This is a genomic window from Siccirubricoccus soli (genome assembly GCF_024178315.1).
Lineage (GTDB): Bacteria > Pseudomonadota > Alphaproteobacteria > Acetobacterales > Acetobacteraceae > Siccirubricoccus > Siccirubricoccus soli.
This window is the reverse complement of record NZ_JAMZIK010000059.1, coordinates 1-48,912: the sequence shown is the minus strand read 5'-3', so window position 1 is coordinate 48,912 and position 48,912 is coordinate 1. Positions and strand designations below refer to the sequence as shown.

Genomic DNA, 48,912 nt, shown 5'->3' with positions numbered 1-48,912 from the left:
TACATGCTGGCGAAATCCACCGGCAGTGCCCTGGTGAAGGCCGGCGGCGACAGCTGGTTCTTCATCACCGCCAACTACGGCTTCGGCCAGCAGCTCCAGCGCGGCACGACCCGCTTCGTCACCGCCGCCGGCGGGCGCGTGGTCGGTTCCGCCACCTACCCCTTCCCGGAGACCACCGACTTCTCCGCGCTGCTGCTGCAGGCGCAGGCCTCGCGCGCCAAGGTGCTGGCGCTCTGCAACGCGGGCGGCGACACGATCAACTGCAGCAAGCAGGCGCGGGAATTCGGCCTGACGCGGAACATGCGCATCGCCGCCATGCTGATGTACAATAGCAATGTGCAGGCGCTGGGGCAGGATGTGGCGCAGGGCCTGCTGCTGACCGAGACCTTCTACCGGGACCTGAACGACCGCACCCGCGCCTTCATGGATCGGATCCGGCCGAAGACGCCGAACCAGTGGCCCAACATGGTGCAGGCGGGCTGCTACGCATCGGTGCTGCACTACCTCAAGGCGGTCGCGGATATGGGGCCGGCGGCGGCGAAGGCGGATGGCCGCGCCGTGGTGGCGCGCATGAAGGCGATGCCGACCGACGATGATTGCTTCGGCCCGGGCCGCATCCGCGAGGACGGGCGCAAGCTGCACCCGGCCTATCTGTTCGAGGCGAAGAAGCCCTCGGAGAGCAAGGGGCAGTGGGACGGGCTGAAGCTGGTGGCGACCACGCCCGCCGAGGAGGCGTTCCGCCCCATGAGCGAAGGCGGTTGCACCCTGCCGAAGCCCTGATGGCAAAGGCCGGCCGGCTCCGTCCGGGGCCGGCCGGCGCTGCCTCACCCGGCCAGGTGGGCGCCCTCGATGATGCCGCCGAAGCGTTCCCAGGTGGTGCCCGTCCAGCGCTGCAACTGCATCTGCCGGATCGGGTGGAAATTGGTCGGGGAGGTGTTGACGGTGATGCCGGGGATGAGCGTGGCCGGCACGAAGCCCTGCAGGTTCGCCGCCTGGCGCATGACGTTGTCCCGGGCGAAATTGCCCTCGCACTGCCGCAGCACCTGCATCAGCGTCTGGGCAATGCCGTAGGCGAAGGGAAAGCTGCCATCCTTCATGTCGCCGTCCGGGATGTATTTCGACATGAAGCTGCGCCACTCGTTCATCCCCGCATCCTGTTCCCAGGCCGGGTCGGTGGGGTCCTTCAGATAGGCGGAGGTGATGATGCCGACGCCGCGCTCCGCCCCCGCCGGCTCCATCACCGTGCCGACGCTGATGGAGACATTCGTCAGGTAGTGCAGCGGCCGCCAGCCCACCTCGAACACCTTGCGGATGGCCTGGGCGGCGAATTTCGGCGTGGTGGCCGTCAGCATCACCTCGGCGCCGCTGCCGGCGAGCGTGACGATCTGGCTGTCCACCGTCGGGTCCGTCGCCTCATGACTCACGGCGCGGACCATGGCGTCGTAGCGGGCGCCCAGCACGTCGCGGATGCCGGTGACGTAGTCCTTGCCGAAATCGTCGTTCTGGTAGAGCAGGGCGAGCTTGGCGTTCGGCTTCTGCTCCAGCATGTGCTTGGCGTAGATCTGCGCTTCCGTGCGGTAGCTGGGCTGCCAGCCGATGGTCCAGGGCGTGTCCTGGTAATTCCCCCATTTGTCGGCGCCGGTGGAGAGGAAGAGGTGCGGCACCTTCCGCTGGTTCACGTAGCGCAGGATGGCGCTGTTGCTGGCGGTGCCGAGGGGGTTGAACAGGAAGGCCACGCGGTCCTGCTCCACCAGCCTTCGCACCTGCTCCACCGTCTTGGGCGGGCTGTAGCCGTCATCATAGGTGATGAAGTTGATCTTCCGCCCGGCGATGCCGCCATTGTCGTTCACCATGCGGAAGAAGGCCTGGTGGGAGCGGCCGATGGAGCCATAGGCGCTGGCCGGGCCGCTATAGGGCATGGTGTTGCCGATGCGGAGCTCGGTCGCGGTGACGCCGGGCGTCTCCTGTGCCCGGACCAGGCGCGGCGTGAAAAGGCCTCCGGCAGCGGCGGCCAGCAGCAGGCGACGAGTCGGCATCGGCTTCCTTCCCCTTCTGTCGTTGAGCGTCTTCCCGGCTGTTGTCGTTCTCCGTGGCGGGCGATGCCTCAGACATTCGCCCCTTCGATGACCCCGCCGAAGCGTTCCCAGGCGCGGCCGTTCCAGCGCTGCAGCTGCATCTGGCGAATGACGTTGTAGTTGCGCGGCTGGCTCTGCACCTTCACCCCGGGCAGCAGGGTGGCGATGTCCATCGGCGCGATATTCGTCGCCTGGCGCATCACATTCTCCCGGCTGAAGTCGTTGCCACACTGCTTCAGCACCTGCAGCATGGTGCTGCCCACCCCGTAGGCGTAGGTGTAGTTGTTGTCGCCCAGCTCGCCATCCGGCACGTAGCGGCGCATGAAGTCGCGCCACTCCTTCATGCCCGGGTCATCCGCCCAGGCGGGGTCGGACTGGTCCTTGCGGTAGTCCGAGGTAAGCAGGCCGACACCCTTCTCCAGCCCCGCCGGCTGCATGACGGTGCCGACCGAGACCGAGACATTGGTCATGAACATCATCGGCTTCCAGCCGATGTCGAAGACCCGGCGGATGGCCTGCGCCGCGAAGCGCGGGATGATGCCGCAGATCAGGGCGTCGCAGCCGGCGGCCTGCAGGGAGACGATCTGGCTGTCGATGGTCGGGTCCGTCGCCTCATGGCTGGCGAGCTTGACCATGGCGTCGAAGCGCGGGCCGAGCACGTCGCGGACGCCGTTCACATAGTCCTTGCCGAAATCGTCGTTCTGATAGAGCAGGCCGAGCTTCGTGTTCGGCTTCTGCTCCAGCAGGTACTTGGCGTAGATCTGTGCCTCGGTCCGGTAGCTGGGCTGCCAGCCGATGGTCCAGGGGTATTCCCGCGGATTGGCCCATTTGTCGGCGCCGGTGGCCAGGAACAGATGCGGGATCTTCCGCTGGTTCACATAGCGGTGGATCGCGCTGTTGGTCGGCGTGCCGAGCTGGTTGAACAGGAAGGCGACGCGGTCCTGCTCCACCAGCCGCCGGGTCTGCTCCAGCGTGCGGGGCGGCTGGTAGCCATCGTCATAGGCGATGAAGTTGATCTGCCGCCCGGCGATGCCGCCCTGGTCGTTCACCCGCCTGAACATGGCGGCGAGGCCCTTGGTGATGACGGAATAGGCCGAGGCCGGGCCGGACAGCGCATTGGTGCTGCCGATGCGGATCTCCGTCGCCGTCACCCCCGGCGCCTCCTGGGCCGGGGCAAGCTGCGGCAGGGCAAGGCTGCCGGCTGTGCCGAGGAGCAGGGCACGGCGGTTCAGGCGCATCAGGGGAATCTCCTATCAGGGTCAGGGCGAGGCACGGCGCAGCCTGGCGGCCAGGCGGCGCAGCAGCCCGGCAAAGCCATCCGGCAGCAGGAAGAGGAAGGCAATGAGGATGACGCCGTAGATCACGCCCGGCGCCGCCTTGCTGATCGCCTCCGCGATGTTCGGCACGAAGAGCACGAAGAGCCCGCCGAAGAGCGAGCCGAGGATGGAGGCGACGCCGCCTACCACCATGCCGACGAAGAGGTTGATGGAGAGCGCGAAGCTGAAGCTGTCCGGCGCCACATATTCCACCGCGACGGCGGAGAGGGAGCCGGCGAGGCCGGTGATCATCGCGCTGACGGCGAAGGCCTGGGTTTTCAGCGCGGCGATGTCCATGCCCATCGCCTCGGCGGCGATCGGATGGTCCCGCGTTGCCATCAGGGCGCGGCCGATGCGGCCACGGATGAGGTTCCAGGCGAGGAGGAAACACACGCTCGAGACGATCAGCGCCATGCAGTACATCCACTGGTCCGGCGTCAGCGGCAGGAAGGCGGGCGGGTCCGGCTTCACCAGGAACAGGCCCTGCACGCCGCCGGTCCAGCCCTCGATGGATTTGTGCTTGAGGATCTGCGGCACCGCGACGGCAAGCGAGAAGGTGGTCAGCGCCAGATAGAGCCCGCCGAGCCTGAGCGCCGGGAAGCCGACGCCATAGCCGATGAGGCCGCAGACCACGGCCGAGACCGGCAGCGTCGCCCAGAAGGACCAGTCCAGATGCGACATCAATATGGCGGTGGCATAGGCGCCGACCGCGAAGAAGGCGCCATGGCCCAGGCTGATCTGGCCATTGTAGCCGGTGACGATGTTCAGCCCGAGCACCGCCAGCGCCATGATGACCGCCATGGTGAGCTGGAAGAGGTGGAAGCTCTCCAGCAGCCAGAGCGGCGCCAGCGCTGCGGCCAGCCCGGCCAGCACCAACGCGCTGCGCTGCCAGGCGGCGAGGGCGGTGGCGGGCCGGCGGAGCGGCAGGGCGATGCGGTCCGTGGCGCTCATCCCGCTCTCCTCATACCCGGCTCATCACCACCCGGCCGAACAGGCCGGAGGGCTTCACAACGAGGACGCCGATGATGATGGCCAGCGCCACCGTCAGCTTGAGCTCGGTGCCGACCACATAGGCGCCGGCCAGATTCTCCAGCACCCCCACCGCGAAGCCGCCGATGACGGCGCCCGAGGGGTTGTCGATGCCGCCGAGCAGCGCGCCGGCGAAGGCGTAGAGCAGGATGCCGAGCATCATGGTGGGGTCGAGGAACACCACCGGCGCCACCATCATGCCGGCGACCGCGCCGATCGCCGCCGCCAGCCCCCAGCCCAGCGCCAGCATCCAGCCGACACGGATGCCGACCAGCCGCGCCGAGCGCGGGTTGTAAGCCGCCGCGCGCATGGCGAGGCCGAGCCGGGTGTGGCGGAAGAAGAGATAGACGAGGCTGAGCACGGCCAGCGTCACCGCCGTGCTGCCCAGCTCATGCGCCGAGACCAGCCCGCCGAGCAGCGGCTTGTCGCTCTCGAAGGGTGTCGGGAAGAGCTTCGTCGTATAGCCGAAGATCCAGCCCGTGGCGTTGCCGACGATGAGCAGCAGGCCGATGAAGACGCCGACATGGGTCAGCACCGGCGCATTCTGCACCGGCCGCATGAGCAGGCGCTCCACCGCTGCGCCGATGACGAAGGAGATGGCGATGGTGGCGAAGAAGGCGACCCAGTAGGGAATGCCCGCCTCGATCATGCTCCAGGCGATGAAGGTGGAGAGGGTCGCCATCTCCCCCTGCGCGAAGTTCACATGGTGCGTCGCCTGGTAGATCATCACCAGGGCGAGGGAGACGGCGGCGTAGATGCCGCCCGTGGCGATGCCGGCGACGATCTGGTGCGCCAATCCATCCATGCCTATGCTCCGCCAGCGCCGGCTGATTGGGATTTCCGCATCTGCGATGCTCCGGTCATCGGACAGCCTCAGTACCCAAGATAGGAACGGCGGATCGCCTCGTCCTCACGCAGCTCCGCGGCGGGGCCGGCGACGACGATGCGGCCGGTCTCCAGCAGGTAGGCGCGGTCGGCGAGCTCCAGGGCAAGGTTGGCGTTCTGCTCCACCAGCAGGATGCCGACGCCGCTCTCCTCGCGGATGCGGCGCATGATGGCGAAGATCTCCTGCACGATCAGCGGCGCCAGGCCGAAGCTCGGCTCGTCCAGCAGCAGCAGGCGCGGGCGCAGCAGCAGGGCGCGGGCGATGGCGAGCATCTGCTGCTCGCCGCCCGAGAGCGTGCCCGCCTGCTGCCGCCAGCGCTGCCTGAGCCGGGGGAACCACTCCCACATGCGCTCGAAATCCGCCTGCACCTCCCGGTCGCGGCGGACATAGGCGCCGAGGCGGAAATTCTCCTCGACCGTCAGCTCCATGAAGGTGCCGCGGCCGTCGGGCACATGGGCGAGGCCGAGTCGTGCGATATCCTCCGTCGCCCGCCCGGCGATGCTCTGGCCGCCGAGGCGGATCTCGCCCGTGGTGCGGACCATGCCGCAGACGGCACGCAGGGTGGTGGTCTTGCCCGCGCCATTGGCGCCGAGCAGGGCGGTGACGCCGCCCTCCTCCACCTCGAAGTCCAGCCCGTGCAGCACCGGCGCGGCGCCGTAGCCGGCGGTCAGGCCCTTCGCCTCAAGCAGCGCGGGCATGCTCGCCCCCATCGCCGAGATAGGCGCGGATCACTTCCGGGTCGCTGCGCACCTCTTCCGGCGTGCCATCGGCGATCTTCCGGCCGAAATCCAGCGCCACCACCTTGTCGGAGACACGCATGACGAGGTTCATGTGGTGCTCGACCAGCAGGATGGCGCAGTGGAAGCGGGCGCGCACATCCCGCAGCAGCGCCGCCAGCGCATCCACCTCGCCATGGTTCAGTCCGCCGGCCGGCTCGTCCAGCAGCAGCAGCTTGGGGCGGGAGATCAGGGCGCGGGCCATTTCCACGCGCTTCTGGGTGCCGAAGGGCAGGGCGGCCACCGGCACATCCGCCACCGCATCCAGCTCCAGCAGGGCGAGCAGCAGCGCCGCCTGGGTCGCCGCTTCCCGCTCCTCCCGACGCGCCGCGGGCAGGCGCAGCGCATTGGCGAGGAAGCCGCTCCGTCCCCCGGAATGGGCGCCGGCCAGCACATTCTCCCGCACGCTCATGCTGCGGAACAGCGCCAGGTTCTGGAAGGTGCGGCCGAGGCCGAGCGGCGCCATGCGGTGGCGGGGCTGGCCGGTTGCCACCTCCCCGGCGAAGCGCACCCGGCCTTCGCTGGGGCGGTAGATGCCGCTGATGACGTTGAAGAGGGTGGTCTTGCCGGCGCCGTTCGGGCCGATCAGCCCGCAGATCTGCCGGTCCTCGACCGTGAAGGAGACGCCGGCCACGGCGGTGACGCCGCCGAAGCGCACCACCACATCCTCGACCTCAAGCAGCGCCACGATTCAAACCGCCCGGCGCGATATGTGCGCCCAGGTGGGCCGGCCCGAAAGGACCATACTGCCGCCTCCCCATCCCTGCCGCCCCTGGCCTGGCCGGCCGGGGCTTATCCTTGGACGGGGATATTGGAGCGGAGATCGCGCCCGTGGCGCAAGCCACAAAACGCGACAACGAGTTACCTGCCCTGCTGCCGCCGCAGCCGCAGCATCATGCTGTCGAAGGCGTAGTCGGAGACCTGGTGATAGGCGAAATGCCGGTCCCGGAAGGCTGTCTGGCTTTCGAGGATCGCCTTGAATTGCGGGTTGGCGGCGGATTGCTCGGCGAACACCTCCTGGGTCGCGCGGTAGAGCGTATCGATCACCTCATTGGGAAACTGGCGGAGCTGCACGCCCTCGGCCACCAGCCGGTACATGGCCTCCACATTCTTCCAGTCGTATTGCGCCAGCATCCAATTGGTCGCGGCGGTGCAGGCGGTCTCGATGGCGGCGCGGTAGGCGGGTGGTAGCTCCTGGAATTTCTGCAGGTTCACATAGGCGTGGAAGATGGCGCCGCCCTCGCCCCAGCCCGGATAGTAGTAGTACCGCGCCACCTTGTTGAAGCCGAGCTTGGCGTCGTCATAGGGGCCGATATACTCGACGCCGTCGATGGTGCCGCGCTCCAGCGCCGGGTAGATGTCACCGGGCGCGATCTGCTGCGGTACCACGCCGACCTTCTGCATGACATTGCCGGCGAGGCCGGCGACGCGGAATTTCAGCCCGCGCAGATCCTCGGCGGTCCTGATCTCCTTCCTGAACCAGCCGCCCATCTGGTTGCCGGTATTGCCGCAGGGCAGGGCGTGGATGTTGAAATCCCTGTAGACGGCATTCAGCATCTCGTTGCCGCCGCCATGGAAGAACCAGGCATGCTGCTGCCGCACGTTCAGCATGAAGGGCACGGTGGTGGAGAAGGCGAGCGCCGCGTTCTTGCCGGTGAAGAACAGCCCGCCGGTATGCGCCATCTCCACGCTGCCGGACTGCACCGCATCCATGGCCTGCAGCCCCGGCACCAGTTCCCCGGACGGGAAGGGCTGGATGCGGAAGCGGCCATCGGTGATGTCGCTGACCGCGCGGCACATGTACTCGCTGGTCGAGTAGGTGATGTCGAGGGTGCGGGGGAAGCTGCTGGTCAGCCGCCAGCGGATCTCCGGCAGGCTCTGCGCCAGAGCGGGGGCGGCAAGCCCTCCGGCGACGGAGAGCGGAGCCGCGGCGGCGGCGGCGAAAAGGCGGCGGTGCATGGCGTGGGTCTCCTGCGGCCGGCCCGGCCCGGCGCGCTCCGCTGATCCACAGCAAGGCGGGTGCCAACCCGCGGCAAGGCGGGTGCCAACCCGCAGCCAGGCGGACGCCAGCCCGCGGCACGCCGGATGCCAGCGGCAAGCCCTTGCATCCCCGGCCACGGCGTGGCATCCGGCTGTCCGTCGGGCAACATGTTGCCCAAATCGGGAGCAAATCATGCCCGTCACCCCCAGCTGGCTCGGCGTCGTCGCCCATCTCCACATCACCGCCCGCGCCTTCCTGCCCATGCGGGCGCAGGAGGCCATCACCCTGGTCGCCGGGCGCGGGATCGAGGGCGACCGCTACATGCTGGGGATCGAGGAAGGCTTCTATTCCGCGAAGCCGGAAGAAGGCCGCCAGATCACCCTCTTCGAGGAGGAGGCGCTGGAGTGCATCCGCCGCGACCACGGCATCGAGCTGCTGCCGGAGGAGCACCGCCGCAACGTTACCACGCGCGGCGTGCCGCTGACGCACCTCGTCGGCCGCCGCTTCCGCCTCGGCCCCTGCCTGCTGGAGGCGACGCGGCTTTCCGTTCCCTGCCGGCATATCGAGGAGATTTTGGAGAAGCCGGTCTTCGACCCGATGATCAACCGCTCCGGCCTCAATTGCCGCATCCTGGAAGGCGGCGTGGTGCGGGTGGGCGACGCCATCCGGCCCGAATGACGCAGCCTGGGAACCGGAGCGCCGAAGGGCCGAAGCGGCCCGCCGCCGCCAAGCTGATCAGGACGGTGGTGCGGGGGGCAGCGCCGGCCGGGCCGGGGATCCGCCGCCTCGTGCTGATGGACCCGGAGGGCTGGCCCCTGCCGCGGCAGAAGCCCGGCGCGCATATCGACCTGCACCTGCCGAACGGGATGGTCCGCGCCTATTCGCTCTGCGGCGACCCGGCGCAGCAGGACCGCTATGTGGTGGCGGTGAAGCGGGAGGCGGCGGGGCGCGGCGGCTCGCTCTGGCTGCATGATGCGTTGGCCGAGGGGGCGGAGATTGGCGTCTCCCTGCCGCGCTGCACCTTCCCGCTGGCGCCGGCGGCCACGCGGCACGTCTTCATCGCCGGCGGCATCGGCGTCACCCCCTTCCTCGGCATGGCGGCGGCGCTGGAGCGGGCAGGGGGCAGCTACACGCTGCACCTGCTGCATCGCGGCGCCCTGCCCCTGCCGGCGCAGCTGCCGGCGGGAACGGCGCTGCACGACACCTCCCGCACACCACGCCCGGCCCTGGCCGATCTGCTGGGCGAGCCCGCCCCCGGGCTGCACGCCTATTGCTGCGGTCCCAACGGGCTGATCGAGGCCTTCGAGGCCGCCACGCGCGACTGGCCGCCGGGCCGGGCGCATATCGAGCATTTCGTCCCGCCCCCCCTGGCGCCCGACCCGGAGGCCCGCCCCTTCACCCTGGTGCTGGCGAAGAGCGGCGCCAGCGCGGAGTTGCCGGCCGGCGCGCCGCTGCTGCCGGCGATCCGGGCGCTGGGCGAGGCGGTGGAGGTCTCCTGCGAGGGCGGCATCTGCGGCGCCTGCAAGGTGCGGTGGCTGGAAGGCCCGCCGCTGCACCGCGACCGGGTGCTGAAGCCGGAGGAACGGGCCGAGTACCTGATGGCCTGCGTCGCCGGCTGCGCCGGCCCGCGCTTGGTCCTGGACCTGTGAGCGCACCGCCACGCCGCCGCGCGGCGGAGGAGGAGGCACCGCCGTCCGGCGCCGGCGTGCTCGGCCCGCAGCTTCGCCGCCTGCGCCTGGCGCGGGGCATGACGCTCGACGCGCTGGCCACTTCGGTCGGGCTGGACAAGGGCTTCCTCTCCCGCCTCGAGCGCGGCCGGAAGGCACCTTCGGTCGGCACGCTGCTGCGGCTCTCCGCCGCGCTCGGCGTGCCGGTGGCGGAGTTGCTGGGCGAGGCGTTGCCGGAGGATGCGGTGCGCATCACCCGCGCCGCGCGGCGGCGGCGCAGCGCGCCGGGCCATGGCATGCACGGCATGGAATCGCTGACCGCCGGCGACGCCCCGCTCGCCGCCTTCATCATCCATCTCGGCGCGGAATTCGCCGAGGACGGGCCGCATGAACATGAGGGGGAGGAGCTGCTCTATGTCCTCCATGGCCATGTGGAACTGGCCTTCGCCGATCGCAGCCTGATGCTGCGGGCGGGGGATGCGGCCGAGTTCGCCGGGCACCTGCCGCACCGGCTCCGGCGGATCGGGGAGGAGCCGGCCGCGGTGCTGGTCGCGGTGGCCAGGCACTGGTCCTGATTTCGAAGTCTTGCGGATTTCGTTCTTAGGACACTAGAGCAGATCGCCGTAGGGCGGCATCGCCCGAAGGCGTGAATCTTCTGTGTAAATAAAAGCTTAGAGCGTTTTCGGTGCACGCCTGTAAACCGAAAACGCTCTAGGCCAAAGGGAGACGCCGCCCCGCCTACCAGAGGCCGCAGGACCAGCGAGACCCGGCATGCGGGGCCAGCAGGTTCGGCCGGCCCGGTCCCTCGGCGGCACGGAGCCCGGGCGAGGCGCATCGCCTTTCCGCGCCCCGCATGGTGTTCAGCCGGCCCTGGCGGCGATATCACGGCGCCATGATACGGCATGGAAAAGGGCATATGGCACGAACTGGATGGATAGCGCTGCTGGCGGCGCTCCTCCTCGGGAGCACTGCGGAAGCGCAGACCCTGGAGGCGGTGAAGCAGCGCGGCACGCTGAATTGCGGCGTCTCCCAGGGTTTCGCCGGCTTCTCGGCGCCGGACAGCCGCGGCGAGTTCCGCGGCCTGGATGTGGATTACTGCCGCGCTGTCGCCGCCGCCGTGCTGGGCGACGCCAGCAAGGTCCGCTTTGTCCCTCTCACCGCCCAAGCCCGCTTCACCGCGCTGCAGACCGGCGAGATCGACGTGCTGTTCCGCAACAGCACCCAGACCTTCCTGCGCGACGTCTCGCTGGGGCTGAACCAGGGGCCGGTGAATTTCTACGACGGCCAGGGCTTCGCCGTGCGCCGCGACGCCAATGTAAGCAAGTTGGCGGAGCTGGACGGCGCCACCATCTGCGTCGCCCAGGGCACGACGCATGAGCTCACCCTCGGCGACGTCTTCCGCGCCCGCAACCTGCACTTCCAGCCGGTGGTGTTCGAGCGGGTGGACACCATGTACGAGGCCTTCTTCAGCGGCCGCTGCGATGCGATGACGCAGGATGCCAGCGCGCTCGCCGGCGCCCTGACCGTGGCCCGCGACCCGGCCGCCTACCAAGTGCTGGAGGAGACGATCAGCAAGGAACCGCTCGGCCCCTTCACCCGCAATGGCGACGACCAGTGGTCGAACATCATCATGTGGGTGCACTACGCTCTGGTGGAGGCGGAGGAGTTGGGCGTGACCCAGGCCAATACGGCGGAGCAGGCGAAGAGCGGCAGCCCGACCGCACAGCGCCTGCTCGGCACCAGCGGCGAGTTCGGCTCCCGCCTTGGCCTTGACAATGGCTGGGCGGCGAATGCCATCCGCGCCGTGGGGAATTACGGCGAGGTATTCGAGCGCAATGTCGGTCAGGGCAGCTCGCTCAAGCTCTCGCGTGGAATCAATGGGTTGTGGGCCAGGGGTGGGCTGATGTACGCCATCCCGTTCCGCTGAACCCCGGCCGGCGGGGCCGGGAGGGCAACCTTCCGCCGGCGCGCCGCGTTTCCCTTGCCGAAGCCGCCGCATCGCGCGGCGGCAACGGAAGGGACAAGCCATGGACAAGGATCGCATCGCCGGCGCTGCCAAGCAGGCCAAGGGCGCCGTGAAGGACGCGGCCGGCAAGGTGACCGGCGACACCAAGCTGCAGGCCGAGGGCAAGGCCGACAAGGCCGAGGGCAAGGTGCAGAGCAGCGTTGGCGGCGCCAAGGACGCCGTCCGCGACGCGATGGACAAATAGCCCATGCAGGGCGCACCAGGGCCTTGCCCTGGTGCGCATCAGGGCATGTCGACCGGGTGAGTTGTCCTGCCCCCTGGGGTTCGGACCACGTCCTAGTTGCGGCGTTGCAACTGGGCTGGTGGCTTGCCTTGGCCCTGACTCCAGATTTGCCCGGTGGACATGCTTCGGGGTGACCGGCCGACGAACGGATTGGTACCCGGATGAAGCTGTGGCTGCCTTCGCGTGCCATCGCCTAAGGCGGTAGCCGACACGATGACCGTCGCGCGATCGCAGAAGCCGCGGAGGTCGATGGCGCACGACCGCGAGGCTCTCCGGTGTCCGATCGTGCTTTTGCCTAAGTCGAAGGTTGAAGCTTCCGCTAGGCGGGTCTCATGCAGCCCTGCTGCGCACTTCCTTATCGAGCGGCATGTGATGGCAACTGCCATCCGGCCGGACCGCTTTGCGGAGCGTCGTGAGCCAGTTCCTACCTCCGACCCTCAGGCGACACGTTACCCGACAACGCCGGACTGTATTGCCGATCTTGACCCGCGGGCCGGGTGCCGCGCCAATTCGGAACGCCCTTTGACCTAATTTAACGTTGTGGAGCTTAAACATCTGTGGCCGCGGAAAAGCCCGGCTCACGCTCAGTGCGTCGATGGCATTCGCGCCATCCGCTGCCCTGGCGTGGACAATGAGGATGGCTCCCTTGTCGAGATCGGCGCTCAAGGAGATCGTCTGGCCGGGTTTGCAGGATGAGATCATGTCCCTTCGGGACAGTGTCGCATTCCTGGAGGGCAGGCTTGCCGCGTCGAGGCGCTTGGCCGCCGAACAGGCGGGACTGCTGGAGCGGCAGGCCTTGGAGCTGGGTGCCTGCAAAGTCGAATTGGCCGAACTCAAGGCCCGGGCGGGGCGCGGACTCGCACCGGATGCGCGACTTGCGCAGCAGGTGGAGACGCTTTCGGGGAAGGTTCCGCTGTCCTGGGTCCGCAGCACGAAGGCGGTCCCCTTCGCCAATCTGGGCGATGCGCTCAGCCCGCTCATTGTCTCTGTCATGTCCGGCCTGCCGGTTGCCCATTACGCATTCAATTCACCGAACCGGCGTCTGGCCGCCGTGGGAACGATCGGGCAAGGGCAAAGCGCTGGCACGGTGCATTTCTGGGGGACTGGTTTCGACCCGAAGCGCAACGCCACCGGGGACCGCAGCAGGGGATTCACCGCAGCGCCGGGCGTGGACTATGTCGTACATGCCGTGCGAGGCCCCTTCACCCGCCGCGCTCTGCTGGCAGCTGGGATCGAGGCGCCCGCCATCTATGGGGACCCGGCTTGGTTCCTGCCACGGATCCTTAAACCAAGGGTCGAGAAGAAATACGAATTGGGCGTTGTGCTGCACATCTCGGAACTCGATACACCGGGGCCGGAGACAGGGTCCGTCACCGGGCAGCCCCGCTTCGCCGGCGCCCAGGACTACGGTGTGCATGTCATCTCGACCTATCATGAGCCGAGCTGGTCGGGACTCGTCGGCAAGTTGCAGGAAATCCTGGCGTGTCGCCGCATCGTCTCGAACAGTTTCCACGGCCTGCTTCTGGCGGACGCTTATCAGATCCCCTGCCTGTACTTCCCGAATGCGCCCACCGGGCTGAAGCGCTTCGACCTGGAAGGAAACTACGACGAGCCTCTTAATCATCGCTTCGCCGACTTCTACCGCGGGGTCGGCCGGAGCAGCATGTTCGCGTATGGCAACCCAAGTTCCGCACCGACGCCCTGGGAAGAGGTGATCGCGGCTGTCGACCGGTTCTGGGAACCGCTGAGCTTCACCGGTGAGGCATTGTTCGATGCCTTTCCGCTGGCCCCGCGCGTCGCGTTCTCCGAGAAGCGCTGGCCGGTCGATGACGAGGCGGCCGCAGCATTGCCTTGGTGACCACGCTGTACTCATCGCGGCCTTTGCATAGTTCGTCCCGGATCCCGCGATTCGGCTGGGATCGCCCGATCAGGCGTTGTTCCGGGCGCGGCATTTCGCCGCGCCCTACGCTCCAGGCCTTCGGCGGCCGTGCTTGCCGAGGCAGTCTGTCGCCAGCGCAACGGAAGACTTAATGGAAGTCACGGATGGCACGGCCCGCCAAACCTGCGCCTTTGTGAGCCACCGCAGATTAGGGCCGCAGTGGAAGAGCAGACCGCCCCTATTCAGCGGCCTGCTAGAGCAGATCGCCGTAGGGCGGCATCGCCCGAAGGCGTGAATCTGCTCTGCAAACAAAGGCGTAGAGCATATTCGGTGACCGCATGTGAACCGAAAATGCTCTAGAGCAGGAAATCCTGCGGCGTCAAAGCGATCAGCCCAAGGACCTTGATGATCATATCCGTCACCCCGTCTCCAGTATCGACCTCCACAAAGGTATCGCCACCCGAGTGGTAGTATCGAACCGAGCCAATTCCGCCGCCGCGGAAGGCGCCCGTGCCCTCCCAGACGAAGGCCTGATCACCTGCAACATCCGGTCGGGCATCGATGACCGATAGGTGAAGCAGGTCATGCTGGGCTTGAGAGAAATCAACGATGACGTCCATCGACAGGGCGGTGCTCTCGGCCACGGCTTTGAAGATGAAGCTGTCGGCGCCGGTGCCGCCGATCAGCCGGTCCGCGCCGAGGCCGCCGATCAGCCGGTCGTCGCCCCCGCCGCCACCATCCAGCGTGTCGTCCCCGGCCAGCCCATCGAGGGTGTTCGGCCCGACGCCGCCCACCAGCAAATCGCCGTAGGCTGAGCCACGCAGGTTTTCGACGGCGCTGTAGGTGTCGCCCGCCGCTTCCCCGGCATTCTTGGCCGGTGACAGGAGATAGGCCGTCACACCAGCCGTCGCTGCCTCATAGGAGGCGTAGTCGCTGTGATTGCCGCCGCTCAGCATATCGGCACCAGCGCCGCCAATCAGCGTATCGGGACCGTCCAGGCCTATGAGGGTGTCGTTGCCCGCCAGGCCGACCAGTTTGTTGGCAACGGCATTGCCAGTGAGGTTGTCGGCGTAGGTTGAGCCCCTCAGGAACTCGATACCAATGTAGACATCGCCCGCGGCATCGCCGGTATTCGCTGACGGGGTGGTGAGCGAGGCAATGACGGCGGCCGGGGCGTTTTCGTATGAGGCGAGATCGTTTCCGTTGCCGCCATCGAGCGTGTCAGACCCGGCTCCGCCGACTAGTTCGTCATTGCCGTCCAGCCCCTCAAGGCGATTGGCACCGCCGGCGGTTACCAGGCGGTCGAAGAAGGCGGAGCCGCGCAGATTCTCGATGCTGCTGTAGCGGTCGCCCGCGGCATCGCCAGTATTGGTGTTCGATGCGGTGAAGGAGGCTCTGACCGCACCGGTCGCGGTCTCATAGCTGACCAGGTCGATGCCGTTGCCGCCCACCAGCGCATCCCCGCCCGGGCCTCCCACCAGCGTGTCGTCGCCGTCGCCGCCCAGCAGCGAATCCGGGCCCAGGCCGCCCAGTAGCAGGTCGCCGCCGGCGCCGCCGCTGAGGGTATTGGCACCCTCATTGCCGATGATGGTGTTCGCCAGCGCGTTGCCGGTGCCGTTGATGGAGCCGGCACCGGTTTCGAGCAGCAGCATCTCGACATTCGCCGGCAGGGTATAGCTGACCCAGCTGCGGATCGTGTCCTGGCCCTGGTTCGGCAGTTCCGTCACCGTATCGGCGGCGCTCCGGACGATGTAGGTGTCGTCGCCCGTGCCGCCGGCCAGGGCGTTGTTGCCGCTGTCGCCGTCCAGGCTGTCGTTGCCGTCCTCGCCATACAGCGCGTCGTCGCCGGCGCCGCCGAGTAGGGTGTCGTTGCCTGCCTGGCCGAACAGATGGTCGTCGCCGGCGCCGCCCAGCATGCTGTCATGGTCGGTGGTGCCGATGAGGAATTGCCGGCTCGCCTGGCTGCCGTCCGGGGCGAAGCCGAGATTCGCCGCGGTCAGCGCCGCGGCGGTGATGCCCTGCAGCCGGATCAGGGGGACGAAGCTGTTGGCGCCGCCATTGCTGTCCCAGTCGATGACCGTGTCCCCCCCCTCCTGGCGCAGGCGGAGGAAGCCGCTGCTGCCGAAGGGGTTGCTGCCATCGAAGTCGGTGGTGCCGGGGCCGTGCAGCCAGGAGGCCAGGTCGAGCCGGTCGCCCGCGGCACCGGCGGCGAAGTCGGTGATGACGAACGGGGCGGTCGGGCTGTCGCCGGGATAAGCGAAGGTGTTGAGGAAGGAGAAGGTGTCGAGGCCGGTGCCGCCGCTGACGGTGGCAGCGGCGCCGAGGAAAACCCAATCATCCCCGGCGCCGCCCTGCACCGTGCTGCCGGCGCCGGAGGCGAAGATGCTGTCATTCCCGTCGCCGCCATCGATGAAGGCCACCGCCATCGCGATGATGGTGTCATCCCCGGTGCCGCCCAGCAGCCTGTTGTTGCCGGCATCGTCGATCAGGACGTCGTTGCCCGCGCCGCCATCCAGCGAGTCGTTGCCTGAACCACCGACCAGGACGTCATGGCCGCCGAGGCCCAGCAGGGTGTCGTTGCTCTCGAGGCCAAAGAGGGAATCGTCGTCGGGGCTGCCGACGAGGCTGTCCGCGGCGCTGGTGCCAGACGTCGGCAATTTTCTGCCCCCATGCTTCAGGTCGGGGCGAGTCTCGCACGGGGCCGTTGTGAAGCCGTAAATGCCGCCGCCTCGCAGGCCGGAAGGGGAGGGGTGTCTCCGGGCCGCGGCGGTCAGACCACCCGCCTTGCCTTCAGCGCCGCCGCCAGCGTGCCCTCGTCCAGCACATCCAGCGCGCCGCCGATCGGCACGCCCTGCGCCAGCCGCGTCACCCGCACGCCGGTGGAGCGCAGGCGGTCGGAGAGGAAATGCGCCGTGGTGGCGCCATCCACCGTGGCGGGCAGGGCCAGGATCACCTCCTCCACCCCCTGTTCCGCGATGCGGGCCAGCAGCGGCTGCACCGAGAGATCCTCCGGCCCGACGCCGCCGATGGCGGAGAGGGTGCCGCCCAGCACGTGGTAGAGGCCGCGATGCGCATGGGCGCGCTCCAGCGCCCAGAGCTCGGCGACGCCCTCCACCACGCAGATCACGGACTGATCGCGCTGCGGGTCGCGGCAGATGTGGCAGGGGTCCTGGTCGTCGAGGTTGCCGCAGAGCCGGCAGGGCCGCACCGCCGCCGCCGCATCGCGCAGCGCCGCCGCCAGGGGCAGCATGCTCTGCTCCGGCTGCATCAGCATCTTCAGCACCGCCCGCCGCGCGCTCCGCCGCCCGAAGCCGGGCAGCCGGGCGAGCAGGCCGATCAGATGCTCGATGGGGTCAGGGGCGGGCATGCGTCCGGGCGGTGTGGCCGGGAGGTATAAGGATCCCGGCGGGTTACGTGCCGCGGCCGGCATCCAGGGATTGGTGTGGCTGGATGCCGGCCGCACGCATCAGAATGGCAGCTTCATGCCGGCGGGCAAGTTGAGGCCGGCCGTGGCCTTCTGCATCTCCTCGGCCATGGAAGCCTCCACCTTCTGCTTGGCATCCGCATGGGCGGCGACCAGCAGATCTTCCAGCACCTCCCGGTCATCCGCCGTCATCAGGCTGGGGTCGATCGCCACGCGCTTCAGGTCGCCCTTGCCGGAGAGCGTCACCTTCACCATGCCGGCACCGGCCACGCCTTCCACCACCGCGGCCTCCAGCTTCGCCTGCATCTCCTGCATGCGGGTCTGCATCTGCTGCGCCTGCTTCAGCATGTTGCCGAGATTCTTCATGGCCGTGCCTTACCTGTCCTCGTCCGGAGGGGGAACATCGTCGAAATCGGGCGGTTCTTCCAGTTCCGCCGGCGGGATGTCGCCCGGCTCCACCTCCGGCGCCTCGGCGGAAGCGGGCAACGTCAGCGGCAGCCCGTAATCATCGGCGCCGGCATCGCGCACCCGCTCGATCTGGGCGCCGGGGAAGGCGGCCATCACCGCCTGCACCAGCGGGTGGGCACGGGCCAGGGACAGCCGCTCCGCCTCCGCATGGCGGCCCTGCTCGGCCAGGGTCGGCTCGCCTTCCGCATTGCTCAGCGCCACGGTCCAGCGCGTGCCGGTCAGCTCCGAGAGCAGGGCGCCGAGCTGGGCGGCCAGGTCCCGCATCGCCTCCGGCCGCACCCGGATCTCCACCCGCCCGGGCGCGAGGTGGACGGGGTGGACATAATGCAGCAGCTGCGCGTGCAGCATCGGCTTGCGGCCGGAGGCGAGCGCCACGACGTCCCGCCAGCTCTGCGGCTGCGGCAGCGTGGCCGGCACCGGGATGGAAGCGACGGCGCCGCCGCCCGCCACGGCCCTGAGGCTGCCGGGCGCGCCGCCGCCATTCGGGGCGGGGCGAGGGGGGGCGGCGGGCAGGCCCCCGCCTTCCATCAGCCGCTTCACCAGATCGCCCGGCGGCGGCAGCTCCGCCACATGCGCCAGGCGGATCAGCACCATCTCGGCCGCCGCTCGGCGGTCCGGCGCGCCGGCGAGTTCCCCGAGCCCCTTCAGCAGCATCTGCCAGGCCCGGCCCAGCACCGGGACGGAGAGCTTCGCCGCCAGCACCGCGCCGCGGGTGCGTTCGCTCTCGGTCAGGCCGGGGTCGTCCTTCAGCGCCGGCACGCTGCGCAGCCGGGTCAGGGTATGGGTCAGCTCCAGCAGGTCCTGCAGCACCATCCCCGGATCGGCGCCGCGCTCATGCGCGCGCTCCATGGTGGCCAGCAGGGCAGGGACATCCCCCGCCATGGCCTGCTCCATCAGGTCCAGCACCAGGGCGCGGTCGGCGAGGCCCAGCATGTCCCGCACCGCCTCGGCCGTGACGGCGCCGTCGGGGCCGCCCAGCGCGATGGCCTGGTCGAGCAGGGAGAGCCCATCCCGCACGCTGCCATCGGCGGCGCGGGCGACCATGGCCAGGGCTTCCGGGTCGATCTCCACCTGCTCCTTCGCCGCGATGCGGGCGAAATGGGCACGCAGCTCCGCCTGCGGAACTCGCTTGAGATGAAAGGTCTGGCAGCGGCTGAGGATGGTGGCCGGCACCTTCCGCAACTCGGTGGTCGCCAGCATGAACTTCACCTGGGCCGGCGGCTCCTCCAGCGTCTTCAGCAGCGCGTTGAACGCCGCGTTGGACAGCATGTGGACCTCGTCCAGGATGATGACCTTGAAGCGGCCCTGGGCCGGGCGGTAGCGCAGCCGCTCCCGCAGCTCCCGCACCTCGTCCACGCCGTTGTTGGAGGCGGCGTCGAGCTCCTGCACATCCGGGTGGCGGTCGGCGAGGATCGCCTGGCATTCCGGGCAGATGCCGCAGGGCTCGGGCGTCGGGCCGCCCTTGCCGTCCGGGCCGATGCAGTTCAGGGCGCGGGCGATGATGCGGGCGGTGGTGGTCTTCCCCACGCCGCGCACGCCGGTGAGCATGAAGGCATGCGCCACGCGGTCCTGGGCGAAGGCGTTGCGCAGGGTGCGGACCAGCGCCTCCTGGCCGATCAGCTCGGCGAAGCTGGTCGGGCGGTATTTGCGGGCGAGGACCCGGTAGGGGGCCTGGGCGGGCGTCGGCGCTGCCTGGGCAGGCGGGGCCGCGGCCGGCGGCGGGGCGGGCACGGCCGGGGGAGGGGTGGCGGGCGCCGGGCCGGTCACATCTCCGGCGGGCACATCCCCGAACAGCCCCGGCCCCTCCGGCGGCGGCGGCTCGGGCAGGCCTTCGGCCTCTGGCGCGTCGGAAGGGCCGAAGAGGGAGGAGGACATGCGCGGCCGGCGGCTTCCTGCAGGACAAGGCCCGCCGAGGGGCACCGAAAAGGGTGGAAGGCCGACAAGCGACCCGGGCGAGAACCCGTTACGGCTGCTTCCTTCCGGACCTGACCGGGTTGGCGGGGAGTCCGTCCACCGCCGACCTTCCAAGGGCACCATATCATGCCGCGCGCGCCCCGGCGCAATGCCCCCCGCGCGCCTGGGCGCGCAACGAGCGGCCGCGTGACATCCGGCGGCGGCATGGCAGCCGGGAAGGCCCGGTGGGCGCCGCCCCCGGTTGCCGCCGCCCCGGCCCCGTGGCACGGTCGCTCCCGCATGCTCTCGATCCCCGCCAGCCGCCCCAACGCCTATACCGGCAGCCCCCTGGACCGCGCCGCCCTGAAGCGGGAGGACGCCGACTGGATCGCCGCCGCCCTCGCCGATCCGGACACGCTCTTCGCCCCGGTCTGGCGCAGCCGCAGCCTGATGAAGGGGGTGGCGGAAGGCACGCCGGAAGCCCTTCTCGTCACTGGCGCCGCCGCCACCGCCCTACGCATGGCGGGCGGGCCCTGGGCCTTCCTTGGCCTGTGGGAGGGCCGGCCGGTCTTCGCCGTGGATTGCTCCGAGGCGGCGGACCCGCTGCCGCTGCTGCCGGAGGGAAGCGGCAGCTTCACCGACCTGCGCGCCGTCGCCGGGCTGCTGCCGGCGGGGGAGGCCAGCATCCTCGCCCATGCCCGCGGGCTGATGCATTGGCGCACCAAGCACCGCTTCTGCGGCATCTGCGGTTCGGGCTGCGAGCCGCGCTCGGCCGGGCATGTCATGGTCTGCACCGGCTGCAAGGCGCAGCATTTCCCGCGCACCGACCCCGCCGTCATCATGCTGGTGGTCCGCGGCGATTACTGCCTGCTCGGCCATTCCACCCGCTTCCCCAACACCACCATGTACTCGACCCTCGCCGGCTTCGTGGAGCCGGGCGAGAGCCTGGAGGAGGCGGTGCGGCGCGAGGTGCTGGAGGAGGCCGGGATCGAGGTGGGGGAGGTCTGGTACCATTCCTCCCAGCCCTGGCCCTTTCCCTCCTCCATCATGCTCGGCTTCCATGCCGAGGGGCTGAGCGAGGAGATCGTCATCGACGCGACGGAGCTGCGCGACGCCCGCTGGTTCAGCCGGACGCAGTGCCGGGATCCGGAGGCGCATGGCTTCGCCCTGCCGCGCGCCGATTCCATCGCCCGGAGGCTGATCGAGGACTGGATCGCCCATCCATGAGGCGGCTTGCCCTTGTCCTGACCCTGGCGCTGGCGGCCTGCCGCGGCGCACCCACCCCGCCGCCGGAGCCGGAGACGCCGGAGCAGCGCGCCTGCCGCGCCGAGGCGGAGCGCAGCCCGGAGCTCGGCCGGGTCTATGCCCAGGCCAACCCCGCCATGGCGGACAACCGGGAGCGGCTGGAAGCGGAGGCCCGCCGCGTCCGCGCCCGCGCCTTCCGGGACTGCCTGCGGGCCCGCGGCCTGCCGGCGCCGGGCGGGGTGGAGCCGGTCACGCCACGCTGACGCCGCGCGCCTTCGCCAGCTCCGCGATGCGCCGGACCAGCACGGCTTGGTCATAGGGCTTCGGCATCACCTCGAAATTGTGGTCGGTGCCGCCTTCCACCGTGCCGGCGAAGCCGGTGGCCAGCAGCACGGGCAGGGTCGGCCGTAGCCGCGTCGCCTGCTGCGCCAGCTCGATGCCCGTCATCCCGCCGGGCATGACGATGTCGCTGAACAGCACGTCGAATTGCTCGCCGCGGCGGAGCAGCGCCATGGCCTCCAGCGCATCCTGCGCCGCCACCACGCGAAAGCCGGCATCGCGCAGCGTCTCCGCCGCCACCTCCCGCACCCGCTCGTCATCCTCCACAACCAGGATGGAGGCGCGGGCCAGGCTCGGCATGCCCTCCGGCGGCGGCGGCACCGGCGCTGCCGGCCGGGCCGGCGGCTCCTCCGCCACCGGCAGATAAAGCGTCACCACCACCCCTTCGCCCGGCGTGCTGTCGATCGCCACATGGCCGCCGAGCTGGCGCACGAAGCCGAAGACCTGGGAGAGGCCGAGGCCGGTGCCCTTGCCCTGGGGCTTCGTCGTGAAGAAGGGCTCGAAGGCGCGCTCCCGCACCTCCGGCGTCATGCCGGTGCCGGTATCGCGCAGGGAGATGGCGACGTAGTCGCCCGGCTGCGCATCCGGATTGCCGATCAGCAGCGCCTGGTCCAGCCGCGCCAGCCGGGTGGTGAGGGTGACGGTGCCGCCGCGCGGCATCGCGTCCCGCGCATTGATGGCGAGGTTGAGCAGGGCCGCCTCGAGCTGCGCGGCATCGGCGCGGCAGGCCGGCAGATCGGCCTCCAGCACCTGGGAGAGGGTCACGGTCTCGCCCAGGGCGCGCTGGATCAGCGGGACGAAGCCCTGCACCAGCTCGTTCGCGTCCAGGCTTTCGGTGTGCAGGCGCTGGCGCCGGGCGAAGGCCAGCAGGCTGGCATTCAGCTTGGCGCCCCGCTGCACCGCGTCCCGCGCCGCGCCCAGCAGCTTCTTCACCCGCTCATCCGCCGCGGCGCCGATATGGCGTTCCAGCAGGTGCACCGTGCCGAGGATGGCGGTAAGCAGGTTGTTGAAGTCATGCGCGATGCCGCCGGTCAGCCGCCCCAGCGCCTCCAGCCGCTGGGCCTGCATCAGCCCGGCCTCCGCCACCTCCCGCCGGGCGATCTCGGCGCGCAGCTCGGCCGCGGTCTGGAACAGGCGCTGCTGGATCCGCTGCTCGGAGGTCCAGCGGCGGATGGCGAGCAGGGTGGTCAGGCTCAGCGCCAGGGCGACGAAGCTGCAGATGGCGGCGGTGAAGGCGGTGTTGCGCCACCATTCCGCCGCCACTTGGTCCATGGAGCGGGTGGCGGAGACGACCAGCCCGTGCTCCCCCACCTTGCGGAAGGCGGTCAGCCATTCCCCGCGGCTGCCGAAGCGGGCGATGGCCGCGCCGCTGGCCGGCGGGTTGCGCACCATCTCCGGCACCTCGCCGGGCACCGGCGCCTCGAACAGCTCGTCGGCACCGGCAGGGTAGGCGGCGAGGATCTGGCCATCGGTGCGCAGCAGGGCGAAATCGGTCCGGCCCTCCGGATCCAGGGCCTGCCATTGCGCCCGGAAATAGGCGGGCAGGATGGAGCCCATCACGGCGCCGTCGAACCGGCCATCCGGGGTGGTGCGGCGCCGCCCCGCGACGAAGCCGACGATGCCGGTGAGGCGGGAGAGCTGCGGCCGGCCGAAGACCAACCCCTCCGCCCCCTCTCGCAGCGGGGCGAAGAAGTCCCGGCCGGAGAGGTCGAAATCCGGCGTCGGCCAGGCGATGCTGAGCAGCGCCAGCCTGCCATCCGGACGGACCAGGTGCAGCGAGATCATCTGCGCCACGCTCTCGTCGAGCGAGAGCATCCAGCGCTGGATGGATTCGCCTTCCGCGTCGATCTGTGCCCAGCTCATGCCGCGCACCCGGTCCTCGATGCGGTCCAGCACCAGGGCGCTGGTCTCCACCACCTTCAGCGCATGCTCCTTGGCGATGGCGGACTGGCGGTCCACATCGGCGACGGCCTGTTCCTGTAATTTCCGATGGTCGTAGAAGGCGGCGCCGAACAGGACGAGAAGTGGAACGAGCAGCGAGGCGACAAGCAGGATGCGCAGCGTGAACGGCACGTGCTGTAGCACGCCGGACGAGTGGCTGCGTCCCCCGACCATGGGCTGGCTCGCTTCCTGTTCCCTCGGCATCAGGACATTTCCGTAACGGGTCCGGACGACGGCGGGTTGGTCGCTTGGTCGTCGATCATTTTAGCGTGATAATGTAATGGTTTGGGAGCTTCGCGCTTTTCATGCGGGAAGGCAATGTCTCCCCCGCTGCCAGGCGGCCCGATGCAGCGGAAATTCGTAACGCCGGTGTCGCACCGGGCGCCCGTGGCGGGCCCGGTACTGCCCGAACCCCGCCGGGGAGGGCCTGCCCTGGAACCGGCCCTGGGCCGGCTGGTCCACCCTAATGCGCCTCCGCCCAGCTATGGCCGGTGCCGATCTCGACGGCGAGCGGCACGCGAAGCTGCGCAACGCCTTCCATCACTTGGCGCACCAGGGCGCCGGTCGGCTCGACCTCCGTCTCCGGTACCTCGAAGACCAGCTCGTCATGCACCTGCAGCAGCATGCGGGCCTTGAGACCGGCATCGGCGAGCGCGCGGGGCAGCCGGACCATGGCGCGCTTGATGACCTCCGCCGCGCCGCCCTGGAAGGGGGCGTTGATGGCGGCGCGCTCCGCTCCCGCCCGGCGCGCCATGTCCTTGGCGTTGATGTCGGGGATCCAAAGCTTGCGGCCGAAGGAGGTGGAGACATAGCCGCGCAGCCGTGCCTCCTCCTTCAGCCGTTCCATCGCATCCCGGATGCCGGGGTATTGCGCGAAATAGGCATCGATGATGCCGCGCGCCTCGCCGGGGCCGATGCCGAGCCGCGCTGCCAGCCCGAAGGCCGACATGCCGTAGATGATGCCGAAATTGATGGTCTTGGCGCGGCGCCGCGCCTCCTTGTCCACCGCATCCGGCGCCAGTCGGAAGATGTCCGCGGCGGTGCGGCTGTGGATGTCCTGGCCGGTCGCGAAGGCCTCCCGCAGCGCCGGCACGTCAGCGAGATGCGCCAGCAGGCGCAGCTCGATCTGCGAGTAGTCGGCGGCCAGCAGCACATGGCCGGGCTCCGCCACGAAGGCGCGGCGGATCTTCACCCCTTCCTCGGTGCGGATCGGGATGTTCTGCAGGTTCGGCTCGGTGGAGGCGAGCCGCCCCGTGCTGGTGTTGGCCATGGAGAAATCGGTGTGGACGCGGCCGGTGCGCGGGTCGAGGGCCGCGGCCAGCCCCTCCACATAGGTGCTCTTCAGCTTCGCCAGCTGGCGCCAGTCCAGCACCTTGCGCGGCAGGGGGATGCCCTGGGCGGCGAGATCCTCCAGCACGCTGGCATCGGTGCCCCAGGCGCCGGTCGCCTTGCTGCGGCGGCCGCCCGGCAGCTTCATCTCGTCGAACAGGATTTCTCCCAGTTGCTTCGGCGAGCCCACATTGAAGGGGCGGCCGGCCAGGGCGTGGATCTCCTGCTCCAGCGCCGCCATGCGCTGGGAGAAATCCTCGCCGATGCGGGCCAGCTCCGTGCCGTCCACCTTGATGCCCGCCACCTCCATGTCGCGCAGCACGCCGACCATGCGGCGCTCCACCTGCTCATAGAGGGCGAGGGCCTGCTCCTCCCGCAGCTTCGGCCGCAGGATGTGCCAGAGGCGCAGCGTCACATCCGCATCCTCCGCCGCATAGGCGGTGGCCTTGTCCAGCGGCACCTGGGAGAAGGGGATGCGGGCGCGGCCGGTACCGGTCACCGAATCGAAGCTGACCGGCTTGTGGTCCAGATGGAGGACGGAGAGCTCATCCATGCCATGGCCATGCTTCCCCGCCGCCATGGCGTAGGAGATCAGCATGGTGTCATCCACCGGGCTGACGGCGATGCCGCCATTCTCCGGTCGGGCGAGCACTTCCAGATCGTATTTCGCGTGCTGCAGCACCTTCAGCACGCCGGGATCGGTCAGCAGCGGCCGCAGCGCGTCCATCGCCTGCACGAAGGGAATCTGCTGCGGCGCCTCGGCGGGCGCGGCGAGCATGTCGCCCTGGCCGCCGCCGGCGGTGACATGCCGCAGCGGGATGTAGCAGGCGCGGCCCGGCGCAGTGGCGAGGCAGACGCCAACCAGGTTGGCCTTCAGCGCATCCAGGCTGTCGGTCTCGGTGTCCAGGCCGATGATTCCGGCGGCGAAGCCTTCGGCGATCCAGGCCGCAAGCGCCTCCATCGTGGTGACGGTGGCGTAGTCGCCGAAGGGCGCCTGACCGGGGGAGGGGGCGACGGGCTGCACCACCTGGGCGGCCTGGGCCGCGGCGACCGCCGCTTGGCGCGCCGCCCGCGTCCCGGCATCGCCCGCCGCCTCGCCGAGGCCCATGCGGGCGAGGACGCTGCGGAATCCCTGCTCCGCCAGGAAGCTCGAAAGCCGTGCCGGCTCCGGCGGCTTCACCGCCAGCGCCTCGACCTCGAGCGTCAGCGGCGCATCGGCGACGAGCTGCACCAGCCGCTTCGAGAGCCGCGCCTGCTCGGCATATTGCTCGAGGTTCTGGCGCCGCATCGGCTGCTTGATCTTCGCCGTGTTGGCCAGCACGCTTTCCAGGTCGCCATAGGTCTGGATCAGCTCGGCGGCGGTCTTCGGGCCGATCTTCGGCACGCCGGGGACGTTGTCCACCGGATCGCCGATCAGCGCCTGCACCTCCACCACCTTCTCCGGCGGCACGCCGAATTTCTCGACGACCTCGGCCTCGCCGATCGGCTTCTGCTTGATCGGGTCCAGCATCCGCACGCCGGGGCGGACCAGCTGCATCAGGTCCTTGTCGGAGGAGACGATCGTCACCTCGCCGCCCGCGGCGGCGAATTCCCGCGCATAGGTGGCGATCATGTCGTCCGCCTCGAAGCCCGGCTGCTCGATGCAGGCGACGCCGAAGGCGGCGGTCGCTTCCCGGATCAGGGCGAATTGCGGGATCAGCTCCTCCGGCGGGTCGGGCCGGTGGGCCTTGTAGTCAGGGTAGATCTCGTTGCGGAAGGTGACGCGGCTGGGGTCGAAGACCACGGCCAGGTGGCTGCCGCGATGCTCGGTCAGGAAGCGGGAGAGCATCTGGGTGAAGCCGAAGACGGCGTTCACCGGCGTGCCGTCCGGCCGCGTCATCGGCGGCAGGGCATGGAAGGCGCGGAAGATGTAGCCGGAGCCGTCGATCAGGACGAGGTGCTTCGCCCCGGGCGGCGTCACCGGCACCGCCTCGGGCGAGGCCACGGCATCGGCCAGGGCGGTCCCCCGATTGCGCCCGGCCTCGGGCGGCCCGGGCAGTTCCGCGGCGGCGGGCGCGGGCTGCTCCGCGGGGGGCGCGGCGCCCTCAGTGATGGTCGCCTCCGCCGCTGCCCGGCTGCAGGACATAGGTGATGGAGCAATAGGGGCAACAGACCTCGCTCTCCCCTTCGGCGATCTTCAGCCAGATGCGGGGGTGCCCCAGGCCGCCGACGCCGATTTCCCCGTCGCAGGGGATCCTGCGGCTGGTCACCTCGATCCGCTGGGACGGGGTGACGCCGGGGGTGGGCTTCGGCGCGTAGCCGGTCTGCTTGGCGTCGCGCATCGCGCTCCTCGTGGAATGTCCTGGTATGCGCCCCAGTTTACCGGGGGCGGCCCGCCCCGGCCAGAGTGCAGGCGCGTGCTTCCAGACTCAGACCGGGGTCCGGGGTCCGGTGTCGGGTCCTGGCCCCGGCGGAGGTGCAGGGTTGCGGGCACTGCCCGCGACGCGCCTTCTGCCCGGGTCCAGGGGCGGAGCCCCTGGTCAATCCGCCCGCGGATGCGCCTTCCGCCAGGTGTCCAGCAGCGCCGCCGCATCCACCACCGTGTAGCGCTGGGTGGTGGAGAGGCTGGCATGGCCCAGCAGCTCCTGGATGCTGCGGAGGTCGGCGCCGCCGCCCAGCAGGTGGGTGGCGAAGGAGTGCCGCAGCGCATGCGGCGTCGCGTGTTCCGGCAGCCCGGCCAGGCGGCGATAGGTGCGCAGCGATTTCTGCGCCACCGCCGGGTCCAGCCGGGCGCCGCGGGCGCCGCGGAACAGCGGCTCCTCCGGCCGGGCGCCGGGGCGGAGCGCGAGATAGGCGGCGATCGCCTCGCGCACCGCCGGCAGCACCGGCACCAGCCGTGGCTTGGAACCCTTGCCGAGGACCCGCAGGCTGGCCTCGCTGCCCGGCAGGGGCGCGTCGCCCACATTGAGCGCCAGCGCCTCGCCGATGCGGAGGCCGCAGCCATAGAGCAGGGTGAAGAGGGCGGTGTCGCGCGCCGCCTGCTCGGCCGGCGCCTCGGCATGGCGAGGATCGTGCACCTGGCCGGTCCGGGCTGCCACCTCCTTCGCCTGGCCGGGGGTGAGGGCGCGCGGGATGGGCGGCTTCAGCCGCGGCCCGCGCAACCCGCCCAGCGCCGGCACCGGCAGGTCCTGGCTGCGGCCGAGATGGCGGAGGAAGCTACGGATGGCGGCGAGCTGCCGTGCCCTGGTGGCCGGGCCTGCGCCTTCCGCGCTGCGGGCGGCGAGGAAGCCGCGGAGGTCGGCGGCGCGCAGGCTCGCCAGCGCCGCAGCATCCGGCTCCTCTCCCAGATGGCCGGCAAGGAAGGCGAGGAAATCGCCGATGTCGCGGCCATAGGCCTCGACGGTATTGGCGGCGGCCCGGCGCTCCCGCGCCAGCCAGTCCAGGTAGCGGGCCCGGGCTTCGGCGCCGGTCATGGGCGGATGCTTCGGATCATGCGGCCGCCAGACTTCCCGACCCGCCCCGGCCTGTCCAGCACCAAGGCCGGGCGCAGGCATGGGCCTTCAGACCGCGCCGCCCGGGGCCTGTCGCGGCTTTGCCGCCCCAGGCTGTGCCGGATTGAAGGAAGACAGCGGAACCGGGGCCCCCCATGGCGTTGCGCAGCAACGTCGTGGGGAATATCAGCGGGCCAGCGCCGCCGCGACGGCACGGCCGAGGAAGGCCAGGGTGGCGATGGCCTGCCGCGCCGGCAGCGCCGCGGCATCCCGGGCGCCGAGGGTCAGCAGGGTCGGGTAGCCCGTCCAGATCGGCACCCGCACCAGCGCGTCCCGGCAGACCAGCGCGGCGGCCTCCTGGTGCAGCAGCTCCGCCTCTCCGGCCGGGGTGGCGCGCACCACCGCATCCCGCCCCGGTGGCAGCAGGCGGGAGACGGTGCCGCGGGTCAGCGGCAGGATGCCGCGGCGGTCCGGCTTCTCGCTCATCAGCGTGCAGGTCTCGATGCCGAGCAGCGCCGGCAGTTCCTGCGTCACCGTATCCACCACATCCGTGCTGCGCATCAGCGCCAGCACGGCGAGGCGGACGCGGATGGTGAGGCCATGGCCCGCCCGTCCGGCGGTGACGGCGGCATCCACCTCCGCCTCCAGGCTGCGCACCCGGCGGCGCTCGGCGAAGAGCATGGCGGCCATGTGGTCCGCCAGGCGCTCGCCATGCACCCGCTTCGGCGGCTCCAGCACCCGGTAGAGCTCCGGCCGCTCGGCCAGGAATTCGGGGTGGCTGAGGAGGAAGTCGGCAACCGCCTGGGCGGTCGGCTGACCCGTTTCAGGTTGAACGGGCAGCAGCGAGGCTTCGGAGAGGGGCATGGTTACAGGATGCTCTGGCCGGTCTTGCGCCAATCGGCCAGGAAGGCCTCAAGCCCCCGATCCGTCAGCGGGTGCTTGAGGAGCTGGCGGATGACCGCGGGCGGCAGGGTGGCAACCCCGGCGCCGAGCTTGGCGGCTTCGACCAGATGCATCGGGTGGCGAATGGACGCCACCAGGACTTCTGTCTTAAAGTGGGGGTAGTTGCGGTATATTTTCACGATGTCGGCGATGAGCTGCATGCCATCGGTGGCGATATCGTCCAGCCGGCCGACGAAGGGGGAGATGAAGGCCGCCCCCGCCTTCGCCGCCAGCAGCGCCTGGGCCGGGGAGAAGCAGAGGGTGACATTGACCAGCGTGCCTTCCTCCGAGAGCGCCCGGCAGGTGCGCAGCCCGGCCTCGGTCAGCGGCACCTTCACCGCGACGTTGGAGGCGATGCCGCGCAGGTACCGGCCCTCGGCCAGCATCTGCTCGTATTCGGTGGCCGTCACCTCGGCCGAGACCGGGCCCGGAGTGAGGGCGCAGATCTCGGCGATCACCTCGGCCATCTTGCGGCCGGACTTGGCGATCAGGCTCGGATTGGTGGTCACGCCGTCCACCAGCCCGGTTTCCGCCAGCGCCCGGATGTCCGCGACATCTGCGGTGTCCACGAAGAATTTCATCGCCTACGCAGTCCTTTGGCCGGGTGCCCGCAGGGCTCTTCGGGCAGGAGGGTCACTGATCGATCGTTTCAGTTTTGTTCTAGGCAGGATAGCTCATGTCTGAGGGGACAGGAAAGCACTGCGGTAAAAGGGACACGCCAGGCGTTGCCATTTCGCCACGCGTCAAGGTGCTCCTGCCACTGCCACTTGCGGGTGCATACGACTATCGCAGTTCGGTTCCCCTGTCACTCAAAAGTGGCGATTTTGTCGCCGTTCCACTCAACCAAAGAGACATGATCGGAGTCGTGTGGGATTCGTCTCCGGAACAAGATATCGTGCCGGTTCCGGATCATCGTCTCCGTCCCGTCACCGCCACCCTCCCCGTTCCGCCCATGACGCCGAGCCTCAGGCGCTTCATCGACTGGGTCGCGGCCTACACGCTTAGCCCGCCCGGCGCCGTGCTGCGCATGGCGATGAGCGTGCCGGCCGCGCTGGAACCGCCAACGCCGCAGGCCGGCTGGATCCTCGCCGGACCGGGAGGCAACAGCCAACCTCGTATTACTCCGGAGCGGGCCCGGGTCCTGGCCGTCATGCGCCCTGGCGAGCCCATGGCCGGCGCCCGCATCGCCGAGGCCGCCAAGGTCTCCACCGGGGTCCTGCGCGGCATGGCGGAAGCGGGGCTGCTGCGCCCCGCCCTGCTGCCGCTGGCCAGCCGCTTCGCCCGGCCGGACCCCGAGCATCCCGGCCCGGCGCTGGGGCCGGAGCAGGCGGCGGCGGCCAGCGCCCTCAGCGCCCGCGCCGCCGCACGGGCCTTCAGCGTGACGCTGCTTACCGGCGTCACCGGCTCCGGCAAGACCGAGGTCTATCTGGATGCCGTCGCCGAATGTCTCCGTCAGGGCCGCCAGGCGCTGGTGCTGCTGCCGGAGATCGCGCTTTCCGCCCAGTGGCTGGACCGGTTCCGCGCCCGCTTCGGCGTCGCCCCCGCCCTCTGGCATTCCGAGGTGGGCGGCAGGACGCGGCGGGAGACCTGGCGGGCGGTGGCAGAGGGCCAGGCGCCGGTCGTGGTCGGTGCCCGCTCCGCGCTCTTCCTGCCCTTCCCCGATCTCGGCCTTATCGTGGTGGATGAGGAGCACGAGACGGCGTTCAAGCAGGAGGATGGCGTGGTCTATCACGCCCGCGACATGGCGGTGGTCCGCGCCCGGCTGGCCGAGGCGGCTTGCGTGCTGGTCTCCGCCACGCCGAGCCTCGAGACCCTGACCAACGCCCAGACCGGGCGCTACCACGCCCTGCACCTGCCACGCCGGCATGGCGGCGCCACCCTGCCCGAGGTGGCGATGATCGATTTGCGGGAGGCGCCGCCGGAGCGAGGCCGCTTCCTCTCCCCGCCGCTGATCGCGGCGGTGGAGGCGGCGCTGGGGCGCGGAGAGCAGGCGATGCTCTTCCTCAATCGCCGCGGCTATGCGCCGCTGACGCTCTGCCGGCATTGCGGCCACCGGCTGCGCTGCCCGAACTGCACCGCCTGGCTCGTGGAGCATCGCGCCCAGCGCCGCCTGCAATGCCACCATTGCGGTCATGCCGAATCCCCACCCGCCGAATGCCCCGAATGCGGCAGCGCCCACAGCCTGACGGCCGTCGGCCCTGGGGTGGAGCGTGTGCAGGAGGAGGTTGCCAGTCTGTGGCCGGAGGCACGGCGCATCGTCATGGCCTCCGACACCATGCCCGGTCCGGCCGCCGCCGCGGCAGCGGCGCAGGCCATCCAGGACCGCGCCGTGGACCTCATCATCGGCACCCAAATCGTCGCCAAGGGCTGGCATTTCCCGCATCTGACCCTGGTGGGGGTGGTGGATGCCGATCTCGGCCTGGCGGGGGGCGATCTGCGGGCGGCGGAGCGGACGGTGCAACTGCTGCATCAGGTGGCGGGCCGCGCCGGGCGGGCGGAGGCGCCGGGCCGGGTACTGCTGCAGAGCTATTCGCCGGAGCATCCGGTGATGAAGGCGCTGGTCTCCGGCGACCTCGACGCCTTCATGGCGGAGGAGGCGGCGATGCGCCGCCCCGGCCACTGGCCGCCCTTCGGCCGGCTGGCGGCGCTGATCGTCAGCTCCGAGGATGAGCGGGAGGCGGACCGGACGGCGCGCGACCTCGGCTTGGCGGCACCGGGCGGGGAGGGGGTGCAGGTGCTGGGCCCGGCCCCCGCGCCGCTCGCCCTGCTGCGCGGCCGGCACCGCCGGCGGCTGTTGCTGAAGACGAGGCGGGACATCGCAGTGCAGCCGCTGCTGCGGGAATGGCTGGCGCGCGTCGAGGTGCCGAACAGCGTCCGCGTGCAGGTGGATGTGGACCCGGTGGCCTTTCTCTAGATCCCGTCAAGCCGCTGCGTGGCTCGATGGGGAGGGGCGGAGGCGCTGCAACTCCCGGGTTTCGCACAGCCCGTCGCGGCAAAGCTGCGGCGGGGCAGCGGCCGCTGCGGTTCGGCGGCGTGCGCCCGGGCTGCACGCCGCGCCGCCGAACCGCGAAAGTTTCAGTGCGGCATGTGCGGACCACGCACTATATTTGCGGGCCGATGCCTGACGACCTCTACCATACCGACATCCTCGCCTGGTCCCGCGCCCAGGCCGACCGTCTCCGCCGCGTCGCGGCCGGGGAACGGGTGAACGACGTCGACTGGGCGCATGTGATCGAGGAGGTGGAGGATTTGGGCAAGAGCCAGCTTGCCGGGGTCGAATCCTTCCTTGTGATGGCCATCCTGCACGCCCTGAAGGTGACGGCCTGGCCGGAGGAGCATCCGGCGGTCCAGCACTGGGAGGCGGAGATCGCCAATTTCCTCACCCAGGCCCAGACCCGCTTCGAACCCGGCATGCGGCAGCATATCGACGGTGCCGTGCTCTACCGGCGGGCGCTGAGACAGCTCCGCAAGACGCCGATGCGGGGCACGCCGCCCCTGTCCCTGCCGGAGAGCCTCACTTTCGACCCCGCGCTGGTGCTGGGCGAGGAATTCGGCACCACCGACCTGCTCGATCTCATCCGCGCCGCCTGACCGCCAGCACCGCCGCCGCCAGGAGCTGGATCACCCCCGCCAGGGCCGGCGGCGCGGCCGGGCCCCAGGCTTCCAGCGCCGTGCCGAAGGCGGCCGGCCCGAAGGCGTAGAAGGCCTGGTTCACCGCCGTCACCAGCGCCACCACGGCGGCCACCTGCGCCGGCGGCCATTCCCGCTGCGCGATCAGCGGCGGCAGGGAAAGCAGGTTGCCGATCCCGAAGCCGAACAGCATCACCCCCGCCAGCAGCAGGGGCGGGGAGGCGCCCGCCGCCAGCACCAGCAGCCCCGAACCCACCGCCTGCAGCAGGAAATTCGCCACCCCGGCCAGCCGCCGGTCCATCCCCGGCGGCAGCGCCACCCCCACCAGCGTCCGTCCCAGCACGGCGCAGGCGGTGGCAAGGCTCATCGCCAGCCCGGCCCCTTCGGTCCCGAGCGCCGGCGCCAGGATGGAGAAGAGTGTGGTCAGCAGCCCGATCTGCGCCGTCAGCCCGAATGCGAAGGCCAGTGAGAGGGTGACGAACCCCGCCTGCCGCCAGAGCGGGCCCGCGGGGGACGGCATTGGGCGCGGCGTTGGCGGCCCTGCCGCGCCATCCGGGAACAGGCCGAGCCGCGCCGGGGTCTGGCCGAAATACCGCCCCGCCATGGGCCAGCCGACCGCCAGCACCAGCCCCGCCACCGCCAGCCCCGCCCCTGCGAATCCGAAACCGGCGATCAGCAGGGCCCAAAGCGGAGTGAACAACACGCCGCCCATGCTGGCGCCGTTATAGGCCATGGCCAGCGCCGCCGGCCGCCGCTGCTCGAACCAGGGGGCGACCAGGGCATTGATGGCGGCGCCGCTGGTCACCGCCCAGCCGCAGGCCGTCAGCAGCGCCGCCGGCACCAGCATCCAGGGCCTGTCCGCCGCCCCCCAGGCTGCAGTGCCGAGCGCCATGGCCAGCAGCCCGGCCCGGATCACCGGCACGGGGCCGAATCGGGCCAGTAGCGCCGGCAGCCGCGTCACCAGCGCGGCGCTGGCCAGGTAGTGCAGGGTGATGGCGGCGGCGATCCAGGAAGCCGGCCAGCCCTCCCGCGCCTGCAGCGCATGCAGGAACACCGAAGGGCCGTAGAAATTGATGCCCCAGCTCAACATCGCCAGGGTGAAGGCAGCCGCCACCACCCGCCAGCCATAGAAGCTTCCGGCCACGCTGCCCCCGGCGATCCGCCGCGGCGAGCCTAGGACAAAGCCCCGGCTGGTGGAATCCGCCCAGCGCCAGGCGATGGCCGGCCCGGGACGCGGGCCCTGGAGGCCGCCCGCTGCGAGCCGCGGAGGGCCGGCGGCGCGCCGCGCCATGGGCGCGCCGGGCCGGATTGCTAGGCTGTGAACCCCATGGTAATCCCGCGCCGCCGCATTCGGTTGACCCCGGCGCGGCGCTGCGTTCGCGCCTCCGTGCGGGCGCGGGCCACCACGCAACAGAACCGGGACTGCCCGTGGCCGCCACCGAAACCGCCGTTTCCGCCTCGCCCAAGGCGCCGAACCCCACCGGGCTGGCCGCCCGCTATGCGCTGGCCCTGCTCGCCCTTGCCGATGACCGGCGCAAGGCCGACCCCGGCGCGCTGGACCGCATCGCCGCCGATCTGGAAAAGGTCGCCGCGCTGGCGGCGGAGGACCGGGGCTTCCACGCCTTCATCGCCGATCCGCGCCTCGACGCCGCCGCCCAGCGCAAGGGCGCCTTCGCGGTGCTCGACCGCGCCGGGATCGGGGCCGAGGTGCGCAACCTGGTCGGCGTGCTGATCCACAACCGCCGCCTCTCCAAGCTGCCGGACGTCGCCGCCGCCTTCGGCGCGGAGCTCGCCGCGCGCCGTGGCCAGCAGGTGGCCGAGGTCACCAGCGCGCATGCGCTGACCGATACGCAGCGGGCGCAGATCGCCGCCCGCCTCACCGAGGCCGGCTTCTCCGGCGTGAAGCTCGTGGAGCGGGTGGATCCCGCCATCCTCGGCGGGCTGATCGTCCGGATCGGCTCCCGCCTCTACGACAACAGCATCAAATCCAAGCTGCAGCGCCTGCAGTTCGCCATGAAGGGGGCCGCCTGATGGACATCCGTCCCGCCGAGATCTCGGAGATCCTGAAGCAGCAGATCGCGGGCTTCGACACCGAGGCGAATGTCGCGGAAGTCGGCACCGTGCTGACGGTCGGCGACGGCATCGCCCGCGTCTACGGCCTGCAGAACGTCATGGCCGGCGAGCTGGTGGAATTCCCCGCCGCCGGCGTGCGCGGCATGGCGCTGAACCTCGAATCCGACAATGTCGGCATCGTGATCTTCGGCTCCGACCGTGAGGTGAAGGAAGGCGACACGGTGCAGCGCACCGGCGCCATCGTGGACGTGCCGGTCGGCAAGGGCCTGCTCGGCCGCGTCGTGGACGGCCTCGGCAACCCGATCGACGGCAAGGGCCCGCTGACCGACGTGACGCGCACCCGCGTCGAGGTGAAGGCGCCCGGCATCATCCCGCGCAAGTCGGTGCATGAGCCGATGCAGACCGGCATCAAGGCGATCGACGCCCTGATCCCGATCGGCCGCGGCCAGCGCGAGCTGATCATCGGCGATCGCCAGACCGGCAAGACCGCGGTGATCGTGGACACGATCATCAACCAGAAGCCGATCAACGCCGGCACCGACGAGAGCAAGAAGCTCTACTGCATCTATGTCGCGGTCGGCCAGAAGCGCTCCACCGTCGCCCAGCTGGTGAAGCAGCTGGAGGAGAGCGGCGCGCTCGAATACTCCATCATCGTCGCCGCCACCGCCTCCGACCCGGCGCCGATGCAGTTCCTGGCGCCCTACACCGGCTGCGCCATGGGCGAGTTCTTCCGCGACAACGCCATGCACGCGGTCATTTTCTACGATGACCTGTCCAAGCAGGCCGTCGCCTACCGCCAGATGTCCCTGCTGCTGCGCCGCCCGCCGGGGCGCGAGGCCTATCCGGGTGACGTCTTCTACCTGCACTCGCGCCTGCTGGAGCGGGCGGCGAAGATGAACGACGATTTCGGCAATGGCTCGCTGACCGCCCTGCCGGTGATCGAGACCCAGGCCGGTGACGTCTCCGCCTACATCCCGACCAACGTGATCTCCATCACGGACGGCCAGATCTTCCTGGAGACCGAGCTGTTCTTCAAGGGCATCCGCCCGGCGGTGAATGTCGGCCTCAGCGTCTCCCGCGTCGGCTCCGCCGCGCAGATCAAGGCGATGAAGCAGGTGGCCGGCCGCATCAAGCTGGAGCTGGCGCAGTACCGCGAGATGGCGGCCTTCGCGCAGTTCTCCTCGGACCTCGACGCCTCCACCCAGGCGCTGCTGGCCCGCGGCGCCCGGCTGACGGAGCTGCTGAAGCAGCCGCAGTTCAAGCCGGTGCCGGTGGAGGAGCAGGTCGTCTCCCTGTTCGCCGGCACCCGCGGCTATCTGGACAAGCTGCCGGTCTCGGCGGTCGGGCCTTTCGAGCGGCAGATGCTCTCCGAGCTGAAGGCCAGCCAGCCGGCGATCCTCGAGGCGATCCGCACCGACCGCGAGATCAAGAAGGAGACCGAGGCCAAGCTCGTCGCCTTCCTCGACGGCTTCGCCAAGTCCTTCGCGGCCTGAGGCCCAAGCCAGGGGGGTAGCGGCCGATGGCCAGCCTGAAGGACCTGCGTGGGCGGATCAACAGCGTGAAATCCACGCGGAAGATCACCCAGGCGATGAAGATGGTGGCTGCCGCCAAGCTGCGCCGTGCCCAGGCGCAGGCGGAAGCGGCGCGGCCCTATGCAGAGCGGATGGAGGCGATCCTCGCCCTGCTCGGCTCCGCCGTGGCCTCCTCCCCCGGCGCGCCGCGCATGCTGGTGGGGACGGGCGCGGACAGGGTGCATCTGCTGGTGGTCGTCACCGCGGATCGCGGCCTGGCCGGGCCCTTCAACACCCAGATCGGCCGCCTGGCCCGCGCCCGTGTGCGGGCGCTGGAGGCCGAGGGGCGGACGGTGAAGATCCTTGCCGTCGGCCGCAAGGGCGCCGCCTATCTGAAGCGCGAATTCGCCAGCCGCTTCGTCGGCGAGATCACCTTCGCCGGCAAGAAGCGCGTGGACTTCGCGGATGCCGAGGAGATCGCGCAGCAGATCACCGCGATGCTGGAGGAGGGGGGCTTCGACATCTGCTCCCTGCTCTACAACCGCTTTCGCAACGTGATCACCCAGATCCCGACCGAGCAGCGGCTGATCCCGGCGCCGCTGCCGGAGGGTGCCGCGGCCGCCGAAGGCCCCCAGGCGCTGTACGAGTATGAGCCGACCGAGGAGGAGATCCTCGGCACGCTGCTGCCGCGCAACCTCGCCGTGCAGATCTACCGCGCCATCCTGGAATCCGCCGCCGGCGAGCAGGGCGCGCGGATGACCGCGATGGACAACGCGACGCGCAACGCCGGCGAAATGATCAACAAGCTGACGCTCAACTACAACCGCACGCGACAGGCCAACATCACCAAGGAGCTGATCGAGATCATCTCCGGGGCCGAGGCCGTCTGAGGAGCTTGATGCCATGAAGAACAATGTCGGGCAGATCGCCCAGGTTCTCGGCGCCGTCGTGGACGTGCAGTTCCCCGGTGAGCTGCCGGCCATCCTGAACTCGCTGACGACGAAGAACGGCGACAACACGCTGGTTCTCGAAGTGGCGCAGCACCTGGGCGAGCGCACCGTGCGCTGCATCGCCATGGACATGACGGATGGCCTGGTGCGCGGCCAGGAAGTGGTGGACACCGGCGCCGGCATCGCCGTGCCGGTCGGCAACGGCACGCTCGGCCGCATCCTGAACGTGATCGGCGAGCCGATCGACGAGCGCGGCCCGGTGCCGCACGAGAAGACCTACACCATCCACCGCGAGGCGCCGCCCTTCGAGGAGCAGGCGACCTCGGCGGAAATCCTGGTGACGGGCATCAAGGTCATCGACCTGCTGGCCCCCTACCTGAAGGGCGGCAAGATCGGCCTGTTCGGCGGCGCCGGCGTGGGCAAGACCGTCACCATCCAGGAGCTGATCAACAACGTCGCCAAGGCGCATGGCGGCGTGTCCGTCTTCGCCGGCGTGGGTGAGCGCACCCGCGAGGGCAACGACCTGTATCACGAGATGGTCGATGCCGGCGTCATCAAGCTCGGCGACAACGGCTCCACCGAAGGCTCCAAGGTGGCGCTGGTCTACGGCCAGATGAACGAGCCGCCGGGCGCCCGCGCTCGCGTCGCCCTCTCCGGCCTCTCGCTCGCGGAATACTTCCGCGACGAGCAGGGTCAGGATGTGCTGTTCTTCGTGGACAACATCTTCCGCTTCACCCAGGCGGGCGCCGAGGTGTCGGCGCTGCTCGGTCGCATCCCCTCCGCGGTGGGCTACCAGCCGACGCTGGCCACCGACATGGGCGCGCTGCAGGAGCGCATCACCTCCACCAAGAAGGGCTCCATCACCTCGGTGCAGGCCATCTACGTCCCCGCGGACGACCTGACCGACCCGGCGCCGGCCACCTCCTTCGCCCACCTCGACGCGACGACGGTGCTCAACCGCTCCATCGCCGAGCTCGGCATCTTCCCGGCGGTCGATCCGCTCGACTCCACCTCCCGTGCCCTCGACCCGCGCGTGGTGGGCGAGGAGCACTACCGGGTGGCGCGCGAGACGCAGCGCATCCTGCAGACCTACAAGTCGCTGCAGGACATCATCGCCATTCTCGGCATGGACGAGCTCTCGGAAGAGGACAAGCTGGTGGTGGCGCGCGCGCGCAAGATCCAGCGCTTCCTCAGCCAGCCCTTCCACGTGGCCGAGGTCTTCACCGGCACGCCGGGCGTCTTTGTGAAGCTGGAGGACACCATCCGCAGCTTCGCCGGCATCGTGGCCGGCGAGTACGACCACCTGCCGGAAGCCGCCTTCTACATGGTCGGCACCATCGAAGAGGCGGTGAAGAAGGCGGAGAGCCTGAAGCAGGCCGCCTGACGGCGACCGGCTTCGGGGTTGCGGCCCGCTCCGGCGGGCCGCGGCATCCGGGGCCGACCGACGCTGCGGGCCGCGGGGCGACCCCGCCCGGCCCGTGGCTCCTGGATTTCGCCGCCTTGCGGCTTGCCGCGGACGCGGCCTCGGCGGGTGGCTGGGCCCTCGCCGCCAGAATGACGGGAATGAATTGATGGCCACCTTCCAGTTCGAACTCGTCTCGCCGGAGAGGCTGCTGCTCTCCCGCCCGGTCGAGATGGCGACCATCCCGGCCATCGAGGGCGAGATGGGCGTGCTCCCGGGCCATGCGCCGATGATCGTGGCGCTGCGCGGCGGGGTGATCCGGGTGCAGGAGAACGGCGCGGAGACCGAGGCGCTGTTCGTCGCCGGCGGCTTCGCCGAGATCTCCGCCGCCCGGGTGACGGTGCTGGCGGATGAGGCGACGCCGCTCGCCAGCCTCTCCCGCGCCGAATCGGAGAAGCGCCTGGCCGAGGCGGAGGCGGCACTGAACGCCATTCCGCTGACCGAGCCGGAGGCGAAGCGCGACGCCGCCATGGCCCGGGTGCTGGCCATGCAGGCCGCCGTGGCGGCGGCGGGCGCGGCCTGAGGGCCACCCGGCGGCCGAATGTGCGGCCGAGGGTTGAATCCTGCCTCGCCCCGGCGAACATTCCACGGTGAAGGGCGTTGACGCGCCTCCGGGGTAGGGGATGGGCCGGTATGGCCTTGCTGCGCGATGAAGCATTGGCGTCTTGAGGATTTGCCGTGGGATCGCTTCGATCCCACGAAGATGGACCCGGAGATCGTCCCGGCAGTGAAGGCCGCGGCGATGGTGGAGCGGAATGGCGGCGACTATGCCCGCTACCTCAATTCCGTCTTCTCCGACGACCCGGATTTCCGCCAGGCCGCCGACCATTGGGCGGTGGAGGAGATCCAGCACGGCGATGCGCTGGGCCGCTGGGCCTCGCTCGCCGATCCGGGCTGGGACTATGCGGCGGCCTTCGCCCGCTACCGCGAGGGCTTCAAGATCGATGTCGAGGCCAATGCCTCCATCCGCGGTTCCCGCAGCGGGGAGCTGATCGCCCGCTGCATGGTGGAGACCGGCACCAGCAGCTACTACACCGCGCTCGCCGAGGCCTCGGAGGAGCCGGTGCTGCAGGCGCTCTGCCGGCAGATCGCGGCGGATGAGTACCGTCACTTCAAGCTCTTCTACGACCATCTGAAGCGCTACCTGAAGCGCGAGGACCTCTCCTTCCTGCAGCGGCTGCGCATCGCCGCCGGGCGGGTTGGGGAGACGGAGGATGACGAGCTCGCCTTCGCCTATCACTGCGCCAACGAGGATGCGGAGCTGGGCTACGATCATGCCCGCTGCACGGCGGGCTATATGGGCCGGGCGATGGGCTTCTACCGCTTTCGCCACATCGAGCGCAGCATGGGCATGATGTTCAAGACGGTGGGGCTGGAGCCGCGCGGCCGGATGGCGGATCTGGCGGCGCGAGCGGCTTGGCGGCTGCTCTGCTGGCGGCGTGACAAGTACCGGGACGCGCTGGCGCGGCAGCAGGTGGAGGCGGGGCTGAAGCTGGCAGCCTGAAGCGGATAGCCTCTGGCGGTATCGCGCCGAGGCCGGATTCTGTTGGAAGAGCAGCCTCCTTGGGCGCCTTGGCACGCGGCGCCGCAAGGCGGGGAGTGTGAACGGAATTCCGTTCGCGGCTCATTGGGTGCAATATCCAAACATAATGCCTTCCCTGAATCGCAACGGTCTGGGAAGCATCATGCATCATCTCCTCCTCGCATGGCCCTTGGCTTGTTGCTGCCGGCCTGCGCCACCATCACCTCCGGCACCTCGTCCACCATGGCCGTCATGTCGGAGCCCGCCGGGGCCTCCTGCCAGATCAAGCGGAACGGCGAGGTGATCGCCGTGGTGAACCCACCCCCGGCACCACGACCATCAGCAAGAGCACCCGCGACCTTGCCGTGGAATGCACGCGGCGGGGAAACCTGCCGGGGGCCAGCGTGGTGAAGCCAGACTTCCAGGTCATGACCGTGGGCAACATCCTGCTCGGCGGGCTGATCGGTCTCGCCGTCGACGCGGCTTCCGGCGCCATGGGCACCTAGAGCGTTTTCGGTTTACATGCGTTCACCGAAAACGCTCTAAGCCTTTGTTTGCAGAGCAGATTCACGCCTTCGGGCGCTGCCGCCCTACGGCGATCTGCTCTAGCCGAGCAACGTCACCGTGGTCCTCGCGCCGAGCCAGTTCGGTACGGCGGCGGAGCGCGACGCCTTCTACGCCAGGCGGGCGGACGAGGTGCGCCGCAACTTCGAGGAGCGCATCGCGACCACGCGGCGAAGCTGCACGCCCAGCGCCCCGGCGGTCTGCGCCGATGCGGTCAAGCCGCTGGAGGCGCAGCGGGAGGACGAGCTTCGCCAGGTGGAGCAGCTACGCCTCGCCGCCCCCGTCCCGACCACCTGATGCGGCGGCCGAACACCACCGATCGGCTGGAAACACCCGATCGGATCACGACGTGATCCGCCGCACCGGAGATAAGCTGCTCTGGACATCTCATGAAGCAGGCAGTCCGATCAGGTGCTGCCACCTGATCGGACGGTGCTCTCGGCGGGGCGGAACTCTACCCGGCGGTCCAGCGCGTCGCGCAGATCGTCGGTGCCGAGGCCGATGATCGGCTCCCGCGCGCCGAGCCCCAGCGCCTCGCTGCGGTCGCGCAGTGCTGGCGCCGTGGCAATGAGGCGGCGCCGCACTCTCTGCGCGCGCGCCAGGGACAATCGGTCGTTCGTTATCGCGCTGCCGGTCACGCTGGTATGGCCGACGACGCGGAGAAGGGACACCCGCGCCGCCGCGCGGTCCGCGATCTGCCGCAACCACATGGCGTAATGCCCGCTCACCGCCGGGTCGCGGACGAATTCCGTGCTGCCCGGCCGGAACAGCAGCTTGATGGCCAGCCTGTTCCGCGTGAGGCCGTGATCCACCAGGCGGCCGAAGGCGTCCTCGGCGGCCGCCTCATCGCCGAGGGCAAGGGTTGCCAGGTAGATCCCGTTCAGCGCCCGCATCTGCTGCCCGGACGGCAGGGCCGTGGCCTGCCGGAACAGCGCCAGGGCACGCCCCGGTTGGTCCTGCTCCTGCGCGGCGATCGCCTCCGCCAGGGCGGCCTGGGCCCGCAGCCCTTGCAGATAGGCGGCGTCCATCTGTGTCCCGGGCGCGCCGGCGCAGGTGCGGAGATAGGCCGCCACCATCTCATCCTCGGCCCAGGCCGGGCTCTCGCGATGGAAGGCGGTGGGGGTTGCGTCCACGCTCTCCCCGATGACCCAGGCCGTGGGGTGGGAGAGGATCCTGCCGGTCCGCAGGTCACCCAATATGGCCCAGATCCGGAAGGTCTCGGTCGGGCCGCGGGCGCTGGCGAGGTTTCCCGGGCCGGCAGAAGGCGTGATGGCGCCGAGCAGGATCAGCGGCTGCGCATCCAGCGCCGCCAGCGTGAAGGGTTGCAGGTCAAGTTGCGAGTGCCGCTCGCGGATCAGCGTCTCGATGCGGGACACCATGCTGCGCGTTGCGCCCGTCTCGGCCCCGCTCGCGCGGTCGATCAGCGGGTCGATGACGATCGCCCGGTGCCCGCCCGCAGCAATCTCAGGGAGGCTGCGGGCACCGGCCAGCGTTGCTTCCGCCAGCAGAAGCGCTGCTTCATCCAGCGGCAGGGCGTCCTTCGGCAAGTCCGCCAGCCCGGGTGGCGGCGGCGGCGCGGCGGGCTGGTCGGCGCAGCCCGCCAGCCCGAGAAGCAGCGCGGTGACCATGCTGCGCCGGCCCCACCGGGCCGCGTCATGGCCGTGTGGCGCAGGCGGAATGCAGGAGGGCGCGGTCGGCATCGGTGGGACCTTCCCCAAGCTGGAGCCGTGCGAGCAATGGGCCGCAGCGCGAATCCACGCGCGGGCCGGCAGCCAGCGCGACCGGAGCCGGTGTGCGCGACTCCAGGCTCGCTTTGCCGACCAGCGCTGCCAGCTGGCGCGGGCGCTTTGCCGGCTTCGGTGGCGCGCCGGAGGGCAATGGGAGAAGCGGCGGCAGGGCTGCCAGCGGTGCTCCGGTGGGCAGCGCGGCCAGCGGCAGGATCTCGAAGGAGGGCCCCTCCGCCGGTGCTGCCTTCAAGGGCGGCACCTCTGCCAGGGCGGTAGGACGCGTGCCCAGGCCCATGTCCCCTGCGGCAGCATTGTCGGGGATCGCCTCGGCGTCAGGCCGGTGGATGACGGGATCACGGGATGGAGCAGGCGCCAGGCTGGCGGCCAGCCTGGCCTCCGACACCGATCGAAGCAGGGCGGTCAGCTCGGCCGCCTGCTGTGCCTCCGCAATCGCGCGCTGCGCCAGTATCCTGGCGAGGGCCTCCCCCTCAGGCGTCAGGTCCCGGCTGGCCGGTTCGCGGATGTCGGACGAGGTGCCCGGGGCCGAGCCGAGCCTGGGCCCCCCTGTGACCTGCCGCGGCCATTTGGCCGGGCTGCGCCCGTCATAGACATCGAGGAGGGAAAGGACCGCCATGCCGAGGGCGAATGCGGCGACCAGCGCCGCAAGCCCGATTGCCAAGCGAAGCCAGCGGGGCGAGGCAATGTCGAGCCCGAGCTCGTCTTGCGTAGCCAAGGGATTTCCTCCCGCGACACGCGAAGCCCCCACCTCCCGCGCCGCTTTTGCTCCCGAGCTTGCATAGACACCAACGGCAGGCACTGTCCATGCCATTCCGGATGCGGCATGGTCTGCGGTCCTGCCAGCTGACGCGACCTGCCGCACCGAGGTTGAGGCTGCCGGTGCTCGCTGCACCGGGCTGCCGCCAGCTTCGTTGAGGCTGCGTCACGGGGGAAATCGCGGCAAAGGCGAAGGATGGTGGCGCAAGTTTGATGGCCTCTCGGCCCGCAAGCACCAGCGGCACCTCCGGCAAGAGCGGGAGCGACACCCGCTCAGGGGAAAGACCTGATCGGCCGCCAGTGCTCAGCGGCCTGCTTGTCCGCTCCGTTCGCTGGGATCCAGCGAATTTCGCGGGCGGTCACTCCCGCCCGCGCAGCGGAATCTCCTTCAGCATCAGGCTCGCCACCATCGCCAGGGCGGCGATCGCCGCCGCCGCCTCGAACACCATGGCGAAGGCCGGCTCCGCCGCCGCCCCGCTCGCCCCTGCCGGCAGGGCGCCGAGAAGGAGGGAGGAAAGGAAGGCCACCCCGAAGGCGCCCCCCATCAGCCGGAAGAACATCATGCAGGAGACGCCGAGCCCGCCATCCCGCGGCGGCAGCGCGTTCTGCACGATGATGGTGCTGGGCGAGAAGCAGCAGCCGAAGGCCAGCCCCAGGGCCAGGGTCACCACCGAATCCACTGCCAGGGAATGGCCCAGCCCGAACCAGCCGACGAAGAGGCACATCGCCGTCGCCACCGCCGTGCCGCCCAGCAGCAGGGCGCGGTAGCGCCCCGTCCGGCTCACCGCCTGCCCGGCGGCGAAGCTGCCGATGACCGTGCCCATGGTCATCGCGATCATCCGCAGCCCGGCCTCCCGCGCCGGCAGCCCGGCCACGGTCTGGTAGTGCAGCGGCACCAGCACCACGAGGGACATCATCACCATCGAGGCCAGGCCGGTCATGCAGATGGCCGCGGTGAAGATGCGGTTGGCGAAGAGCTGGAGAGGCAGCATGGGCTGCGCCGCCACCCTTTCCTGCGCCACCAGCGCCACGGTGAACGCCAGGCCGAGGCCGAAGCAGAGCAGCGCCTCCGGCGCCAGCCAGGACCGCTCCCGCTGCACGAAGGTGATGCCGATCAGCAGCGGGGTACAGGCGCAGAGGATCAGTGCCGCCCCCAGCCAGTCGATCTTCGGCGTCTTGCCCGGCAGGGGCAGGCGGCGGAGCTGGAACCAGGTGGCGCCGAAGGCCGCGGCGCCGAGCGGCAGGTTCACCCAGAAGATCCAGTGCCAGGAGAGTGCATCGACGAACAGCCCGCCCAGCACGGGCCCCAGGATATTGGCGGTGGCGAAGGTGGCGGAGAGGTAGCCCTGCACCTTGCCGCGCTCCCGTGGCGGCAGGATGTCCCCCACCACCGCCAGCGCCAGGGCGCGCAGCCCGCCGCCGCCGAGGCCCTGCACCACCCGCGCCGCGATCAGCGCCAGCATGGTCGGCGCCAGCGCCGCCAGGGCCGAGCCGAGGACGAAGATGGTGACGGAGGCGAGCAGCACCGGCCGCCTGCCATAGAGGTCCGACAGCCGGCCATAGATTGGCGTCGTCACGGTGGAGGAGATGAGATAGGCGGAGACCACCCAGGGCATCAGCTCCCACCCGCCGAGATCGCCGGCGATGGCGGAAAGGGCCGTCGCGACGATGGTCTGGTCGAGGGAGGAGAGGAAAAGCGCGAGGGTCAGGCCGAGGACGATGCCGCGGACCTCGCGCGGGGCGAACAGGCTGTGGGTGGGCGCTGCGTCGGACACCGCCCCAGGCTAGAGCAATTGGCGGTGCGGTCGAGCCCCCGCCCGGCAGCGGAAGCTCCGCGCCGGCAAGACACCGGCCGGCTGGAAGCCGCTCCGGTCCCGTCGCCGGGGCCGCCGGGGCACGATTGGCTGCAGTGGGATCGGCCGAAGGCGCGATTCGCGCGACCAGGGAACCGGCCAGGGGGGATGGGCGGGCGAGGCTCGACCGATCACGCCCCAGGCCTCGCCACCTGGCGAGGAGATGCGCCGGACGCCGCCAGGGATCGGCGGTGCCGGCGCCTCCTTCACGCGGCCCGGCATCGCCGGGCGCGCGGACGCGCCGACGGTGTCAGGTGCAGCGCTGCGCCATGCGTGCCCGGTGCGTCCGCCCCGGGCGGTCACGCGCTACGCCACCTCATTCGCCACGCCCCAGGCGCGCAGCGCCGCCGGGGTGCGGAAATCCTCCGGCACCACGAAATCCCGTGCCGCGCCGCGCATCTTCTCCGGCGAGGCGGGCAGGCCGCTGCGCCGCGCATAATCCGGCAACCGCCGCCGCGCCGCCGCCCTGCCGCGCCTTCGGGAGGCATGGCTCCAGGCGGAGGCCAGGTCCAGCGCCGTCACGCCGAGCACGGCCAGCATCGCCAGCCCGGCCTCCTCCCGCCGGTCCGACTGGCGGTCCAGCGCCGTCGCCAGGGTGCCGAGGTCCAGCGCATCCCCCGCCACCCGGCCCCAGAGCCAGGGCTCCGGGTCCCGCGAGAGGAGGAGGCCCACCCCCGTCGCCACTTCCCGCGCGCCATAGGCGGCGACCAGCCTTTCCTGCCCGCGCAACCCCAGCACCCGGCTCACCGCCTGCGGCGCCAGCAGTTCCACCAGCCCCAGCCCGATGCTGAACCAGCCGAGGCCGCTGGCCATGCGATTCGCCCGCCTCATGGCTTCAGCACCACCTTGATGCAGCCATCCTTCTTGTCGCGGAATGTCTTGTACATCTCCGGCCCCCGCTCCAGCGGCACGGTGTGGGTGATGACGAAGGAGGGGTCGATCTGCCCTGCCTCGATCCGCCGCAGCAGATCGTCGGTCCAGCGGTTCACATGGGTCTGGCCCATGCGCATGGTCAGCCCCTTGTTCATCGCCATGCCGAAGGGGACCTTGTCCAGCAGCCCGCCATAGACGCCGGGGATGGAAAGCGTGCCGGCCGGGCGGCAGACATACATCATCTCCCGCAGCACATGCGGCCGGTCGGTCTCCAGCATCACTGCCTGCTTGGCGCGGTCATACATGCTGTCGAGCGTCGCCGTCGCATGCGCCTCCAGCCCGACGCAGTCGATGCATTTCTCCGGCCCCTTGCCGCCGGTCATCTCGTTCAGCCGCTCCACCACGCTCTCCGCCATGAAGTCGATGGTGGTGGCGCCGCCGGCCTGGGCCATGGCCAGGCGCTCCGGCACCGTGTCGATGGCGATCACCTGCTTCGCGCCGAGCAGCAGGGCGCTGCGGATCGTCATCTGCCCCACCGGGCCGCAGCCCCAGATGGCGACGGTGTCCGTCGGCTGGATGTCGCACTGCACCGCGGCCTGCCAGCCGGTGGGGAAGATGTCCGAGAGGAAGAGGAGCTGCGCGTCGCTCAGCCCCTGCGGCACCTTGATGTGCGTCTTGTCGGCGAAGGGCACACGCAGATATTCCGCCTGGCCGCCCGGATAGCCGCCGGTGAGGTGGGTGTAGCCGAACAGCCCCGCGGTGGTGTGGCCGAACACCTTGTCGGCCAGGCTCTTGTTGCGGTTGCTGCGCTCGCAGACGCTGAAATTGCCGCGCCGGCACTGGTCGCATTCGCCGCAGATGATGGTGAAGGGGATCACCACCCGGTCGCCGCGCTTCAGGTTGGTGACCTCGGACCCCACCTCCTCGACGATCCCCATGGTCTCGTGGCCCATGACGTCGCCGCGTTCCATGCCAGGCATGAAATTGTCGTAGAGGTGGAGGTCGGAGCCGCAGATCGCGCAGCTCGTCACCTTGATGATGGCGTCGCGCGGGTGTTCGAGCTTCGGGTCGGGGACGGTATCGCAGCGTATGTCCTGGGTGCCGTGCCAGCAGAGAGCGCGCATGCCGGGGCCTTTCCTCGGGAATGGCGCAGCAACGCGGCGTTCGGGGCGCGGTTTGTTGCGGAGCGGAACGTCACCTCCGACCGGGGGGGCCGGAACCGGTCCGGTCCTCGGCGGGGGCGGCGCTGCCGCCTGCGGGCAGCGCCCCCAGCCCTACCCCTCAGCCGGGACGAAGGGCGGCTGCAGCCAGAGCGGCTCCTTCAGCTTCTTCAGGAAGGCGGCATGCGCTGCCAGCTCCGCCTCGCTCGGGATGATCGGCCGGGGCGTGCGCTGCCCCAGCAGTGCCGCCGCCTCGGCGCTCGGCGCCCGCCGGGCTGTCGCCAGTTCCAGCCCCGGCTGCTTGCCACCCATCAGCTCCAGGAAGACCTGGGCCAGCAGCTTCACGTCCAGCAGCGCGTTGTGGCTGGTGCGCATGGAGTTGTCGATCTCGTAGCGCCGGCAGAGCGCATCGAGGCTGTTCGGCATGCCCGGAAAGCGCTTTTTCGCCAGGGCCAGGCTGTCCACCATCCGCGCCCGGTCCAGCGGCGGCCGGCCGAGCCGCTTCAGCTCGGCATCGAGGAAGCCGAAATCGAAGGGCGCATTGTGCGCGACGATGGGGGAATCGCCCAGGAACTCCAGCATCGCCTCGGCGATCTCGGCGAATTTCGGCTTGTCCTGGAGCATGGCGGCGGTGAAGCCATGCACCCGCGTCGCCTCTTCCGGCACATCGCGTTCCGGATTGACCAGGGTGTGGAAGGTCCGGTCGGTCGGGATCAGGTTGATCAGCTCGATCGCCGCAACCTCCAGCACCCGGTCGCCGGTTTGGGGGTCGAGGCCGGTGGTCTCGGTGTCTAGGACCACACACCGCAGTCCTGTATGTGCGTCAAGGCCAACTAAATTGCGTGCTTCCGGCCCATTGTTCATCCGCAAGTGTCCTGCAATCGCCCGACGTTCATCATCAAGGATAATTGTGTCCTACATCTTCACTTGAGCGGCAAGCGAGGTGCTTCGCATCTCAACCCGGGGGCGGCCCGCCCCCGCACTTTTCACAGGTCCCCTTCCTGTGGAGCATGGCCCCCATGGAAAGCATGGACGGCTCCCATCTCGCAGCGCACAGGATCGGCACCCAGCCAGGAAAAACTCGCGCCCCCCCGCCATCCCTCCAACAAGCCTACTGTTCGTTCCCACTGCAGCCCTGCCAAGCCCGACCACACGTGCAGCACCCGACTGCGTGACCCGTTCGGGGGCTCTGCCCCCGCGCCGCCGCGCAAGCGCGGCGGCTCCCCCGGGATACAGGCACAGAAACCGGGATCGGCAGAGTCATGCACAAGGCGCTTCGATGTTGCGTCGGTCTGCTGCTTTTTTTCTTGGCCCGCATTGCTCGCTTGGTGAAGCATCGAGGAGCGGACCCCGGGGACGGATAGGCCGCGCACGGAAACCTGAGGCGCCGCCGGTTCACCCGGCGGCGCTTCTTTAATTGGCGTGCGCCGCAATTCCTCCGAGTCGCGCAGCGCTCGGGCGTACGTGCGACTGATGCAGGGCGACAGCGAGGCTCACGGGCGACGGCCGTCACGGCGCACGCGAGTCGGCAGCCGCGCGCTTCTTGCCCGGCGCGGTGTGCGCTCCAGACGGACAGCAGTCCCGTACAGCTCGATAGCGGGTGTAGCCGCAGTCCGCACCGACCCGCTTTGGGATCGCGGTCAGGCGGCCTTGGCAGTAAGCGGCAGCCGATCCACGCCTTGTGGTGACCACGGCGGGTGGTCGATGTCGTGGGCGTGACCGACGACACGACGACGCCAGCACCACTCGTGAGCCGCTCGTATGAGCGTCGTAAGAGCGGTTCCGGAGCAGGCTCTGAGCCTGCAGTCGAGGTCCGCGTGCGCGCGGTGCGGCGGCGGAGCTGGTCCACTGAGGAGCGGTTGCGGATCGTGCGGGAGACGCTCGAGCCTGGCGTGATCGTCCAG

General features: G+C 70.2%; 43 protein-coding genes and 1 other RNA gene. 19 read left to right on the top strand and 25 right to left on the bottom strand.

Annotated features, from left to right (window positions below; translation table 11 throughout):
• The coding region (locus NJ376_RS10025) for an ABC transporter substrate-binding protein (protein ID WP_252953106.1) at window positions 1–780 on the top strand (780 nt) is incomplete at its 5' end.
• Window positions 781–824: 44 nt separating this feature from the next.
• On the opposite strand, the gene NJ376_RS10020 is transcribed toward NJ376_RS10025, so the two are convergent.
• The 7 genes from NJ376_RS10020 to NJ376_RS09990 all read right to left on the bottom strand — a co-directional run bounded on the left by NJ376_RS10020 (window position 825) and on the right by NJ376_RS09990 (window position 8,041).
• Window positions 825–2,036, bottom strand: coding sequence for an ABC transporter substrate-binding protein (locus NJ376_RS10020; protein WP_252953105.1), 1,212 nt, complete (start codon window positions 2,034–2,036; stop codon window positions 825–827).
• Window positions 2,037–2,104: 68 nt separating this feature from the next.
• Window positions 2,105–3,313: an ABC transporter substrate-binding protein gene (locus tag NJ376_RS10015; protein WP_252953104.1), complete on the bottom strand. Its 1,209-nt coding sequence runs from the start codon at window positions 3,311–3,313 to the stop codon at window positions 2,105–2,107.
• 21 nt (window positions 3,314–3,334) lie between these two features.
• On the bottom strand, window positions 3,335–4,342 hold the full coding sequence (locus tag NJ376_RS10010) for a branched-chain amino acid ABC transporter permease (protein ID WP_252953103.1): 1,008 nt from the start codon (window positions 4,340–4,342) through the stop codon (window positions 3,335–3,337).
• 10 nt (window positions 4,343–4,352) lie between these two features.
• Window positions 4,353–5,225: a branched-chain amino acid ABC transporter permease gene (locus tag NJ376_RS10005; protein WP_252953102.1), complete on the bottom strand. Its 873-nt coding sequence runs from the start codon at window positions 5,223–5,225 to the stop codon at window positions 4,353–4,355.
• Window positions 5,226–5,293: 68 nt separating this feature from the next.
• Entirely contained in the window at window positions 5,294–6,004 is a 711-nt protein-coding gene (locus tag NJ376_RS10000) for an ABC transporter ATP-binding protein (RefSeq protein ID WP_252953101.1), read from the bottom strand.
• The gene (locus NJ376_RS09995) at window positions 5,988–6,770 is read right to left on the bottom strand and encodes an ABC transporter ATP-binding protein (protein ID WP_252953100.1); all 783 of its coding nucleotides are present in this window, start codon (window positions 6,768–6,770) and stop codon (window positions 5,988–5,990) included. Before NJ376_RS09995 ends, NJ376_RS10000 begins: the two co-directional genes overlap by 17 nt.
• 173 nt (window positions 6,771–6,943) lie before the next feature.
• A complete protein-coding gene (locus NJ376_RS09990) occupies window positions 6,944–8,041 on the bottom strand; it encodes a TRAP transporter substrate-binding protein (protein WP_252953099.1) in 1,098 nt (365 codons plus the stop codon).
• Window positions 8,042–8,255: 214 nt separating this feature from the next.
• On the opposite strand from NJ376_RS09990, the gene NJ376_RS09985 reads away from it, so the two are divergent.
• From NJ376_RS09985 to NJ376_RS09960, 6 genes are all read left to right on the top strand, one after another.
• Window positions 8,256–8,741 carry an MOSC domain-containing protein gene (locus tag NJ376_RS09985; protein ID WP_252953098.1) on the top strand — a complete coding sequence of 162 codons (486 nt, stop codon included), beginning with the start codon at window positions 8,256–8,258 and terminating at the stop codon, window positions 8,739–8,741.
• A complete protein-coding gene (locus tag NJ376_RS09980) occupies window positions 8,738–9,712 on the top strand; it encodes a PDR/VanB family oxidoreductase (protein ID WP_252953097.1) in 975 nt (324 codons plus the stop codon). Before NJ376_RS09985 ends, NJ376_RS09980 begins: the two co-directional genes overlap by 4 nt.
• A complete protein-coding gene (locus NJ376_RS09975) occupies window positions 9,709–10,305 on the top strand; it encodes a helix-turn-helix domain-containing protein (RefSeq protein WP_252953096.1) in 597 nt (198 codons plus the stop codon). Before NJ376_RS09980 ends, NJ376_RS09975 begins: the two co-directional genes overlap by 4 nt.
• Window positions 10,306–10,646: 341 nt before the next feature.
• On the top strand, window positions 10,647–11,657 hold the full coding sequence (locus NJ376_RS09970; RefSeq protein ID WP_252953095.1) for an amino acid ABC transporter substrate-binding protein: 1,011 nt from the start codon (window positions 10,647–10,649) through the stop codon (window positions 11,655–11,657).
• Window positions 11,658–11,757: 100 nt separating this feature from the next.
• A complete protein-coding gene (locus NJ376_RS09965; protein ID WP_252953094.1) occupies window positions 11,758–11,940 on the top strand; it encodes a CsbD family protein in 183 nt (60 codons plus the stop codon).
• A gap of 685 nt (window positions 11,941–12,625) precedes the next feature.
• Entirely contained in the window at window positions 12,626–13,837 is a 1,212-nt protein-coding gene (locus tag NJ376_RS09960) for a polysaccharide pyruvyl transferase family protein (protein WP_252953093.1), read from the top strand.
• 377 nt (window positions 13,838–14,214) lie between these two features.
• On the opposite strand, the gene NJ376_RS28980 is transcribed toward NJ376_RS09960, so the two are convergent.
• The 5 genes from NJ376_RS28980 to ffs all read right to left on the bottom strand — a co-directional run bounded on the left by NJ376_RS28980 (window position 14,215) and on the right by ffs (window position 19,776).
• Entirely contained in the window at window positions 14,215–16,515 is a 2,301-nt protein-coding gene (locus NJ376_RS28980) for a calcium-binding protein (RefSeq protein WP_305879972.1), read from the bottom strand.
• Window positions 16,516–16,628: 113 nt separating this feature from the next.
• Window positions 16,629–17,225 (bottom strand): recombination mediator RecR, encoded by a 597-nt coding sequence (gene recR, locus NJ376_RS09940; RefSeq protein WP_252953092.1) that lies wholly within the window; start codon window positions 17,223–17,225, stop codon window positions 16,629–16,631.
• 99 nt (window positions 17,226–17,324) lie between these two features.
• Window positions 17,325–17,648, bottom strand: a complete 324-nt coding sequence (locus NJ376_RS09935) for a YbaB/EbfC family nucleoid-associated protein (RefSeq protein ID WP_252953091.1) — start codon at window positions 17,646–17,648, stop codon at window positions 17,325–17,327.
• A 9-nt stretch (window positions 17,649–17,657) separates the two neighbouring features.
• Entirely contained in the window at window positions 17,658–19,625 is a 1,968-nt protein-coding gene (locus NJ376_RS09930; RefSeq protein WP_252953090.1) for a DNA polymerase III subunit gamma/tau, read from the bottom strand.
• 52 nt (window positions 19,626–19,677) lie between these two features.
• Window positions 19,678–19,776, bottom strand: an RNA gene (gene ffs / locus NJ376_RS09925) — signal recognition particle sRNA small type.
• Window positions 19,777–19,943: 167 nt separating this feature from the next.
• Here ffs and nudC point away from each other — a divergent pair.
• The gene (nudC, locus tag NJ376_RS09920; protein WP_252953089.1) at window positions 19,944–20,870 is read left to right on the top strand and encodes an NAD(+) diphosphatase; all 927 of its coding nucleotides are present in this window, start codon (window positions 19,944–19,946) and stop codon (window positions 20,868–20,870) included.
• On the top strand, window positions 20,867–21,151 hold the full coding sequence (locus NJ376_RS09915; RefSeq protein ID WP_252953088.1) for a phosphoribosylamine--glycine ligase: 285 nt from the start codon (window positions 20,867–20,869) through the stop codon (window positions 21,149–21,151). The genes nudC and NJ376_RS09915 overlap by 4 nt, the downstream gene beginning before the upstream one ends.
• Here NJ376_RS09915 and NJ376_RS09910 read toward each other — a convergent pair.
• From NJ376_RS09910 to fsa, 6 genes are all read right to left on the bottom strand, one after another.
• Entirely contained in the window at window positions 21,138–23,372 is a 2,235-nt protein-coding gene (locus NJ376_RS09910; RefSeq protein WP_252953087.1) for a hybrid sensor histidine kinase/response regulator, read from the bottom strand. The two genes, NJ376_RS09915 and NJ376_RS09910, sit on opposite strands and share 14 nt — an antisense overlap.
• Window positions 23,373–23,631: 259 nt before the next feature.
• Window positions 23,632–26,622 (bottom strand): DNA polymerase I, encoded by a 2,991-nt coding sequence (gene polA, locus NJ376_RS09905; protein ID WP_252953086.1) that lies wholly within the window; start codon window positions 26,620–26,622, stop codon window positions 23,632–23,634.
• Window positions 26,582–26,818, bottom strand: coding sequence for a zinc-finger domain-containing protein (locus tag NJ376_RS09900; protein ID WP_252953085.1), 237 nt, complete (start codon window positions 26,816–26,818; stop codon window positions 26,582–26,584). The genes polA and NJ376_RS09900 overlap by 41 nt, the downstream gene beginning before the upstream one ends.
• Window positions 26,819–27,016: 198 nt before the next feature.
• Entirely contained in the window at window positions 27,017–27,949 is a 933-nt protein-coding gene (locus NJ376_RS09895) for a tyrosine recombinase XerC (protein WP_252953084.1), read from the bottom strand.
• A 204-nt stretch (window positions 27,950–28,153) separates the two neighbouring features.
• The gene (locus NJ376_RS09890) at window positions 28,154–28,831 is read right to left on the bottom strand and encodes a DUF484 family protein (protein WP_252953083.1); all 678 of its coding nucleotides are present in this window, start codon (window positions 28,829–28,831) and stop codon (window positions 28,154–28,156) included.
• Between the two features lie 2 nt (window positions 28,832–28,833).
• Window positions 28,834–29,478, bottom strand: coding sequence for a fructose-6-phosphate aldolase (fsa, locus tag NJ376_RS09885; RefSeq protein WP_456309181.1), 645 nt, complete (start codon window positions 29,476–29,478; stop codon window positions 28,834–28,836).
• A gap of 107 nt (window positions 29,479–29,585) precedes the next feature.
• On the opposite strand from fsa, the gene NJ376_RS09880 reads away from it, so the two are divergent.
• Together NJ376_RS09880 and NJ376_RS09875 are read left to right on the top strand one after the other, a co-directional pair.
• Window positions 29,586–31,823 (top strand): primosomal protein N', encoded by a 2,238-nt coding sequence (locus tag NJ376_RS09880; protein ID WP_252953081.1) that lies wholly within the window; start codon window positions 29,586–29,588, stop codon window positions 31,821–31,823.
• Between the two features lie 203 nt (window positions 31,824–32,026).
• Window positions 32,027–32,500 (top strand): DUF29 domain-containing protein, encoded by a 474-nt coding sequence (locus tag NJ376_RS09875; protein WP_252953080.1) that lies wholly within the window; start codon window positions 32,027–32,029, stop codon window positions 32,498–32,500.
• Here NJ376_RS09875 and NJ376_RS09870 read toward each other — a convergent pair.
• Complete coding sequence (locus NJ376_RS09870; protein ID WP_252953079.1) at window positions 32,484–33,683, bottom strand: MFS transporter; 1,200 nt, start codon at window positions 33,681–33,683, stop codon at window positions 32,484–32,486. The two genes, NJ376_RS09875 and NJ376_RS09870, sit on opposite strands and share 17 nt — an antisense overlap.
• Before the next feature lie 284 nt (window positions 33,684–33,967).
• Here NJ376_RS09870 and atpH point away from each other — a divergent pair, with 284 nt between their 5' ends.
• The 7 genes from atpH to NJ376_RS09835 all read left to right on the top strand — a co-directional run bounded on the left by atpH (window position 33,968) and on the right by NJ376_RS09835 (window position 40,918).
• The gene (gene atpH / locus NJ376_RS09865; protein WP_252953078.1) at window positions 33,968–34,570 is read left to right on the top strand and encodes an ATP synthase F1 subunit delta; all 603 of its coding nucleotides are present in this window, start codon (window positions 33,968–33,970) and stop codon (window positions 34,568–34,570) included.
• Window positions 34,570–36,105, top strand: a complete 1,536-nt coding sequence (atpA, locus tag NJ376_RS09860) for a F0F1 ATP synthase subunit alpha (RefSeq protein ID WP_252953077.1) — start codon at window positions 34,570–34,572, stop codon at window positions 36,103–36,105. The genes atpH and atpA overlap by 1 nt, the downstream gene beginning before the upstream one ends.
• Before the next feature lie 26 nt (window positions 36,106–36,131).
• On the top strand, window positions 36,132–37,013 hold the full coding sequence (locus NJ376_RS09855; protein WP_252953076.1) for a F0F1 ATP synthase subunit gamma: 882 nt from the start codon (window positions 36,132–36,134) through the stop codon (window positions 37,011–37,013).
• A gap of 13 nt (window positions 37,014–37,026) precedes the next feature.
• Window positions 37,027–38,457: a F0F1 ATP synthase subunit beta gene (gene atpD / locus NJ376_RS09850; protein ID WP_252953075.1), complete on the top strand. Its 1,431-nt coding sequence runs from the start codon at window positions 37,027–37,029 to the stop codon at window positions 38,455–38,457.
• A gap of 187 nt (window positions 38,458–38,644) precedes the next feature.
• On the top strand, window positions 38,645–39,058 hold the full coding sequence (gene atpC, locus NJ376_RS09845; protein ID WP_252953074.1) for an ATP synthase F1 subunit epsilon: 414 nt from the start codon (window positions 38,645–38,647) through the stop codon (window positions 39,056–39,058).
• Between the two features lie 126 nt (window positions 39,059–39,184).
• Entirely contained in the window at window positions 39,185–40,039 is an 855-nt protein-coding gene (locus tag NJ376_RS09840; RefSeq protein ID WP_252953073.1) for a ferritin-like domain-containing protein, read from the top strand.
• Window positions 40,040–40,681: 642 nt separating this feature from the next.
• A complete protein-coding gene (locus tag NJ376_RS09835; protein ID WP_252953072.1) occupies window positions 40,682–40,918 on the top strand; it encodes a hypothetical protein in 237 nt (78 codons plus the stop codon).
• A gap of 110 nt (window positions 40,919–41,028) precedes the next feature.
• Here NJ376_RS09835 and NJ376_RS09830 read toward each other — a convergent pair whose 3' ends face one another.
• The 6 genes from NJ376_RS09830 to dnaQ form a co-directional block, all read right to left on the bottom strand.
• On the bottom strand, window positions 41,029–42,249 hold the full coding sequence (locus tag NJ376_RS09830) for an OmpA family protein (RefSeq protein WP_252953071.1): 1,221 nt from the start codon (window positions 42,247–42,249) through the stop codon (window positions 41,029–41,031).
• Window positions 42,250–42,274: 25 nt separating this feature from the next.
• Window positions 42,275–43,081 carry a hypothetical protein gene (locus NJ376_RS09825; protein ID WP_252953070.1) on the bottom strand — a complete coding sequence of 269 codons (807 nt, stop codon included), beginning with the start codon at window positions 43,079–43,081 and terminating at the stop codon, window positions 42,275–42,277.
• A gap of 400 nt (window positions 43,082–43,481) precedes the next feature.
• Window positions 43,482–44,897, bottom strand: a complete 1,416-nt coding sequence (locus tag NJ376_RS09820; RefSeq protein ID WP_252953069.1) for an MDR family MFS transporter — start codon at window positions 44,895–44,897, stop codon at window positions 43,482–43,484.
• Between the two features lie 384 nt (window positions 44,898–45,281).
• Window positions 45,282–45,788: a cyclase dehydrase gene (locus tag NJ376_RS09815; RefSeq protein WP_252953068.1), complete on the bottom strand. Its 507-nt coding sequence runs from the start codon at window positions 45,786–45,788 to the stop codon at window positions 45,282–45,284.
• 14 nt (window positions 45,789–45,802) lie between these two features.
• On the bottom strand, window positions 45,803–46,972 hold the full coding sequence (locus NJ376_RS09810) for a zinc-dependent alcohol dehydrogenase (RefSeq protein ID WP_252953067.1): 1,170 nt from the start codon (window positions 46,970–46,972) through the stop codon (window positions 45,803–45,805).
• A gap of 150 nt (window positions 46,973–47,122) precedes the next feature.
• Window positions 47,123–47,872, bottom strand: coding sequence for a DNA polymerase III subunit epsilon (gene dnaQ / locus NJ376_RS09805; protein WP_252953066.1), 750 nt, complete (start codon window positions 47,870–47,872; stop codon window positions 47,123–47,125).
• An 851-nt stretch (window positions 47,873–48,723) separates the two neighbouring features.
• Between dnaQ and NJ376_RS09800 the strand changes: the two genes are divergently transcribed.
• The coding region (locus NJ376_RS09800) for a transposase (RefSeq protein ID WP_252953065.1) at window positions 48,724–48,912 on the top strand (189 nt) is incomplete at its 3' end.

Bases quoted from the DNA above. Each gene is read 5' to 3' on its own strand.
- NJ376_RS09890 (WP_252953083.1), bottom strand. From the start codon at position 28,831: ATGCCCCTCTCCGAAGCCTCGCTGCTGCCCGTTCAACCTGAAACGGGT.
- NJ376_RS09915 (WP_252953088.1), top strand. From the start codon at position 20,867: ATGAGGCGGCTTGCCCTTGTCCTGACCCTGGCGCTGGCGGCCTGCCGC.
- NJ376_RS10005 (WP_252953102.1), bottom strand. From the start codon at position 5,225: ATGGATGGATTGGCGCACCAGATCGTCGCCGGCATCGCCACGGGCGGC.
- polA (WP_252953086.1), bottom strand. From the start codon at position 26,622: ATGTCCTGCAGCCGGGCAGCGGCGGAGGCGACCATCACTGAGGGCGCC.
- NJ376_RS10015 (WP_252953104.1), bottom strand. From the start codon at position 3,313: ATGCGCCTGAACCGCCGTGCCCTGCTCCTCGGCACAGCCGGCAGCCTT.
- NJ376_RS09880 (WP_252953081.1), top strand. From the start codon at position 29,586: ATGTCTGAGGGGACAGGAAAGCACTGCGGTAAAAGGGACACGCCAGGC.
- NJ376_RS10010 (WP_252953103.1), bottom strand. From the start codon at position 4,342: ATGAGCGCCACGGACCGCATCGCCCTGCCGCTCCGCCGGCCCGCCACC.
- NJ376_RS09970 (WP_252953095.1), top strand. From the start codon at position 10,647: ATGGCACGAACTGGATGGATAGCGCTGCTGGCGGCGCTCCTCCTCGGG.
- NJ376_RS09930 (WP_252953090.1), bottom strand. From the start codon at position 19,625: ATGTCCTCCTCCCTCTTCGGCCCTTCCGACGCGCCAGAGGCCGAAGGC.
- NJ376_RS09895 (WP_252953084.1), bottom strand. From the start codon at position 27,949: ATGACCGGCGCCGAAGCCCGGGCCCGCTACCTGGACTGGCTGGCGCGG.
- NJ376_RS09985 (WP_252953098.1), top strand. From the start codon at position 8,256: ATGCCCGTCACCCCCAGCTGGCTCGGCGTCGTCGCCCATCTCCACATC.
- NJ376_RS09990 (WP_252953099.1), bottom strand. From the start codon at position 8,041: ATGCACCGCCGCCTTTTCGCCGCCGCCGCCGCGGCTCCGCTCTCCGTC.
- NJ376_RS09830 (WP_252953071.1), bottom strand. From the start codon at position 42,249: ATGGTCACCGCGCTGCTTCTCGGGCTGGCGGGCTGCGCCGACCAGCCC.
- NJ376_RS09965 (WP_252953094.1), top strand. From the start codon at position 11,758: ATGGACAAGGATCGCATCGCCGGCGCTGCCAAGCAGGCCAAGGGCGCC.
- NJ376_RS09855 (WP_252953076.1), top strand. From the start codon at position 36,132: ATGGCCAGCCTGAAGGACCTGCGTGGGCGGATCAACAGCGTGAAATCC.
- NJ376_RS09910 (WP_252953087.1), bottom strand. From the start codon at position 23,372: ATGCCGAGGGAACAGGAAGCGAGCCAGCCCATGGTCGGGGGACGCAGC.
- NJ376_RS09935 (WP_252953091.1), bottom strand. From the start codon at position 17,648: ATGAAGAATCTCGGCAACATGCTGAAGCAGGCGCAGCAGATGCAGACC.
- NJ376_RS10020 (WP_252953105.1), bottom strand. From the start codon at position 2,036: ATGCCGACTCGTCGCCTGCTGCTGGCCGCCGCTGCCGGAGGCCTTTTC.
- nudC (WP_252953089.1), top strand. From the start codon at position 19,944: ATGCTCTCGATCCCCGCCAGCCGCCCCAACGCCTATACCGGCAGCCCC.
- NJ376_RS09980 (WP_252953097.1), top strand. From the start codon at position 8,738: ATGACGCAGCCTGGGAACCGGAGCGCCGAAGGGCCGAAGCGGCCCGCC.
- atpC (WP_252953074.1), top strand. From the start codon at position 38,645: ATGGCCACCTTCCAGTTCGAACTCGTCTCGCCGGAGAGGCTGCTGCTC.
- atpD (WP_252953075.1), top strand. From the start codon at position 37,027: ATGAAGAACAATGTCGGGCAGATCGCCCAGGTTCTCGGCGCCGTCGTG.
- NJ376_RS09840 (WP_252953073.1), top strand. From the start codon at position 39,185: ATGAAGCATTGGCGTCTTGAGGATTTGCCGTGGGATCGCTTCGATCCC.
- dnaQ (WP_252953066.1), bottom strand. From the start codon at position 47,872: ATGAACAATGGGCCGGAAGCACGCAATTTAGTTGGCCTTGACGCACAT.
- NJ376_RS09900 (WP_252953085.1), bottom strand. From the start codon at position 26,818: ATGCGCGACGCCAAGCAGACCGGCTACGCGCCGAAGCCCACCCCCGGC.
- NJ376_RS09875 (WP_252953080.1), top strand. From the start codon at position 32,027: ATGCCTGACGACCTCTACCATACCGACATCCTCGCCTGGTCCCGCGCC.
- NJ376_RS09810 (WP_252953067.1), bottom strand. From the start codon at position 46,972: ATGCGCGCTCTCTGCTGGCACGGCACCCAGGACATACGCTGCGATACC.
- NJ376_RS10000 (WP_252953101.1), bottom strand. From the start codon at position 6,004: ATGCCCGCGCTGCTTGAGGCGAAGGGCCTGACCGCCGGCTACGGCGCC.
- recR (WP_252953092.1), bottom strand. From the start codon at position 17,225: ATGCCCGCCCCTGACCCCATCGAGCATCTGATCGGCCTGCTCGCCCGG.
- atpA (WP_252953077.1), top strand. From the start codon at position 34,570: ATGGACATCCGTCCCGCCGAGATCTCGGAGATCCTGAAGCAGCAGATC.
- NJ376_RS09815 (WP_252953068.1), bottom strand. From the start codon at position 45,788: ATGGCCAGCGGCCTCGGCTGGTTCAGCATCGGGCTGGGGCTGGTGGAA.